The sequence below is a fragment of the Caulobacter sp. 10L414 genome, from assembly GCF_056395525.1.
Genome location: NZ_JBFTJR010000008.1, coordinates 1 through 57,671 on the forward strand (window position 1 = coordinate 1; position 57,671 = coordinate 57,671).

Consider the following 57,671-nt stretch of genomic DNA (forward strand, 5'->3'; position numbering starts at 1 on the left):
CCGCTGGCCCAGGCCGTCGAGGCGGCGGGACCCCAGGACGCGCCGCCGGCCGATCCGTCGATGATTGCGCCGTCGCTGGTTCGGGTGCAGGTGCTGCTCGACCGGGCGAGGTTCTCGCCGGGTTCGATCGACGGGGTGACGGGCACGAACCTGCGGCTGGCCATCGAGGCCTTCCAGCAGGCCCGGGGCCTCACCGTCGACGGCCAGGTGACGCCGGACCTGTGGAAGGCGCTGATCGAGGCCGACGGCGGTCCGGTGCTGACCGACTACGTGATCACGGCGCAGGACGTGGCGGGGCCGTTCGTGAAGTCGATCCCCAAGGACGACTACGAGGCGATGGCCAGACTGCCGGCTCTTTCCTACACGAGCCCGCTGGAGGCCCTGGCCGAGCGGTTCCACATGGACGAGGCGCTGCTGCAGGCGCTGAACCCCGGGGCCGACTTCACCAAGGCCGGAACCCGCATCGCGGTGGCCGCCCTGGGCCCGGCCGACCTGCCGGCGCGGGTAACGCGGATCGAGATCGACAAGTCGATCGGCCAGGTGCGGGCCTTCGACGCCCAGGACGTGCTGCAGGCGGTCTATCCGGCCACGGTGGGCAGCACCGAGCGTCCGGCCCCGAGCGGCGAACTGGCGGTCAACACCGTCGCGCCGCGGCCGACCTACACCTACGACCCCTCGCGCCTGACCTTCGGCAAGCCCAAGGGCAAGCTGACCATCAAGGCCGGGCCGAACAACCCGGTGGGCGGCACCTGGATCGACCTGACCAAGGACACCTACGGCATCCACGGCACGCCCGACCCCAAGCTGGTCAACAAGCGCGCCTCTCACGGCTGCGTGCGCCTGACCAACTGGGACGCGGCCCAACTGGGCAAGGCGGTCGAGAAAGGGGCCAAGGTGGTGTTCATGGGCGAGGAGGCGAGGAGCTCATGAACCCCTTCTCCCTGGAGGGAGAAGGCAGCCTGCGAAGCAGGTCGGATGAGGGGTTAGGGACGGTCGACGGCGTGCCGGCACGCCGGTTGGCGGCGTAACCCCTCACCCTCCCAGGCTTCGCCTGGGCCCCTCCCTCTCCCTCTGGGAGAGGGTGTTTCATGCGTTGTTGCGTCGCAGCATGCGGCCTTGATTTGACAACGTTGTCATCTTATATGACCGGCGTCGGGGCGATCCGGTCCCGGCGATGCAAGATGACTGGATTTGCCATGCTGAGCCTCATCGCTCTGGCCGTTTCGGCCTACAAGAACCGCGCCGCCCTGTAATTCGGCTGCGGTCGCTCCGTTTTCGGGGCGCCTCGAGGAAATGGCCCGCGCGCTTCGGCTCGCGGGCCTTTCTTTTGTTTGCGGCGCAGCAATCGTCGTTCGGTGAAGGTGCTTGCATAACGAGACTGACGGTCTAAGCTTCCCCGGGCCAGCCTGGGGAGGACGGCATGAAGATCGCACGCCAACCGCCGGTGAAGACCTCGCTTCGGGTCACCGACCATCCCTACATGACCGGCGCCTGGACGCCGCAGCACGAGGAGCTCGACGCCGAGGACCTGGTGGTGCTGGAGGGGGCGATCCCGCGCGAGCTGGACGGGGTCTATCTGCGCAACACCGAGAACCCGGCGCATGAGCCCCTGGGCCGCTACCATCCGTTCGACGGCGACGGCATGGTCCACCAGATCGAATTCCGGGACGGCCAGGCGCGCTATCGCAACCGCTTCATCCGCACCCGCGGCTTCGAGGCCGAGCAGGAGGCGGGCCAGAGCCTGTGGGGTGGGCTGGCCGACGGGCCGGGCGTGTCGCTGCGGCCCGGCTTCGGCGCGCACGGGGCGCTGAAGGACACCGCCAGCACCGACATCATCGTCCACGCCGGCGAGGCGATCGCCACCTTCTACCAGTGCGGCGAGGCCTATCGGCTGGATCCGCTGACCCTGGAGACGCTGGGGCCGGCTCCGTGGGCGCCGCTGGACGGGGTGTCGGCCCACGCCAAGGTCGACCCGGCGACCGGCGAGCTCTTGTTCTTCAACTACTCCAAGCACGCGCCCTACATGCATTACGGCGTGGTCGACGCCTCGGGGCGGCGGACGGTCTACCAGCCCGTGCCGCTGCCGGGGCCGCGCCTGCCGCACGACATGGCGTTCAGCCAGAACTGGGCGATCCTCAACGACCTGCCGGTGTTCTGGGACGCAGGCCTGCTGGAGCGCGACATCCACGCGGTGCGCCTGCACAAGGGCCTGCCGTCGCGCTTCGCCCTGGTGCCTCGGAAGGGCGGCGAACCGCGCTGGTTCGAGGCCGCGCCGACCTATGTGCTGCACTTCCTCAACGCCTACGAGGAGGGCGACGAGGTGGTGGTCGACGGCTATTTCCAGGAGAACCCGACGCCCCGCCCGCTGGCCGATGCGCCCGAACAATACGCCCACCTGATGGCCTATCTGGACGAACACAGCTTTCGGCCGAAGCTCCATCGCTGGCGGTTCAACCTGGCGACGGGGCAGACGGTCGAGCAGCGGCTGGATGACCGGGTGCTGGAGTTCGGCATGTTCAACCAGGCCTTCGCCGGCAAGCCCTATCGCTATGCCTACTCGACGACGGCCAGGCCCGGCTGGTTCCTGTTCGACGGCTTCGTCAAGCACGACCTGGTCACGGGCGAGAGCTGGAGCCTGAAGCTGCCGCAGGGCCGCTACGCCAGCGAGGCGCCGTTCGCAGGCCGGCCGGGGGCGATCGCCGAGGACGACGGCTGGCTGGTCAGCTTCATCATCGACGAGAACACGGGCGCGTCGGAGTGCCTGGTGGTGGACGCGCGGACGATGGAGACCGCCTGCCGTATCGCGCTGCCGCACAAGATCAGCAGCGGCACGCACAGCGTCTGGGCGGGGCGGTCCGAACTGAAACCGCTCCCATAGGGAGGGCGCTCCTTTGACCCTTCTCCCAGAGGGAGAAGGAGGGGCCCGCGCCGTAGGCGTGGGAGGATGAGGGGTTAGGACGTCGGCCGGCGTGCCGGTGCGATCTCGGGCAAGGCGGCCAGGGTTCCTAACCCCTCACCCTCCCATGGCTTTGCCATGGGCCCCTTCCTCTCCCTATGGGAGAGGGTTGGTTTTCGGAAACCACGGCACGAACCCGGACGTCCGCGCCACATAGGCCGCGTAGTCGGGGCGGGTCTTCTTCAGGCGGCCTTCGGTAGTGGGCACGCCGCTCCAGCGGATCAGGGTGAAGGTCAGAAGGGCCGGGCCGATCATCGACAGCGGCCCCCAGGGCAAGGCCTCGGCGGCGATCAGGAAGAGGCCCCACCAGGTGCAGGCGTCGCCGAAATAGTTGGGGTGGCGGGTGTAGCGCCACAGGCCCTTGTCCATCACCTTGCCGGCGTTGGCTGGATCGGCCTTGAAAGCGACGAGCTGGGCGTCGCCGACGGTCTCGAAGAGGATGCCGAGCACCGCCAGGGCCGCGCCCGCGAAGGCCAGCGGGCCGAGCGGTCCGGGAGCCTGGCCCAGCTGCACCGGCAGGGCGACGACGAACTGCATGGCGTACTGCAGGGAAAAGACCAGCAGCAGCGAGGTCTTGGCGAAGCTCCAGCCGCGTTCCTTCTCGGCATGGGCCAGCATGGCGACGTAGCGGCGGTCAGCGCCGTGCTTGCGCCAGCGCCACAACAGGTAGCCGCCCAGGCGCAAGGCCCAGACGGTGCAGATCGTCGTCAGCAGCATGCCGCGCGGCGTGGGCGGGCCCTGCAGGAAGGCGGTCCAGGCGATCAGCCCCATGCCCAGCCCCCACCAGGCGTCGATGAAGCTGACGTCGCGGATCCGCAAGCTGACCAGCCACAGCGCCAGGAAGGCGGCGGCCGAGACGGCGGCGTCGACCAGCAGGATCTGCAGCATGTCAGGTTCCGATCACCAGGCTGACCGTGGTGGTGGTCGAGCCGCCGATGTTGAGGGTCTGGACGGTGCGGGCGTCGCCCACCTGATAGTCGCCGGCCGTTCCCGTCGTCTGCTTGAAGGCGTCCAGGGCCATGCGCACTCCCGTCGCGCCGACCGGATGACCGGCGCCGATCAGGCCGCCGGACGGATTGATCGGCAGCTTGCCGTCGATGCTGGTGTCGCCGGCCTCGATCACCTTCCAGGCCTGGCCCGGCGCGGTCAGGCCCAGATGGTCGATGGCCATGTACTGGGTGATGGCGAAGCAGTCGTGGGTCTCGATGGCGTGGATGTCCGACAGGTGGGCGATCCCGGCCCGGGCGCGGGCGTCCTCGACGGCGCGGCGCACCTGCGGGAAGACGTGACCGCCCTCACGGCTCGCCGCCAGCTTGCGGTCGAGGGGGATGGGGGCCGAGCGGTGGCCCCAGCCCTTGATGCGCGGCAGGAGCTCCAGCGGGAACCCGCGGGCGTCGGCATAGGCCTTGGCGCGCTCGGGCGAGGCCAGGAACAGCACCGCCGTGCCGTCGGTGACCTGGCCGCAGTCCTGCTTGCGGGTGCGGCCCTCGACCACCGGATTGGCGACGTCGTCGGCGGTGAAGGCCTCGGGGGCGAAGCGCCAGTCGCGGGTCTGGGCGTTGGGGTTGCGGCGGGCGTTGGCGAAGTTCTGTTCCGAGATCGCCATCAGGTGCTCGTAGCGCAGGCCGAAGCGCTGGTCGTAGACCTCGGCCAGATCGGAGAAGGCGGCGGGCCACAGGAAGCGGGCGTCCTGGAACTCGTGGCCGGTCCAGGCGGCGGCGCCCAGGTTGGCGGCGGCCTGCTGGCCGGGGACGTTGCGCATCTGCTCGATGCCGACGACGCAGGACAGGCCGTAGCGGCCGGCCTCGATCTCGGCGGCGGCGGCCAGGATGGCGATGCTGCCCGAGGCGCAGGCGGCTTCGTGGCGCATGGTCGGCAGGCCGTCGAGGTCGGTGTGGACGAGGCCGAAGAAGCCGCCCAGCAGGCCCTGGCCCGCGAACAGCTCGCCGGCGAAGTTGCCGACGTGGCCGGTCTCGATGTCGGAAGGGGCGAGGCCGGTGGCCGCAAGTCCCTGCGCCACCGCCTCGCCAAACGCGTCGGCCAGGCCCCAGCCCTGGCGCGACCAGTTCGCGGAGAAGTCGCTCTGCCATCCCCCCAGGATGTAGACCATGGCTGCCTCCGCGCCGGCGAGATTACCCGTCCCCGCTCTTGTTAGTCTCGTTATAAAAGTTACGGAAGGGCGAGGCAATCGGTCAAGATTGACAGGCGGCCGCGAACGCTCGCACCAAGGGGAAGATGTCGCCCGAAAACCACAGTTTCCGCATGGTGCGCGCCAGTTCGGCGGCGCGGGCGCTGAACCTCATCGGCGATCGCTGGACGCTGCTGGTGCTGTACGCGGCGTTCCGTGGCGTCAGCCGATTCGACGGCTTCGTGGCCCACACGGGCATGGCCCGCTCGCTGCTGACCGACCGGCTGGGCCGGCTGGAAGGCGCGGGGGTCCTGGCGCGCCGGCCCTACCAGGAGCGGCCCGTGCGGCACGGCTATCACCTGACCGCCAAGGGGCTGGACCTGTTCGATGCGGCGCTGATGATCCTGCGCTGGGACCAGAAGCGCAGCGCTACATCCAGCGATCCGGCCCATCGCGTCATGCACCGCACCTGCGGCTGCGAGCTGTTGGCGCAGCTGGCCTGCAAGGCCTGCGGGCAGGCGGTGACCGCGCGCAACACGACCGTCGCGCCGGGACCGGGGGCGGGGCTGGATCCTGCGCCGGGACCCAGGGCCCAGCGGCGTTCGATCGTCGAGAGCGAGGGCGGGATCCCGCCGGTGGCCGAACGGGCCATCGCCGTGCTGGGCGACCGCTGGACCTCGCATCTGGTCGCCGCCAGCTTTTACGGCCTGCGCCGGTTCGCCGACCTGCAGTCCGAACTGGGCGCGGCCAGCAACATCCTGTCGGACCGGCTGGCGCGGCTGGTGAGCCTGGGGGTGCTGGACCGCGTGCGCTACCAGGAGCGGCCCGAGCGCTGGGAGTACCGGCTGACCGACGAGGGGCGGGAGCTGTTCCCGCTGATCGTGGCGCTGATGGCCTGGGGCGACCGCTGGCTGGCCGGGCCGGAAGGGCCGCCGGAGGTGCTGACCCACACGCCGTGCGGCCAGCGGCTGGAAGCGGAGGTGCGCTGCGCGGCCTGCGGCGGAGTGGTCGGCCCGGAGACGACGGTGTTGGCCTGAAGGAACCTCCCCCACAGGGGGAGGTTCGATTACAGCCGATCGACCGGCGAGGCCGCAGCCCCCGGGGCTTCGCGCGGGGTGGTCAGGCGCGAGAGCTTGGGGGTGATCCAGCGCTCGAAGTCGTCGATGACCTCGTAGACCACCGGCACCAGCACCAGCGACAGGATGGTCGAGGTGATCAGGCCGCCGATCACGGCCACGGCCATGGGCTGGCGGAACTCAGAGCCTTGGCCCAGGCCCAGGGCGGTGGGCAGCATGCCGGCCATCATGGCCAGGGTGGTCATGACGATCGGGCGGGCGCGTTCGTGGCAGGCGTCGATCAGGGCCTCGCGCTGGGTCATGCCGGCGCGCTCCTGCTCGATGGCGTACTCGACCAGCAGGATCGAGTTCTTGGCCGCCAGGCCCATCAGCATCAGGAAGCCGATCAGCGACGGCATCGACAGCGGCTGACCGCAGACCACCAGGGCCACCAGGGCGCCGCTGATGGCCAGCGGCAGGGCTGAGATGATGGTGATCGGCTTGAAGAAGCTGCGGAACAGCAGGACCAGCACGCCGAACACCAGGCCGATCGCCGACAGGATGGCGACGGCGAAGCCGCTGAACAGCTCGGAGAACGCCTCCTGGTCGCCGGCCGAGGCCGGGGTGACGCCGGCGGGCATCTGCTTCATCGACGGCAGTTCGTTGATCTCGGCCAGGGCCTGGCCCAGCTGGGCGCCGCCGTTGAGGTCGCCCTCGATGGTCAGCTGCCGCTTGCGGCCGAAGCGGTCGATCTTGGCCGGACCGGCCTGGAAGTCGATGTCGGCGACGCTGTCGAGGCGGGTGACGCCGCCGCTGGCGGTGGGCACCTGCAGGGCGCCGATCGCCGCCAGGTCCGAGCGCGCGCCGTCGGGCAGGCGGATGCGGATCGGGATGCGGCGCTCGCCCTGGGTCATCTTGGCGACGTTGGCGTCAATGTCGCCCACCGTGGCCACGCGGGCGATGGCGGCGATGTCGGCGACGCTGACGCCCAGGCGGGCGGCCTCGTCGGCGCGCGGCCGGATGACGATCTCCGGGCCGCTGGGCGGCGAGGAGGGGCGGGGATCGGCCACGGTCTTCAGCGAACGCATCTCGCGCTCGATCTGCAGGGCCGCCTTGTCGAGAGCCTCGCCATCCTCGGAGGTGAGGATGTTCTGGATGTCGGCCGAGCCCCAGTCGCTCTGCAGGTTGACCCGGGCGTCGGGAATGTCGCGCAGGCCGGCGCGGATCTCCTGCTTAATCTCGGTCACGGTCAGCTTGCGGTCGCCCTTGAGGACGACGGTGACGGTGCCGTCGCGGACGTCGGCGCCGCTCTGGCCGCCGAAGCCGCTGGCGATGTTGGAGCCGACCTGGACGAAGACGTGCTCAGTCTCGGGGCGGGCCTTGAACATCCTGGTCACGGCCTGGACGGTGCGGTCCATGTCGGTGACGGTCGCGCCGGGCGGGCCCTGCAGCTTGATGTAGTAGTAGTTGGCGTTGCCGGGCGGCTGGAAGCCGACGGCCAGCACGCCGATCGAGGCCAGGAAGCCGGCGCCGACCAGCGAGCCGACGGTCAGGGCGCCGCCGAGGATGAAGCTGATGATCCGGTGGTCCAGGGCCCAGTCGAGGCTCTTGCGATAGAAGCCCTCGAACGGCTTGCGCGGGTGCGGGTCCTTCGACGGCTTGAGGAAGTAGGCGGCCAGCAGCGGGGTCAGCAGGCGGGCCACGACCAGCGAGAACAGCACCGAGACCGCGACGGTCAGGCCGAACTCCTTGAAGAACTGGCCGGGGATGCCGGGCATGTACGACACCGGCACGAACACCGCGACGATGGTGAAGGTGGTGGCCACGACCGCCAGGCCGATGGCGTCGGCGCCTTCCATGGCGGCCTGGTAGGGCCGCTCGCCCTTGGAGACCCGTTTCTCGATATTCTCGATCTCGACGATGGCGTCGTCGACCAGGATGCCGATGACCAGGGTCAGGGCCAGCAGGGTGACGACGTTCAGCGAGAAGCCGACCATGGCCATGAAGGCGAAGGTCGGGATCAGCGACACCGGCATGGCGATGGCGGTGATCAGGGTGGCGCGCCATTCGCGCAGGAACAGGAACACCACCAGCGAGGCCAGCAGCATGCCTTCCAGCAGGGTGTGCTCGGTGGCCTTGAAGCTGGCGCGGGTCTCGTCGACGGTGGAGTAGATCTTGGTGAAGGCGACGCCCTTGGTCTTGGCCTCAAGCGCCAGGACGGCGGCCTTCACGCGGTCCTCGACCTGCACGTCGCTGGACTCGCGGGTCTTCATCACCTGGAAGGCCACGACCGGCTTGCCGTCGAGGCGGGCGAAGCCGCGCTCCTCGCCGGCGCCCTGGCCGACATCGGCCACGTCGGTCAGCTTCACGTAGCGCGAGCCGACGGGGATGGTGATCTGCTTGAGCTGGTCGAGCGTGTTGGCCGCGCCCAGCACCCGCAGGGTCTGCTCGCGGCCGCCGACCGTGGCCCGGCCGCCGGGCGCGTCGAGGCTGAAATTGGCCAGGGCCTGGTTCAGCTGCGGCGCCGTCACCCCGAAGGCGGCCATGCGGGCCGGGTCGATGATGACGTTGATCTCGCGCTCGGCGCCGCCGACGCGGGCCACCTGGGCCACGCCCTTTTCGCCCTGCAGGGCGCGGGTGACGGTGTCGTCGACGAACCACGACAGTTCGGCCGTGCTCATCGCCGGGGCCGAGACGGCGTAGGTGATGATCGGGGCGCTGTCGATCTCGAGCCGCTGGACGATCGGCTCGTCGATCTCCTTGGGCAGGCTGGCGCGGGCCTGGTCGACCTTGGAGCGCACCTCGTCGGTGACCTTCTGCAGGTCTTCGCCGAGCTCGAATTCGATGGTGGTGGTCGAGGCGCCCTGGGTGACGGACGAGCGGATGGTCTTGATGTTGGAGATGCCCGAGACCGCGTCCTCGATGGGGCGGGTGACCTGGGTCTCCAGCTCGCCGGGCGCCGCGCCGCTCTGGGTGACCGAGACGGTCACGGCCGGGAAGGTGACGTTCGGGAACTGCTTGACCGGCAGCGACAGATAGGCCCCGACGCCGGCGATGATCAGGGCGATGAACAGGACCGCGACGGGGATCGGGTTCCTGATCGACCAGGCTGAGATGCGAAGCTCGGACATCAGTTGGCGGCCTTCTGGGCGGCCTGGACGGGCTGGGGCTTCACCAGGTCGCCGTCGCCGGCGAAGGCGGCCGAGCCGATGATCACGCGCGTGCCGGCGGGCGGACCCTGGACCAGTTCGACCCAGCCGCCGCCGCGGCGGCCGGTGCGCACGGGAACCTGCTTGGCGCGGTTGTTCGCATCGACGGTGACCACCGACAGGCCCGAGGCGTCGTAGCGGATGGCGCTTTCCGGCACTGCGGTGACCGCGGCGCCCGAGGCGCCGAAGGTCGCCTTGCCGAAGCCGCCGGCCCGCAGGTCCTCGCGCACCGGCAGGCGAATGCGGACCTTGCCGAGGCGGGTATCGGCGTTGACGCGCGGGCTGACCAGGCGGATGGCGCCGGAGACCTGGTGGCCGCCGGGCAGGGTGACGGTGGCCGGCTGGCCCACCGACAGGCCGGCCAGGTCCTGCTCGTTGACGTCGGCTTCCAGCTCGACGAGGCCGTCGCGGACGATGCGGAACCACGGCGTCGTGCCGCCGCCGGAGATCTCGCCCGGCTTGACGCCGCGCTCGATGACCCGGCCGCCGACCGGGGCGACGATGGTCATGCGGCTCTGGCGGGTCTTCAGCTCGTTCAGCGAGGCGGCCTGGGCCTTGGCGGTGTAGCGGCGGCTCTCGATCTGTTCCTGGCTCAGCACGCCCTGGCCGTCGAGGCCGGAGACGCGGGCGGCCTCGGCCTGGGCCTGGGCGGCGACGGCGGCCTGCTGGTCGATCTGGGCGCGCAGCAGGGTGGCGTCCAGCTGCACCAGCGGCTGGCCGGCGCGGACGTAGTCGCCCTCGTCGGCGTAGATGCGGGCGACGCGATAGCCCGACAGTTCCGAGCCGACCACGGCCTCGTCACGGGCCAGCAGCACGCCGGAGGCCTCGATGCCGCCGCCCAGCGGGCGGGTCTCGATCTGGCCGACGCTGACGGCGCGGGCCTGGCTGGCTGGGGCGGCCTTTTCCTTGTCCTTGCCGCCGCACGCGGTCAGGGCCAGGGCGGACGCGGTCAGCAGGGCGAGCGCGCGGGCGGAAGTCATCGTCATGGCTTGGGTTCTCATCGCGAGGCGCGTTCGGAAGCGGTTTCGGCGGGCTGGCTGGCGGCCCGTGGAGGCAGGGGCGCGGGCGTGTCCGGAGACCAGCCGCCGCCCAGCGCCTTGTAGGTCTGCACCGCGCGCAGCAGGGCCTGGGTCTGGGCGCCGGTCAGGGCGGTGCGGGCGGTGCGCCAGCTCTGCTCGTTCTGCAGGTTGGTGGTCTGGTCGGTGAGGCCGGCGGCGTAGCCCTTGCGGCTGGCGGCGTAGGCGTTGGCCGCGCGGGCCTCGCCGGCCTTCAGCAGGGTGACGCGGCGCTGGTCGGACGCCAGCTGGGCCATGGCGTTCTCGGCCTCGCCATAGGCGGTCTGCACCGACTTCTCGTAGGCGACGGCGGCCTGTTCGGTGCGGGCGTCCTGGGCGTCGATCTCGGCCAGCAACTGGGGGATGTTGAGCAGCGGGATCGAGACGTTGCCGCCCAGCGTCCAGGTTCCGGTGGTGGTCGAGACCGTGCCGCCCCCGGCGCCGCCCTGGCCGAAGTTGAAGGCGGGCGAGACGCTCTTGGCCCAGCCGACGCCGGGCGTCAGGGTGAAGGTCGGGAACAGGGCCTTCTGGTTGACCTTGAGGTTGCCGGCCGCCGAGGCCAGGCGCGCCTGGGCCTCGCGCACGTCGGGACGGCGGGCCAGCAGCTCGCCGGGCACGGCCGCGGGGATCGCCGGCGGCTGCGCCAGGGCGGCGTCGACGGTGAGGCTGGCCAGCGGGTCGATCCCGCGCCCGACCAGGATCAGCAGGCTGCGGCGGGCGGCCTGCAGCTGGCCTTCGAGGTCGGCCGCCTGCGCTTCCGACTGGGCGAGGGTGGCGGCGGCGCTGTCGGCCTCCGATCCCGCCGACAGACCGCGGCGGGCCTTTTCGGCGGCGAGGTCCAGCAGGCCCTGGCTTATGCGGGCGCTCTGGCGGGCGTCTTCCAGCTGCACGGCCAGGCCCTTGGCCTCGAAATACGACTGGGCGACGTTGGCGGCCAGCGCGGCGCGGGCGCCCTCATAGGCGAAGCGGGCGGCGGCCAGGTCGTTATTGACCACCTGCAGGCCGGCCTTGCGGCGGCCCAGATAATCGAGCTCCCACGAGACGTCGAAGCCGGCGCTGTAGTTGTCGGTGTCGCCGCCCAGCGTGAAGCCCTGGCCGCTCTGGTCGAGGATGTCGGTGTGCTGGCGGCTGGCCGCGCCCTTGATCTGGCCCGACGGGATGAACAGCTGGCGGATCTGGCCCTTGCGGACGGCGCGGGCCTCTTCCAGCACGGCCGCGGCGCTGCGGGCGTCGGGGCTCTTCTCCAGCGCCGTGGCGATCAGGCCGTTCAGCTGCGGATCGTTGAACTGCGTCCACCACTGGTCGAGGGCGGCGGCGGGCAGGGGCGCTCCGGCCGGGGCCTCGAAGGCGGCGGGCAGGCGGGTGTCGGGCGTGCGGGGCGCGGTGGCGTTGCAGCCGGCCAGGGCCAGGGCGGCAAGGCCCGCGCCGCCGAGCGCGATCAGGCGCGCGGCCGGGCGTCGGCGATCGGCGGTCGCGTCGAAACTCATCAAGAACCTACCCCACTTCCGGACGACCGCCCCATAACGGACGAACTGGACCGTCGTTCGCTCAATTAGGGCGACTACCCACAAGAAAAAAGCCCGTCTCGCCAAGACGTAAGCGGATTCTCCCATGGTTGCGGTCACTACGTAGGACGGCCGCCTCTTTGCTCGCACGGCGACCACCCAAATTTGTCAGCAGCCTGGCAGTCAGACGCGACGGTTTTTCGATCCTGGTCGAGGGGCGCTTTCATTGCCGCGCGGCTACGGGCGGTTGACGTTTTCGAAAAACATACTCAATCATCGAAACATTCGTTCGACTCTTGCCGGCGAGGCGGCTCGCCCAGAGGTCGAGCAGTTGAAAAGCTTTGCGTACAAAGTATCCGGCGAGAGGGGGATCCCAAGGTTGTCGGCATTCATGTTCGCATCTTCCAAATTCGAAAAGCGTGACCATGGCGCGGCGGGCGGCCGTGCGGCGTCGTCGCGCGCGGAGGATTTCGCCGAGACCTGAGAGAGATCCGTCCTCGCCCAAGCGCTCCGAAAAAGAAGAGACAGACCGGGAGAGGGAAGAATGACTAGGAAGACCTATCTGCGCGCGGGCTCGGCCTGCGCGCTGGCGGCGGCGCTCGCCGCGACGGCGGGGGCGGCCAGCGCTCAGGAAAGCACGCAGGTCGAGGAGGTGGTGGTCACCGGCTCCTTCATCCGCGGCACGCCCGAGGACGCGGCCCTGCCGGTCGACGTGATCGGGGCCGAGGAACTGCAGAAGCGCGGCTCGCCCTCGACGGTGGAGCTGATCAAGTCGCTGTCGGTGTCGAGCGGGGTGCTGGGCGACACCAACCAGTTCGACAGCCGGGCCCAGGGCTCGGAGGGCTCGGGCTCGGTGAACCTGCGGGGGCTGGGCTCGCAGCGCACCCTGGTGCTGCTGAACGGCCGGCGGCTGGCGATCAACCCGCTGGCCTCGGCCGGGGCCGGCATCGTCGACACCAACATCATTCCCGCCGCCGCCATCGGCCGGCTGGAGGTGCTGAAGGACGGGGCGGCGGCGACCTACGGCTCCGACGCCATCGCCGGCGTGGTCAACTTCATCACCAAGAAGAACGTCGACGGGCTGGAGGTCGGGGCTGACTACCGCGCCATCGACGGCTCGGACGGCGACTACGGCCTGAACCTGACCTACGGCAAGCGGTGGGATCATGGCGACATGCTGGTCAGCGTGGGCTGGCAGCATCGCTCCAAGCTCAGCGTGGCCGAACGCGACTGGGCCAACCAGCCCTACCTGTCCAATCCCGAGGCGGGGTGGTCGGCGGCGGGCAGCCCGTCGAGCTTCATCCCCGTGGCCAGCACCACCAGCGGCATGCGCGATCCGGCGTGCGCGGGGCTGGGCGGCTATCCCGGCTTCAGCGGCCTGACGCCGGTCTGCTACTGGCACTACACGCCGTTCGACAACCTGGTGGAAAAGTCCAACGCCGTGCAGGTCTACGGCGAGATCAACGCTCAACTGAACGAGACCACCAAGTTCCACGTCGAGGCGCTGTACGCCCATACCGACGTGCCCGACTGGAACACCTCGCCGTCCTATGCGGCGCTGGCCGTGCCGACCGCCGAGGTGGCGCCGATCCCGCAGCTGGCCGGGCGCTATTTCGTGCCGGCGACCAATCCGGGCCTGGCCGCCTTCATCGCCGGGAACCCGACGGTCGTGCTGACCAACCTGGGCACCGGGGCCCAGACCACCGTGCCCGGCGCGATCTTCGCCGGCGGCGCGCTGAACGTCGCCAACCGGCCGTTCGGCATCGGCGGCAACCCGGCCTTCGGCTACGGCCCGTCGATCGGCTCGCGCTCGTTCGACGCCTATCGCGTCTCGGCCGACCTGAAGGGCGAGTTCGGCAACGGCATCGGCTGGGAGGCGGCGGTGACCTACTCGCAGGAGGTGGGCATCCGCACGGGCTACGACACGCTGGTCAACCGCTACGCCCTGGCGCTGCGCGGACTGGGCGGGCCCAATTGCGACACCAACCCTTCGACCCCCGGCATCCAGGGCACGCCCGGCGTCGGCGGCTGCATGTACTTCAACCCGTTCGCAAGCGCCCTGCCCAGCAACGCCATCACCGGCGTGGCCAATCCCGGCTACGTGTCCACCCTGGCCAACAGCAAGGAGCTGACCGACTGGTTCTTCCAGAAGCTGTCGACCAAGCAGACCTCGCGACTGTTCGTGGCCGAGGCGGTGCTGAACGGCAAGACGGCCATCACCCTGCCGGGCGGCGACATCGCCTGGGCGGCCGGGGTGCAGTACCGCCGCAGCTATTTCACCGCGACCTACAACGACATCTCCAACGCCCTGATCAATCCGTGCGTCAACACGCCCGACTTCGGGGTGACCACCTGCACCGGCTCGGCGCGGAACGGGCCGTTCATGTTCCTGGGCGTGGGCACGCCGTCCGACAATCAGAGCGACGTCGTGGCCGGCTTCGGCGAGCTCAGCCTGCCGATCACCGAAACGGTGCAGGCCCAACTGGCGGCGCGCTACGAGGACTATGGCGGGGCGGTGGGCTCGACCTTCAATCCCAAGGCCTCGGTCCGCTGGCAGGCCCTGCCGTGGATGGCGGTGCGGGCCTCGGCCGGCTCGACCTTCCGCGGGCCGCCCGATCCCCTGACCACCACGACCTCGGTGACCTCGCTGCAGGGCATTCTGGGCGTCTTCCGGGCGGTCGACATCTTCGGCAATCCGAACCTGAAACCCGAGAAGGCCAACACCTACAACGTGGGCCTGCTGTTCAAGGCCGGCGCCTTCAAGGCCAGCGTCGACTACTTCCGGTTCGACTTCAAAAACCCGATCGTGGCCGAGCCGGTGGCCGGCATCACCAACGCGATCTATCCGAACGGGGTGGCCGGGGCCAACAACTGCGCCGACCCGGCCTATGCGGCCCTGGTGGCGCGCTTCACCTTCAACGGCGCCTGCGGCTCGCCGGCCAACATCGCGCGGCTGAAGACCTTCTACATCAACGGCGCGCCGGTGGAGAACTCGGGCTTCGACTTCTCGGCCGACTACACCTTCACCGGCGTGCTGGGCGGCGACCTGGCCGTCGGCGGCACGGCCACCTGGGTGCAGAAGTACGAGGTCGGCGCGACCACGGTCGAGGGCGTGGTGGTCGAGAAGGCCTTCGATGCGGTGGGCCTGCTGAACTACCAGACCACCGTCGTGCCGATCCCCGAATGGAAGGGCGACGTGTTCGCCGAGTGGAGCCGGGGCGTCCACAACCTGCGCCTGACCGTGCACTACATCGGCAAGTACGACGACCAGCGCACCGCGCCGTTCGCGACCGGGGCCTACAAGGACACCACGGGCGCGGCCGTGACGGTGTCGAAGGGCAAGACCATCGACGCCCAGGTGCTGACCGACCTGGCCTATCGCGTGCAGCTGCCGCGCGAGACGACGGCGACGGTGGCGATCACCAACCTGTTCGACCAGGACCCGTCCTACGCCCGGCTCGACCTGGGCTACGACCCGTTCACCGGCGACCCGCTGGGCCGGACCTACAAGTTCAGCCTGCGCAAGAAGTTCTAGGTTTCCCCGCCTCGGGGAACTGACGGCGGCCGGCCATCCTCCTGCCGGTCGTCCTGGGCCGGGGACGAAAGTCTCCGGCCTTTCTGTTTTCGAAACTCCTCCCTCGCGAAGCGGGGGAGGGGGACCACGAAGTGGTGGAGGGGGCGAGGCTGGGCTCGGAGGAGGGGGTCTTCGGCTCAGATCTGGGCCACGGCCCGGCGCACGGCCTCGGCCAGGTCGTCGAGGTCGGCGATGTCGAGGTCGGCGGCGAAGGGCAGGCCCAGCATCTTGCCGGCCAGGTGGTCGACGACCGGCACGACGTCGGCCTGGACGTCGGGATCGCGCACGCCGACGCAGGTGACGAAGCGGCCCTCGACGGCCAGCAGGGCGGCCACGGCCGGGGCGCAGCCCTCGGCGACGCTGACCACGCAGGCGCTCGACACCCACGACAGGCCCCAGCCAGGCTGGAAGGCGACGGGCGAGCCCAGCAGCAGCATGCGCAGGCGCTGGGCGTTGGTGGCCAGCTGCTGGCGCTTGAGGGTCCAGCCGTCGAGGCCGTCGTCGCCCTCGAAGGCGGGGGCCGAGAGCCGGCCGATCAGCTCGGCGTCCTCGGCGGCGACGAACACGCCGCTTCCGCCCGGCAGGCCGACGACCACGGGAACCGGGGCGTCCATGATCACGTCGAAGCCGAAGGCGGCGTCGACCACGATCGGCAGGCCGGTCTCGGCCTGGAAGGCGGCCAGGGCCAGGAGGTCGGGGGCGCGGCCGAAGGCGCAGGTGGTGACGATGGCCTCCAGCGGGCAGGGCGCCTCGGCCAGGCGCTCGCGCAGGTGGGCGGTGTCGACCATCCAGGTGAACGGGTCGACGTCGACCAGCCACGGCGTCAGGCCGGCGGCGGCGACGCCTTCCAGGGTCTCGCGGCCGGCCAGGGCGGAGACGATGCAGACGCCGCCGGGGCGCGCGCCCTGGGCGGCCAGGAGATCGGCGGTGGCGGCGGCGCGGTCGGCGCAGGCGCGCACAGCGGTGGTGCGGGAGAAGCGCTGGGCCAGGCGGCCGTTCAGGTCGTCGCAGGCCGGGCCGCCGAAGGCTTTGGCCAGGGCGTCGAAGTCGAGCGGCGCCGCAGAGGCGGGAGCGGACTTAGGGTGCGACGCCAGGACGGCGGCTGAAAGGCTGGACATGCGAGACGCTTCCGCAACGAACCGGCGCCGACAACCCCGACAGCGCCTTTATGGTTAATCGAACGTATCGAGTGACTCGGCCTGTCCAGATGCGGCGCGCCGTCGCGGCGGAGATTGCGGTTTTTCCGGGATTTGCGGTGATCCGTCTCCCAATCCGCCCGTCATTCCCGCCCTTGTGGCGGGAAGCCCTGGTTCCGTTCGCACGGGCAATGCAAGCGGACCGCTGGCGGTCCGCCCCTCCTGCTCTTGCGGCTGACAGAGGGTTTCCCGCCACAAGGGCGGGAATGACGGGAAGAAAGGGGCGAGAGGGCGCGCTTACCCCTTCGCTGTCCACCCGTCCCGCAGGTCGCGCTTGAGCACCTTGCCGATGTGGCTGCGGGGCAGGGCGTCGACGAGGACGAGGTCGGAAAGGCGCTGGGTCTTGCCCAGGCGCTCGTTGGCGAAGGCGCGGACGGTCTCGGCGTCGGCCGCGGCGCCGGGCTTGAGGGCGACGAAGGCGACCGGGGTCTCGCCCCAGGCTTCGGAGGGAACGCCGACCACGGCGGCCTCCAGAACATCGGGATGGGCGACGACCACGGCCTCCAGATCGCTGGGATAGATGTTGAAGCCGCCGCTGATGATCATGTCCTTCTTGCGGTCCATCAGCGTCAGGAAGCCCTCGGCGTCGAAGCGGCCGACATCGCCGGTGCGCACGAAGCGACGGCCGTCGGGGCTGGTCCAGATGGCGTCGGCAGTCTTGCCCGGCTGGCCGTGGTAGCCGTTCATGGTGGCGGGCGAGCAGCCGACGATCTCGCCGATCTCGCCGGTCGCAACCTCGACGCCGTCCTCGTCGATCAGGCGGATGTCGTGGCCGGGGGCGGGCTGGCCCACCGTGTGCAGCTTGTCGGGGTGCTCGTGGGCCATGAGGATGCAGGTGCCGCCGCCCTCGGTCATACCGAAATACTCGACCAGGCCGCCGGGCCAGCGCTTGAGGACTTCGGCCTTCAGCTCGGGCGCGAAGGGCGCGCTGGTGCAGAACTTCAGGCGGGTCGAAGACAGGTCGAAGCGGTCGAAGTCCGKGTGCGCCAGCAGGCGGCGGTACTGCACCGGCACCAGCATGGCGTGGGTCATCCGGCGCCTTTCCGCCAGTTCCAGGAAACGCCCGGCGTCGAATTTCTTCATCAGCACGACGGTTCCGCCGCCCGCCAGGGTGGGGAAGAAGCAGACCAGGGTGGTGTTGGAATAGAGCGGGGTCGACAGCAGGCTGACCGCGTCGGGCCCGTAGCCGACGGCGTCGCCGCGGAAGACGTGCTTCCAGCGCATGCCGTGCGACTGGACGATGCCCTTGGGCGCGCCTGTGGTGCCGCTGGAATAGATGATGTTGAACGGATGCTCGGGGCCGATCTCGACCGGCGCGGGCCTAGCGCCTTCGGGGGCGAGCCAGGCCTCGAACGCCTCGCCGGCGGCCGAGCCGTCCAGCGCGATGGTGCGGGCGGCGACCGGGGTGGGCTTCTGTGCTTCGGCGACGCCGGCGTCGACGAAGAACAGCTTGGCGCCGCAGTCGGCGACCATGCCGGCGATGGCCTGCGGCGTCGAGGAGGGGGCCAGCGGGGCGACGGCGACCCCCGCGCGCAGGCCGCCCAGGAACACCGCCGCATAGGCAATGGACGACAGCGCGCAGACGGCGACCGCTTCGCCGGGCGCCACGCCGTCGCGCTGCAGGGCGGCGGCGACGCGGTCGGCCAGGGCGTCGAAGGCGGCGTAGGTGACCGCTTCGCCGGTTTCCATGATCACGGCCGGCCGGTCGGGCGCCTCGGCGGCCCGCTCGCGCAGGATGTCGCCCATCACGCCGTAGTCGGCGGCGATCATGGAGGGGATGCTGGGCATGGGCTGTTCCTACGCAAAACCTCTCGTCATCCCGGAAGCCTCGCAGAGGCTATCCGGGACCCAGGGGCGGTGCGTACGGCCTCTGGGTCCCGGCTCTTCGCTGCGCTTCGGCCGGGATGACGGGCTAGTTAGTTGTCGGTCTGGGGGCTCAGGCGTCCTTGAAGCCCTTGCCTTCGGCGACCAGGCGCTCCAGCAGGGCCGAGGGCTTGAAGTCGTCGCCGTGCTTTTCCTGGAAGGTCTTCATGCCGGCCAGCACCTTGTCGAGGCCGACGAGCTCGCCCCAGAACATCGGGCCGCCGCGATAGACCGGCCAGCCGTAGCCGTTGATCCAGACGATATCGATGTCCGACGCGCGGATGGCCTTGCCTTCCTCGAGGATCTTCGCGCCCTCGTTGACCATCGGATAGAGGCAGCGCTCCAGGATCTCCTGGTCGCTGATCTGCCGCCGCTGGATCTGGCGCTTCTCGGCGAAGTCGAGGATCACCTTCTCGACCTCGGGCGAGGGCTTGGCGACGCGGTTCTCGTCGTAGTCGTAGAAGCCCTTGCCGTTCTTCTGGCCGCGGCGGTCCATCTCGCACAGCACTTCGCGCACGGTCGAGGAGCTGGTCTTGGCCGGGTCCCAGCCGATGTCGAGGCCGGCCAGGTCGCTCATGGCGAACGGACCCATCGGCAGGCCGAACTCGTAGAGCACGCGGTCGACGTCCCAGGGCATGGCCCCTTCGAGGATCAGCTTCTGAGCCTCGCGCTGGCGCTGGGCCAGCATGCGGTTGCCGACGAAGCCGAAGCAGTTGCCGACCAGCACGGCGACTTTGCCGATCTTCTTGCCGATCTGCATCGAGGTGGCGATCACCGACTTGTCGGTCTTTTCGCCGCGCACGATCTCGAGCAGGCGCATGACGTTGGCCGGCGAGAAGAAGTGCAGGCCGATGACGCTTTCCGGGCGCTTGGTGACGGCGGCGATGGCGTCGATGTCGAGATAGGAGGTGTTGGAGGCCAGGATCGCGCCCGGCTTGGCGATGGCGTCCAGCTTGGTGAAGACCTCCTTCTTGATCTCCATCAGCTCGAACACGGCCTCGATGATCAGGTCGCAGTCGGCCAGGTCCTCCAGGTGCATCGAGGGCGTAAGCAGCCCCATGCGCTTTTCGACGTCGTCCTGGGTCAGGCGGCCCTTCTTGGCGGTGTTCTCGTAGTTCTTGCGGATAATCCCGACGCCGCGGTCGAGGTTCTCCTGCTTGGCCTCGATGATCGTCACCGGGATGCCGGCGTTGAGGAAGTTCATCGAGATGCCGCCGCCCATGGTGCCGGCCCCGATGACGCCGACCTTCCTGACGGGGATGACGGGGGTGTCGTCGGGCACGTCGGGGATCTTGGCGGCCTGGCGCTCGGCGAAGAACACGTGGCGCTGGGCGGCCGACTGGCTGCCGGTCATCAGTTCCATGAAGAGCCGGCGCTCTTCCTTCAGGCCTTCGTCGAAGGGCAGGTTCACCGCCGCCTCGATGCACTTGATGTTGTTCTCGGGGGCCAGGAAGCCGCGGAACTTGCGGGCGTTGGCTTTGCGGAACTCAGCGAAGATCTCGGGCTTGCCGCGGGCGGCCTCGACCTTGTCCGACAGGTCGCGGACCTTCTTCAGCGGCTTGCCTTCGGCCAGCGCGACGCGGGCGAAGGCGATGGCCCCGTCGCGCAGGGCGCCTTCCTCGACCAGGCTGTCGAACAGGCCCATGGCCAGCGCCGCCTTGGCCGGCACGTGCTGGCCGCTGGTGACCATCTCCAGCGCCTTCTCGACGCCGACGATGCGCGGCAGGCGCTGGGTGCCGCCGGCGCCGGGCAGGAGGCCGATGTTCACTTCGGGCAGACCAGCCTTCGCCGACGGAACGGCGACGCGGTAGTGGGCGACCAGCGCCACCTCAAGCCCGCCGCCCAGAGCCGTGCCGTGGATCGCGGCGACCACCGGCTTGGGCGAGTTCTCGATGGTGTTCTGCACGTCCTGCAGGGAAGGGCCGGTCATGGCCTTGCCGAACTCGCTGATGTCGGCACCGGCGATGAAGGTCTTGCCTTCGCAGATCAGCACGATGGCCTGCACGGCCGGATCGGCGATCGCCGCCTCGAAGGCGCTCTTCAGCCCTTCGCGGACCTGGGCCGACAGGGCGTTGACCGGGGGAGAGTTCAGCGTGACGACGCCGATGTCGCCTTCCACGGTCAGATCGGTGACGGCGTTGATCGCGGCCATGCGGTTCCACCCTTCTCGGTTCGTTTGAACGCTTGTTTGACTAAAGCCAGCACGATGGCGCGCGAGAGTCCAGAGGGCGCGGCCGGCGCCGCTTTTTCGGGCGCCGCAGGTTGACGTTCAAGGCGTCGTACTGGACATTCGAAGGGTTCAGTTTCGGTCGAGACGGCGCCTGCCGGCGCGGGCCGACGTGACATCGCGTCGGCGCGTAAGCCTTCGGTTCCCAAACACAATCGACCAGACTGGGGAGGGAGTTCGCACCAGGACCGGCCGTCCGCCGCCGCTTGCAGGCGTGCGGGATATTCCAAGACCGATTCAGGCGCGGGCGCGACGCGGTGCATACGACGCGTCGAAACTTAGAGGTGAAGCGCACCTCGGCGCGGGGGCGGCAAGCTCCCGCGCCGCCTTGTGCGGGCTTGATGTGCGGGCTTGACCCTGCCGCGCCGCGAGCCGATGGAATTGTCATGACCGACACCACGCTCGAAGCCTTCGCCCGCGGCCTGCCCAAGGCCGAACTGCACATGCACATCGAGGGCAGCCTCGAACCGGAACTGATGTTCGCCCTGGCCGAACGCAACGGGATCTCGCTGCCGTACAAGTCGGTGGAGGAGATCCGCGCGGCCTACGCCTTCTCGAACCTGCAGGACTTCCTGGACATCTATTATCAGGGCGCGGGCGTCCTGATCACGCGGGCCGACTTCAAGGACCTGGCGTTGGCCTACTTCGAGCGCCTCGCGGCCGATGGCGGCGTGCACGCCGAGATCTTCTTCGACCCGCAGACCCACACCGAGCGGGGGATCGCCTTCGAGACGGTGATCGACGGCCTTCTGGACGGCATGAAGGAAGCCGAGGCGCGCCTGGGCGTGACCTCCAAGCTGATCCTCTGCTTCCTGCGCCACCTGTCGGAAGAGAGCGCTTTCGAGACCCTTGAGCAGGCCAAGCCGCACCTCTCGAAGATCGCCGGCGTCGGTCTCGACTCCTCGGAGGTCGGCCACCCGCCGGCCAAGTTCGCCCGGGTGTTCAAGGCCGCCCGCGAGCTTGGCCTCAAGATCGTCGCCCACGCGGGCGAGGAGGGGCCGCCGGAATACGTCTGGGAAGCCATCGACCTCGTGGGCGTCGACCGCATCGACCACGGCAACCGGGCGCTGGAAGACGAGGGGCTGACCGCCCGTCTGGTGGCCGACGGCGTGACGCTGACGGTGTGCCCGCTGTCGAACCTGAAGCTGTGCGTGGTGCCCGACCTCGCCGCGCACCCGATGCGCAAGATGCTGGACCTCGGCCTCAAGGCGACGGTGAACTCCGACGACCCAGCCTATTTCGGCGGCTATCTGCTCGACAATTACCTGGAGACCGCCAAGGCCGTGGACCTGACGCGGGAGGACCTGGTGGTGCTGGCCAGGAACAGCTTCGAAGGCTCGTTCCTCGACGAGGCCGAGAAGGCCCGGCGGCTGGCGCAGGTCGACGCCTACGTGGCGGGGATCTGAGCGCGGCTTGTCGCCCGCCCCGCACTTCGCCAGGTTGAGTGTGGGGCGGGGCATCTTGATGAGACGGGCAATGATCGACCGTGACGCGGGCGGAAACGGGAAGGCGGGCGATCGCGCCGCTTCTGGCGGTCTGAGCCGAGGGGTGTTCGCCATCGCCGTGTTCGCGGTGATGGCGGGATGTAGCGCAAACACGGCCGACGTCGCGTCGACCTACGGCGTCTCGTCCTCCAGCCTGGCGGAGAACTGCAAGGTGTTCAGCGCCGTGACCGCGCACGATAACCTGGCCCAGAAAAGGAGCTTCGCCCTCAATGAGGAGACGGCCGAGACCGTCGATCTCTACGAGGAAATCCTGCCTGGCGGTCCGTACTATGCCGAGAGCGTGAAAGGCGTGGGCGAGGCCGACAACGTTTCGCGCGAACTCGCCGACGCGGCGATGCGCCACTATCACGTGTCGCGGATCAAGCGGGGTAAGGGCGATGTCGTCGGCGAAAGCGCCGAACTGCTGAAATCGTCGCTCAATCAGACGTCCTATGTCGAGCTAGCGCAAACCGGAAGGTTCTCGCTCGGGCCAAGTCCGAACTTCGGGAGCTATCTGCCCGCCGTATGCCGGATGCAGACGATCTGCCGGACCCGGGAAGCCGAGCGCCACCTGATGTCGCCGCGCTGCAAGGCTGAATGGTGATCCGCGGCCGCTGAACGGCCGTTTACCGCGCCATCAGGCCCATCAGCAGAGGCCTCGCGAACAGCCGCGCGGCGTCTTCGCGGGTGACGCCAGGGGCCCAGGCCTGCAGCGAGGCCGCCGCGTTCAGCATCGAGTTGATCATGTGGGCGGCGACCAGCGGGTCGACCGCGCGCACCGAGCCGTCGGCGATCCCGTCGGCGATCATGCCGGCGAAGCGGTTGGAGCCGCGGGCGTAGCCGTCGCTCATCTCGTGGCGGATCTCGATCGGCAGGGCGCCCATCGACGAGGCGCGTAAGAGCGGGCCGTGGTCCGACAGCTGGTACTCGACCAGGGCGGCCGTCGCGGCCGACACCGCCGTCCAGCCGTCTCCTTTGACCGAGGGGGCGGCCAGGGCGAGGGCCGACAGCTGGGCGCGGCGGGTGACCGAAAAGGTGCGCTGGAAGCACTCGACCACCAAGGCGTCCTTGTCCTCGTGGTGGTGGTAGAACGAGCCCTTGGTGACGTTCAGCGCCGCCGAGATGTCTTCGACCGAGGCGCCGCGATAGCCGCGCTGGTTGATCAGGCGGGTGGCGGCCACCAGGAAGGTCTCTCGCCATTCCTGGCCTTCGTCGGAGGCCGGGGTCGGGTCGGGCAGGGCCGGCGGGGTCCAGTCGCGGCCGGCGCCGGCGATGCCGCCGACCAGAATGTCGTACATCCGCTCGCGCACCCGCTCGTAGTCGTCGAGGTCGAAGCGGCGCAGCCAGGCGCCGGTCCAGAAGACCTGTTCGAGCAGCAGGTGGGCGCGGGCGTTGCGCTCGGCCTTGTCGAGGTGGGCGAAGGCCTCGCCGTCGAAGAAGCCGCGCACCCGGCGGAAGATGTCGGCGAAGGCGGCCTGCACCGAGGCGCGCATCGGCTCCTTCAGGGCGCGGATCTCGGTGAAGCTGGCCAGCGGCGCGTCTTGCCCCGCGCGCACCCGGCGCGAGAGGTCGAGATAGAGGGTCAGGAACTTGCGGATGCGGCCGGCGGCGTCGGGTTCGGCGGCCGCCTCGTCGATCATCGCGTCCAGCCGCTCCAGGCCGCGGATGAAGCAGGCGGCGGCCAGGTCGTCCTTCTTGCGATAGTAGTAGGTGACGCTGGTGGTGATCAGGCCGACCTTGGCGGCGACGTCGGCCAGGGTCATGCCCTTGACGCCCTGGCGATTGAGCACGGCGGTGGCGGCCGCCAGGATGGCTTCCTTCTTCTGCGCGTAGCGCGCGGTCGCCGCGGTGACGGTCCGGCCGTCGTCCATGATCAGGTCCCCTGCAACGCCGGCCCCCTGCAGTCAGAAGGCCCGGCGTTGGACTCAAGGGTCCAATCTAGGCCTGGAACGAGGCCGCAGAAAGGCCCGGACGTGTTTTCGTCCGTCCAGTGGCTGTCCTGGGGCCGTTCAGTGAGGGCGGCGGGCGGGCAGGGCGTCGACCACGGCGCGGACCAGGGCGGCGGGCGACAGCGGCTTGGCCACCGAGCCGTTCATGCCGGCCTCGGCATATGCGGCGGTCTGGTGGGCCAGGGCGTTGGCGGTCATGGCCACGATCGGCGCGGCGCCGGCCGGGCCGGGCAGGGCGCGGATGGCGCGCGTCGCCTCGACCCCGTCCATGATCGGCATCTGGATGTCCATGAAGATCAGGTCGTAGCCGCGCGCGGCCGCGACGATGCCGGCCTGGCCGTCCTCGGCCGTCGCCACGCGGGCGCCGAGGGCTTCGAGCATGCGGGTGGCGATCAGGCGGTTGACCGCGTTGTCCTCGACCAGCAGCACCTCCAGCCCGTCGAGCATCGGGGCGTCGGCCTCGTCGCCGGCGGCGGCCGGGGCCTGGGCGGCGGGGGCGAGGACCTCGAGCCAGAAGGTCGAGCCCTGGCCCGGCGTGCTGGAAAAGCCGATGTCGCCGCCCATCAGCTGGGCCAGGCGCCGGGTGATCGACAGGCCAAGGCCCGCCCCGCCGAACCGCCGGGTGGTCGAGCCGTCGGCCTGGCTGAAGCGCTCGAACAGGCTCGCCTGGGCGTCGAGCGGAATGCCGACGCCGGTGTCCTCGATCTCGAAGCGCAGGCGCAGGGCTTCCTCGGCCGGCGCGACGGACAGGCGGGCGGTCACCTGGCCGGCCAGGGTGAACTTCACGGCGTTGCCGATCAGGTTGAACAGCACCTGGCGCAGGCGGACCGGATCGGCGGCGACGAAGGCCTGGCCGGCCGGCGGGGCCTCGACGCGGATGACCAAGCCCTTGGCCTCGGCCTGGGGCTCCAGCAGATCGGCGACGCTGCGCAGCAGGGCCGACGGATCCAGCGCCTCGGAGGAGAGCTCCAGCTTGCCGGCCTCGACCTTGGAGAAGTCGATGATGTCGTTGAGCAGCTCCGACAGCATGGCGCCGCAGCCCAGGGCCTCGGCCAGCAGGCGGCGGCCGTCGGCCGACAGCGGCTCGTGCTTGAGGAGGTGCAGGACCCCGAGCACGCCGTTCATCGGGGTGCGGATCTCGTGGCTCATATTGGCCAGGAACTGCGACTTGGCCGCGGTGGCGGCCAGGGCCGCATCGCGGGCGACCAGCAGCTCGGTGACGTCCTGGCTGATGCCGATGACGTCGAACAGCTCGCCCGCCCCGGCCCGAACGCCGCGCCAGTCGGTGCGCATCCAGTTCCAGCCCTCGCTGGTGGGGTCGGCGTGGCGATAGACCAGCTGGGCGTGCTCGCCGGTCTCCTGGGTGCGCAGGAAGGCCCGGGTCATGGCCTGGCGGTCGTCGGGATGGATGGCGCTCAGCATCTCCGACACCGTCATCTGCCGCGCGTCGCCCAGCGGGGCGGCCAGGGTCGTGATGTCCTGCTCGAAGTAGTAGATCCCCTTGCGGGTCTCGAAGCGCCAGACATAGACGCCGGCGGCGTTGCGCAGCATCTCGTTGGCGCGCTCGGCCTGCTGGCGCTGGAGGCGGCGCAGGCGCTCCTCGGAAAAGTCCTGGAAGACGATCAGCAGCGCGCCGTCGGGCAGGATCTTGGAGCGCGATCGCACCCATAGCCAGCCGCCGCCCTTGCGCGCCAGCCGGTGCTCGGACTGCACCTGGCCCTCGGCCCGCAGCACCCGGCCGGCCTGTTCCAGCACCTCGGTGTCGTGCAGGTGCAGAAAGTCGCGGATCGAGCGGCCCAGGGTCTCGTCGGCGCTCCAGCCGGCGATCTCGCTCCAGGCCGGATTGACCCGCACGATGGCGCGGTCCTGCAGCACCACGAACATGTCGAGGCTGTTCTGGAAAAACCAGTCGGCCGCCGCCCGATCGATGTTCGAGGCCGTCTCGCCCTCGGGACGCTTGCCCATCGCGCTCCCCTCGTCTTCAATCGATCAACGCAGGATGGGGTAAAGGTTGCGTTTCCCGTACCGCCTATTCGATCCGCGACAATAAGGCGACCGTGACTGAAGGTCGCGCCAGTAAAGGGGGAATCCCGTTTGAGCACGCCCGAAGCCGTCGGCCTGTCGTCGCAGCGCCTGAAGCGCATCGATACGTTCCTGCAGGCCAAGTATGTCGAGCCCGGCCTTCTGCCCGGCGCCCAGCTGCAGGTCTGGCGCAGAGGCCAGCTGGCCCACGAGACCGTGCTGGGCCTTGCCGACCGCGAGCGCGGAGCGGCGCTGAAGTCCGACACGCTGTACCGCATCTACTCGATGACCAAGCCGATCACCTCGATCGCCTTCATGATGCTGGTCGAGGAGGGCCGCGTCGCCCTCGAGGACCCCGTCCACCGCTTCATCCCGGCCTTCAAGGACCTGGGCGTGTTCGCCGCCGGCTCTCTGGGCATGTTCCAGACCAAGCCGCTGGCCGAGCCGATGCGGATGATCGACCTGTTGCGCCACACGGCCGGCTTCACCTACGGCTTCCAGCAGCGCGGCAATATCGACGCGGCCTATCGCAAGCTGCATCTGGACGACCTGCCGGGCCCGCGCGACCTGGACGGCTTCATCGCCGAGCTGGCCAAGCTCCCCCTGGAGTTCAGCCCGGGCGAGGCCTGGAACTATTCGGTCTGCACCGACGTGCTGGGCTATCTGGTGCAGGCGATCTCGGGCCAGCCGTTCGACCAGTTCCTGAAAGACCGCATCTTCGACCCGCTGAAGATGACCGACACCGGCTTCTTCGTTCCCGAAGCCGACCAGGGCCGCTTCGCCGCCTGCTACAGCCTGGACCCCAAGGGCCGGGTGGTGCTGCAGGATGATCCGACCACCAGCGCCTATCTGAAGGACCCGCTGTTCAAGTCGGGCGGCGGGGGCCTGGTCTCGACGGCGGCCGACTATATGCGCTTCTGCCGCATGATCCTGAACGGCGGCCAGCTGGACGGCGCCCGCATCGTCAGCCCCAAGACGCTGAAGGCGATGATGCTCAATCACCTGCCGGGCGGCCGCGAACTGACCGAGATGTCGAAGTCGCTGTTCAGCGAGAGCGTCTATGACGGCGTCGGCTTCGGCCTGGGCTTCGCGGTGACCACGGATCTCGCCCGCACCCGCACCATCGGCAGCCTGGGCGAGGCCTTCTGGGGCGGCATGGCCTCGACCGCCTTCTGGGTGGATCCGGTCGAAGACCTGGCGGTGGTGTTCATGACCCAGCTGATGCCGTCCAGCGTCTATCCCATCCGGCGGGAGCTGCGCACGCTGGTCTACGCGGCGTTCGAGGAGGCGGCTTAAAAACCCTCTCCCCGAAGGGGGAGGGTCTGGAGATGCGAACCTCCCCCTGTGGGGGAGGTGATCGCGGAGCGATCGGTGGGGGGAGTGGTTGATGACCTTCCGTCGTCTCGGCAGCTGAGAACGGCCCCCCACCGGCCTTCGGCCGCCTCCCCCACGGGGGGAGGTTCTTTAAAGCGGCGACGCCGGCGGGGTGTAGTCCTCCGGCAGCGGGATGAACTCGCCATCGTCCAGATCCGGCAGCTTCATCCGGCCCGCGCGCCAGTCGGCCTTGGCCTGCTCGATGCGGTCCTTCGAGCTGGAGACGAAGTTCCACTCGATGAAGCGCGGGCCGATCGGTTCGCCGCCCAGCAGCATGACCACCGACGGTTCCAGCGCCTCGAACACCACGGTCTCGCCCGGGGCGAACACGGCCATCTGGGCCGCGCCCAGCTCGCGGCCAGCCACTTCCACGCGGCCGCTGGAGACATAGGCCGCGCGCTCGGAATATTCGGCCGGCAGGGCCGCCTTGGCCCCGGCCGCCAGCTCCCAGTGGACGTAGAACAGCGGCGAATGCACCGGCACGCTGGCCTTGGCGCCGAAGGCCTCGCCGGCGATCAGTCGCGCCTTGAGGCCCGCGCCTTCGTAATAGGGCAGGTTGGCCGAGCCGGCGTGGTGGCTGAAGCCGGGATCCATCTCCTCGTATTCCTTGGGCAGGGCGATCCAGGCCTGCATGCCGTTCATCACCCCGCCCTGGCTGCGCAGGGTCTCGAAGCGTTCGGAGTGGGTGATGCCCGAGCCGGCGGTCATCCAGTTGACCTCGCCGGGCACGATCTCGATCTCCGAGCCGACGCTGTCGCGGTGGGTCATGGCCCCTTCGAACAGGTAGCTCAGCGTCGACAGGCCGATATGCGGGTGGGGCCGCACGTCGACGCTCTGGGGAAAGTTCGGGTCGAAGCTGGCCGGGCCCATGTGGTCGAGGAACACGAACGGCCCGACCATGCGCCGCTTGGCGAAGGGCAGCACCCGCCCGACCTCGAAACCGCCGATGTCGCGGCGGCGGGCGTCGATGACGAGGTCGATCATTGGAGGGCTCCGGCAGGCTTTGTTGCGTGAGAGCAGTCCTCCCACGGCGGACGTGCGGCGTCTTGTTGATTTTCGCGGCTCCGCTTCTCCACCAGTCGTCTGTACTCCAGGGACTGCTGGAAGGCGGCCAGGCGGGCGAACAGTTCGGCTTTCAGCGCCGCTTTCTTTTCCTTGGTCCAGACCTCGCCCTCGGCGTCGGGCCGGCCGCGCTTGCGGTGCGGGCGGACGGGGAGGGCGTTGCGGCGCTTGAAGGTCATGTGGGCGTGCCTCCTGAAACCTCTCCCCATGGGAGAGGGTACGGGAAATCGGCCTCGCGCTTTCGCTGCGAAGGGGATGGAGAGGGCGCGGGGCGTCCGGACCGCGTCCGGAAGCTGTGTGTGGTTACCGTTTCGACGAAGCCTGGACGCCCCGCGCGATCGTTTGACCTCAGGCCGGGGCGCGCGGGCCTCTTCCGCCCTTTACCCCTTCCACCGCGCAGGCTCCCCGTTCCTTGACGGCCGGGAGGCGCGGATGGCGCGGACCCTCGGGCGGGCGGGAGCCCATGACAGGCAAGCCCCCGATAGGCGGGTTTACGTCCCCCGCCCTCCGTTCAAGCCCCGCCGGCCCGGCTCACGCCGCTCCAGGAGGCCCCGCTCGATCGCACCCCGCCGCACGCATCGGGCCGGATCCTAGCGCCCTCTCCCCGCGACGGGATGGAGAGGATTATGCGGGCGGTTTGGAGCTGTCGGATGGGAAACGTGTGTTTTTGTTTAGGGCGTTGATTGGGTTGGGGTTTGTGCGGTGGGGGATGGGGATTGGGCGTAACAACTCCTCCCTCGCGAAGCGGGGGAGGTGGCGCGCTGCGAATACGCGGCGTGACGGAGGGGGCGAGTTCAAGCTCGGCGCCCAGTCTCGCCCCCTCCACCACTTCGTGGTCCCCCTCCCCCGCGAGCGGGGGAGGAGAAGGAAGAGCGATCCGACTACCGAAAATCGCGCTCACGATTTCAGTGAGTGAAATTGAGCATTTCCCCCGTAGGAGGAATCGAACTAAACAGGAACGTGGGCCACCGCCCACTTCTTCATCCAACCGGTTCGCCGGAGTCACACCGCGGGGGGTCCGACTTGGGACCTGGCGGCGAGCGAAGCTCGCTATAGCGATGAAGGAGACAGCTCATGGCCAGCGCCAGAGAGCATGGAAAGACCGTATTCGTTCGGGCTTACACCCGAGAGCGGTTCCGAAAGACGGAGCACGTCCGTGCTCACTGGCGATCGGAACCGCATCAGTACGATCTCTTCAGGTGACGATCCGCTTCGGAAACGGACCGGACGGGCGGTGGTCTAACTATTGAGATTTGATTTTAGATCTGCTTCTGATCTCTAGTAATCTAAAAACGGAAAGTAGGGACCCAATTATAAGGGTCATTCCGTATAGTAATGTGAATAATCCTATTGTTGAAAATGTGACGTTTGTGGCTATTGCATATTTTTCCCATCCTGGGAGCGTTGGTATCGGTTTGGTTGAATAAATTATCGCATAGATAACCCCGGATCCCTGTATGATTGCGGCGTGTGAAATTGAGCTGGCTAGTATGAGTAGTGGGGACCGTCCTCCCAATTTTTGCGAAGGTGCAAGTAATAGAGTTCTTGACCGTTCGTCCAGAACTGAAAAAACGATCGCATAGGCCGCGACAGAAAATCCAGCCAGTGTTGGCAATATGGATTTTGATAAATTTGCCCAATCTTCGGATTGAATCATCCTCCACGAGGCTGCGCATAAAGCTATAGATAGATATGTGTACTCTGACGTCAGGAAGGATCTCCATCCGCCGTAGCTGTTATAGAGCAGCTGGAGGGTCTTGAATAATCCGGTCGAGCGTCTAGCCACGGGGCCTCTGTCTCATTTCAGATATTTTTTGAGATATTTTTCTAACCAAAGTAACGAAGTTGCTTAAATTGGATGATTCCTGCCCAAAGGTATCTACCTCGATAAGTGGCTTCAGTTCTGTTCCCTGTGTAAGGGTAACGCCGTTTACGATGCTCTTCACATTTACGTGGCCATTTTCTGCCGCCACAATGGCTAGTTTTTTTGTTCTTTCGCTTGGTGTTAATTCACCGCTTCCCTTTACTTTTATGCTTTCTTCGTATTCGTCTGCGCCCTCTGCGTTCAATCTTTCTTCAATCTCGGATGCTAGGTCTTCGCCTAGGTCGTCAGAGTTCGGGCGGCGTATGAACATTCTCACTTCTTTTAGGTCTGGAAGTGAAAGCAATCTCTCTGTTTCAGCATAGCTTTTAATTACGGATATTTCTATTCTTCCAAATTCATTTCTTATTGATGGTGATAATACAGCAGCCTGAAAATACTTTTCAAACGCTGATGGGCTTAAAGATTTTGAATCTGAATAGGTTTCAAAAATAATTGAATGAAGGCTCTCGTCGAGAAAAAAGTGAAACTGTGACAAATTTGGCTTCAATTCATTTGGTATATTTACATTGGAGATTTCTTCGTCTTCAGCTTGTGAAAACGTATCGGTGTTGAACCAGTTTCCTTCTGTATTTATCTCTGTATATTTTGATATGATGCCAAATTGATCATCTTCGTCGAAATTATTTATGGCGACGAAGCTGTCGCCATAAACGCGTACCCCGCGTTTCAGATCGGCGATGGCTGATAGCAGTGACTTGTAGTTCCGATCTTTATCAAACGGAATTCTGATATTGAGTGCGGAAGCTTCAACTTTTATCCGTCGTGCCACTCAAATTCCCCCAATGGCATGCTCTAGCTTTAGATTAGCCAATTGGGCCTCGCTATCAAGGGTAGTTTGGGGGCCCTCCCCCTACCGCCGCCCCTTCCTGAACGCCTCCGCCTTCTCCGCCCGGTGCTCGGCCCGCACCCGCTTCGGCGCTGACGTATCCACCGTCTCCCCGGCCCCCGTCAGGGCCTCGTTGGCGAATTCCAGATCCAGCAGCTTCATGCGCTTGATTTCGTCGCGGAGGCGGGCGGCGGTTTCGAATTCGAGGTTGGCGGCGGCTTCGCGCATCTTGGCTTCGAGGTCGCGTAGGGCGGCCTTGAAGTTGTCGCCGCTGAACGGCTTTTCGGCGCCCGAGGCGTCGCTGACGCCCATCGGCACGAGGACGCGGTCGCCGCGCTCGTAGGGGCTGGCCAGGATGTCCTTGATGTCGCGCTTGACGCTCTCGGGCGTGATGCCGTGTTCGAGGTTGTAGGCGTTCTGCTTGTCGCGGCGGCGCTGGGTCTCGGCCATGGCCCGCTCCATGCTGCCGGTGATCCGGTCGGCATAGAGGATGACCTTGCCGTCGACGTTGCGGGCGGCGCGGCCGATGGTCTGGACGAGCGAGGTCTCCGAGCGCAGGAAGCCTTCCTTGTCGGCGTCGARGATGGCCACCAGGCCGCATTCGGGAATGTCGAGGCCCTCGCGCAGCAGGTTGATGCCCACGAGCACGTCGAAATGGCCCAGGCGCAGGTCGCGGATGATCTCGATGCGCTCCAGGGTGTCGACGTCGCTGTGCATGTAGCGGACGCGGATCCCCTGTTCGTTGAGGTATTCGGTCAGGTCCTCGGCCATCTTCTTGGTCAGGACGGTGACCAGGGTGCGGTAGCCCTTCTGGATGGTCTGGCGGATCTCGTCGACGACGTCGTCGACCTGGGACGCGCCGTCCTTGGCCACGGGGCGCACCTCGACCGGCGGATCGATCAGGCCGGTGGGACGGATGACCTGCTCGGCGAAGACGCCGCCGGCGCGCTCCAGCTCCCACTGGGCGGGGGTGGCCGAGACGTGCACCGACTGGGGCCGCATGGCGTCCCACTCCTCGAACTTGAGGGGGCGGTTATCCAGGGCCGAGGGCAGGCGGAAGCCGTACTCGGCCAGGGTCCATTTGCGGTTGCGGTCGCCCTTGTACATGGCGCCGATCTGCGGAACCGTCTGGTGGCTCTCGTCGGTGAACAGCAGGGCGTTGTCGGGGATGTATTCGAAGAAGGTCGGCGGCGGCTCGCCGGTGCGGCGGCCCGACAGATAGCGGCTGTAGTTCTCGATGCCGGCGCAGGAGCCGGTGGTCTCGATCATCTCCAGGTCGAAGGTGGTGCGCTGCTCCAGGCGCTGGGCCTCAAGCAGCTTGCCGTTGGCGTTCAGCCACTCCAGCCGTTCCTTCAGCTCCTTGCGGATCTCGATGATCGCCTGGCGCAGGGTGGGGCGCGGGGTGACGTGGTGGCTGTTGGCGTAGACCTTGATGGTCTCCAGGTCTGCGGTCTTCTTGCCGGTCAGCGGGTCGAACTCGCTGATCGCCTCGACCTCGTCGCCGAACATCGACACGCGCCAGGCGCGGTCCTCGTAGTGGGCGGGGAAGATCTCGATGGTGTCGCCGCGGCGGCGGAAGGTGCCGCGGTCGAAGGCGGCGTCGTTGCGCTTGTACTGCTGGGCCACCAGGTCGGCCATCAGCTGCTTCTCGTCGACCCGGTCGCCCACCGTCAGGGTGAAGGTCATGGCGGTGTAGGTCTCGACCGAGCCGATGCCGTAGATGCACGACACCGAGGCCACGACGATGACGTCGTCGCGCTCCAGGATCGCCCGCGTGGCCGAGTGGCGCATGCGGTCGATCTGCTCGTTGATGGAGCTGTCCTTCTCGATGAAGGTGTCGGTGCGCGGGACGTAGGCTTCCGGCTGGTAGTAGTCGTAGTAGCTGACGAAGTACTCGACCGCGTTCTCGGGGAAGAAGGCCTTCATCTCGCTGTAGAGCTGGGCGGCCAGGGTCTTGTTGGGGGCCAGGATCAGCGCCGGGCGCTGGGTGGCCTCGATGACCTTGGCCATGGTGAAGGTCTTGCCCGAGCCGGTGACGCCGAGCAGCACCTGGTCCTGGTCGCCGTTCTCGACGCCCTCGACCAGCTCCTTGATCGCCGTCGGCTGGTCGCCGGCCGGCTCGTAGGACGACACCAGCTTGAAGGTCTTGCCGCCTTCCGACTTCTCGGGACGCGCCGGGCGGTGGGGCGTCCACAGCATCGGCATGCCCGCTTCGAGCGCGCCATCCAACTGGGCGTCGAGGACGAAGGGCGTCGAGGCGTCGGAAACGCCGGGGTTCTGGCTGCTGGGCATGGGCCAAATCTAGGCGCCCGCGCCCGCGAAGGCCAGAGGGCCTGCTGACAGCCGGTGTCAGCAGGTGGCGGGAAGTGGCGAGAGGCGTTCTGCTTGTCGCGTGGCGTGGGCGGAAACCGCGGACGCTTTCGGCCGCCACGCTCCGACCTAGTATCCGCCCGCGTAGTCGCCGCTGAGCGGCACGGTGATCGCGCGGCCGTATTCCTGCATCACCGCGACCACCTCGGGGCGGGCGACCAGGGCGCGGCGGCGGGCGTCGATCTCGGCGTCGCGCGGGGTGACCACGGGCGGCGCCGGGCCGTCGCGGAAGGCCTTGAGGGCGTCGCCGCGCAGGGCCGGGTCGCGCAGGCGGCGGATCATCAGCTGGGCGGCCTCGTCGTCGCGGCCGGTGCACAGCAGGGCGCCGGAAAGGGCGTAGGGGTTGTCGCGCCAGGCCTTGCGCAGCTTGTCGAGCGCCTTGCCGGCCGCGCCCTCGTCGCCCAGCTGGTGGCGGGCGCAGGCGCGCAGCTCGTCCAGCCACATCAGGCCGAACGGCGAGGCGATCGCGGTGTCGGCGGCGTCGACCACCTTGAGCACCTCGGCCGGGCGGTCGAGGGCCAGCAGCAGGGCGGCGCGGGCGGTGCTCTGGGTCAGCTTGTCCTGGGCCACGGGCTTGACCAGCGCGGCGTCGGCCTCGTCGAAGCGGCCGACCTCGCTGAGCGCGGCGGCCTGGATGACGACCAGCATCGGGCCCGAAAGCTCGGCGTCGTCGAAGGCCTCGCCGCGCTGCAGGCGGCCGACATAGTCGCCGCCCAGGGCGATCGCCTCGTCGCGCCGGCCCAGCGAGCGCAGGTGGTCCACGCGATAGGCGATGCGCTTGAGATTGGCCGGTTCGCGCCGGGACTGCTCCTCGACCCGGGCCAGGTCGGCCTCGAGCACGGCCTTCCAGTCGAAGCGGCCGGCGGCCTCCAACTGCGGCCACAGCGGCGCGAAGCGCTTGTCCTGGGCCACGGCCAGCAGCACGTGCGGGCTGCTGGCGCGATCGAGCACGGCGCCGGCGCGGGTCATGTCGCCGTCGTCGGCGGCCAGTTCGGCGCGGACCAGGGCCCAGTCGTTGTCGACCTGGTCGTGGCCGTCCTCGGTGGGCCAGTCCAGGCCGCGCAGCAGGTCGAGCGCGCGGACCCGGGCGGCCGGGTCGCCCTTCAGGTCCTCGACCGTCTGGCCGTACATCTCGGGCGGCAGCGCGGTGACCTGGCCAGCGTCGGCGGCCACGGCGCGCTCCAGCGCCGCCAGCTCGCCCTTGCCGTCGTTGCGCATGGCCGCGTCGGCCAGCAGCACCATGTTGGCCGAGGCCAGGATCGGCGGGGCGACGTCGTCGCGGTCGAGGCGGCGGGCGGCGGCCACCGCGCGCGGATCGTCGAACGGCCGGCAGACGACGACGGCGTACAGCACCGCGTCGCGGCGGAAGGTGTCGAGGGCGTCGAAGCCGCGCCGGGCCACCAGGGCGTCGACCTGGTCGGCCAGGGCGGTCGGACACTGCTCGCCGGCGGCGGAGGCCTCGGGCTTCGACAGGTCGAGCATCCGGGCGATCGCCGCGTCGGCGTCGCGCGCCAGGTCCTCGCCCCCCTTGGTCGGGGCGGCCTGCGCCGGGACGGCGGCCAGGGACAGCGCCGCGGCCAGGGCGACGAGTTCCAGTCTCAAGATCATTCAGGGCCCCCGGTCACCCGCCGACTAAGACCACGCGGCCGCCTGCTTCGCAACGGTCCCGGATCAGGCGCAGGCCTTGGCCGGATCGTCCGCCTTGATCACGCACAGGATCTTGTTTCCCCGGGGCTCGCCGTACTGCCGGCGGACCTTGTCGGAGAACTGGTCCCACTTGAGGCGAGTGTCGGCGGCGGCGACGGCCATGGCCTTTTCGTAGCCGCCGCGATCGGTGTGGACGGTGTCCTTGTTGAGGTAGTCGTGCTTGATGCGGCCGCCGCAGCTGGCCCATTCGGGAAAGCCGTAGCAGCCGCTGATCAGGCCGGCGGGAACCTCGGCGGGCTGGGCGGGGCCCAGCCATTCGGCGGGGGCGTCGTGGTTCAGGCCTTGCGGGTTCTTCACCGTCGGGCTGGCGCGGGGCGCGTCGACCCAGTTGGTGTGCGAGTAGAAGTCCTGGGCGGCGTGCAGGGCCAGGCCGAAATATTCCAGCACCCGGCACTTGGCGGTGTCGTTGTCGTCCTCGTCGAACTTGCAGCCCGAGCTGACGGAAACCTGGCCCAGAGACAGGTCGGGACGCACCAGGTCGCCGGCCCGGCGCAGGGCCTCGTCGAGATTGCGGTACATCAGGTCGCGGCAGGCGCGCAGGGCCTGGTCGGCCTTGCCGCGGCTCTGGGCGTAGTCGCGGGCGTCGAACCAGTCGCCGTCGTCGCAATGGGCCTCGGTGACGCTGATCAGCCCGCGGAACGGACGGTCGGGCGCGCCGACCGCGCCGAAGCTGCCGGCGCCGACCATCAGGCTCGTGCCGGCCAGCTGGTTGAGGGTCAGCCGCTCGAAGCCGACCGGCTCCAGCGCCCGGCGGGTGATCCGCTCGTGCTCGGCGTTCTGGCCCAGCTTGCGCACCGTGCCGAAGGCCAGCGCCTGGGGCGCGAGGACCGAGGCGAGCGTCGCGGCGACGACGCCGGCGGCCACCAGGCGCGAACGGACGGACTTGGACATGACGCTGAACCCCTCGAACGCGACAACCGAAGGTCACATCTGTCGGGGATTCCCTTAAGGCCCGGTGTGCCGAATGTCACAGCCGCGTCAGGGGCGTCCAAGGCGTTGAGGAAGCGGGCCTAGGGTCTGTACTCAATTGGATGAGGGTAATTAGCTATCCAACTCAATAGCTTATAGTAGTTGTCATCCCGGCCGTAGCGCAGCGGAGCGCCGGGATCTCGCACAGTTCAGAACCTGCCAACGTGGGAGATCCCGGCTCTACGGATCGCTGACGCGCTCCTCCGGCCGGGAAGACACGTTTCTTTGCGCGCCAATTGAGTCCAGACCCTAGGGGCAGCATACGCCAAAGGACCGGGGGCGATCGCCGGCGCTACTTCCCTTTCTTCTTTCGTGGCCCCTTCTACTTCTTGGGCCAGGTGGCGGGGTCGCAGCCGTCGCGGATCGTTCCCGTCACGGGCTCGACCTCGCCGGCCGGCGTGATCCGCACGGCCGAGAGAGCTTCCATCCGGCGCACCGGCCACCCTTTCGGCCCGGTATAGGCGCACAGGCGCTCGAACCCGAGCGGGACCTTGTCGCCGGGCCATGGCGTGTTGACCAAGGGCTTGTCGAGCGAGCGGGCGAAGCTGTCCCAGTGGATGGGGATCACCGTCGCCGGCTTGTCGCCCAGCACGCTGGTCAGGACCGGACCAAACGCCTTGTCGGGCATCGATCCCAGCCGGCCGATGCCCATGAACACGACCTGGGCGCCCAGCCCGCCCAGCTGCGCCGGGCTCGCGCTGGGGTGCACGAGGATCTTCGTGGACCCGTTCTCGATCAGGTAGGAGCGGTTCTTGCCGTCCTTGAAGCTCCAGAACCGGTCGCCGTCCTTGGGCGCGGCCTTCAGTTCATGGTCGATGAACCAGCGGATATAGAACGGGCTGTCGCCGTGGGGCGTGTCGAAGGCGGTGACGCGATAGCGGCCATAGCGCATGGCGTTCGGGCCAGGAGAGGTCGGCGCGCAGATCCGTTCGGGCGCGACGTGGCGAGACGCGGCGAGCAGGCCGACGGCGGGCGTGCCGACGATGACCGCTTCCGGCGCGGCCTGGGCCACGGCTTCCAGATCCATCGCGTGGTCGTGGTGGGCGTGGGCGAACAGGACGGCGCTGACGGGCAAGGCGCCCGCCATCCGGTCGGCGACGAGGCCGGGCTTGCTCCACAGCCGGCCCGCCAGGGTTTCGGGGCGGCTGAAGAAGCCGTCGATGAGCAGGCGGCTCTCGCCGTCGTCGAACATCAGGGTGCTGACGCCGTAGAAGGTGACGGTGATGGACCGCGCCTCGACGGGGGGCGGGGTCTCGGCGTCCAGGACGCAGCCGGCGACCCGCTCCTGGGCGAGCCCGACGGCCGGCGCGGCCAGCATGGCCAGCGCCGCCGAGATGAACGCGCCGGCCAGGTTGCGGGCCCTCTTCACGCGGGGCGTCACTTGGCGTCCCCGTCGCAGGGCAAGCGCGTCGTGTTGGTCTTCAGGCGCGCCAGGAACGCCGGGTCGTCGGCGCCCGAATAGTTCATGAAGAGGTTCAGCACGTCGTAGCGGTCGTAGGCGGCCTGCTCCAGATAGAGCGGCCAGCTGTGGGCCTGGCGTTCGTCTTCGCTGGCGCGGAACTTCATCCAGGCGGCCTTGCCCTCGCCCGTGGGCTTGCGCCACCAGCCGCGTGGTATCGGGTCTTCGCGCGTGAACTCGAACCCGTAGGCGTGGCGCGTATCGGCCGGGTTTTGGCTCCGCCGCTGATCGAGATTCTGCTGCAGGCTGCAGTAGTCGTCCTTCAGGGCGCCGAGGGTCGTGTCGCTGGTGAACGGCGTCGTCGGACCAAACCCGCTCTTGTTGATCGCCTCGTCGGAGCGGTTCACCGACACGAACAGCTGGACGTTGGGGGCCATCATGCCGGCGGCCTTAGGAGATCCACCGCCCGTGAACGTCTGGGCCGGCGTCGCGGCGGCGAGCATCAGGATGCGGATGTCGTCATAGGCGGGCGGCGGGATGAGCGGCGGGCCGCCGGGCTCGGCCTGTTGCGCCAGTTGCCGCCGCGCCCAGACATTGTCGGCGCAATCGCGCATTCGGTCCTTGATCGCCGCCTCGAGGCTCGCGGGCCTGCCCGCGCAACTGCCGCTGAACGTGCGCCAGAACGTGCTGTTGGGCAGGCGGGAGTCGCCGAGCAAGGCGCCGGCCACGAAGGCGCCGGAACTGTGGGTGACGATCCGGATGGGCCGCGCCGCGCCCTTGGGATCCGCCGCCCGGATCTCCGACAGCAGCTGGCGCACGCCCAGGCCCACGAACTGGCCGCTGTACTGGGCCCGGTTCCAGGCCGAGGTGGTGTCGCCGCCGTCCCAGTGCACCTCGATGAAGCGCAGCGTTTCGGGCCTGCGGCTCGCGGCGGACAGGCTGGCCTTGGCATAGGCGTAGTCGGCGTCGCCCCGCGCGACATTGAAGCCATGGAGCAGTACGACGAAGACGGTGTCGTCGTCAGCGCCGGCCACGACGGAGCGGGCCTTGTCGCGCCAGAGTTCGGCCTGCAGGGCCTTCCAGCGGCTATAGTCGGGTGCGGCCTCGCACATGCGTTCGGCGGTCGACCCGTGCGCGACGCGGTCGCAGAGGAGCGTCCCGACCGCAGGCTGGGGGCTGCGCGTCGAGCGATCCTTCATCAGCGTGCGCAGCGACCACCGGTTAGGCCGATAGCCGCTCGGGACGAAGGCGCGAGGCAGGCCGCCCGCCACGCCCGGACGGTCTTCCGGATAGAGGTCCCCCCGGCTGTCGACATAGAGCTTCACGGCCTCGTAGGGATCGGGGCTGACGCGATCGAAGTAGAAGACCGGCTTTTTCGGCGCCACCAGGTTTCGGGCGGTATTGCCGAAGCCCTCCGGCCGCCAGGCGCTGGGCGCGGCGCATCCGCTGACCGTCACGGCCAGGCAGATCGCGGCGCAGGCGGCCGCCATTGATCTCAGCATGCTCGACATCCCCCCGACGGCGCGCGGCGCGGGCGGACGAAGGGTCTCGCCCCGTCGCCCGGTTCCCCTGCCGCTCCTCGACACCCCAACGCCAGCGAGGCTATCGCAATGGGTTTTTCCGCGTCAATTAACTACCCTTGCGATAGTCGCTTGACGGCCTGCTGCTGATCTTGAGGCGGCCGCGCGGGCTGGGCTCACCCCATCCCTTCGAACCGCGACGCCGCCCAGTCGATGAACACCCGCGTCCTGGCCGAGAGCTGGCGGTCGCGGGGCCAGAGCAGGTTCACCGGCGTGGCTGTGGGCGCGTGGTCCTTCAGCACCTCGACCAGGGCGCCCGAAGCCAGGTGCTCCTCGGCGCGATAGCGGGGCAGCTGGATCAGGCCCAGGCCCAAGAGGCCCATGGCCAGCGAGCTTTCGGCGCTGGAGACCACGACCTCGGCGCGGACGGGAATCTGGCGAACGGCGCCGGCCTCGGTGACTTCCAGCGGGTGCCAGCCGCCGTCGGCGCGGGAAAAGCCGACCATGTGGTGGCGGGCCAGATCGGCGGGCGTCTCGGGCGCGCCGTGGCGCTCGATGTAGGCGGGGGCTGCGCAGGTGGCCTCGGGCAGCAGGGCCACGCGGCGGGCGGCCATCGCGCCGTCGGCGGGCGTTCCCAGGCGCAGCACGCAGTCGACGCCCTCGGCCACCAGGTCGATCAGCCGGTCGCCCTCGGTCATGCGCAGGCGAAGCTCGGGATAGGCCGCCAGGAACGCGGGCAGGCCGGGCAGCAGGAAGCGGCGGGCCAGGGCGCCCTGGACGTCGACGCGAAGCTCGCCGCGCGGGCTGGCGCGGCGAAAGGCGTTCTCGGTCTCGTCGAGCGCGTCGAGCAGCGTCAGGCAGCGCCGGTAGTAGGCCTCSCCGTCGAGGGTGGGGACGACGCTGCGGGTGGTGCGCTGCAGGAGCCGTACGCCCAGGCGCGCTTCCAGCTGCTGCACGGCCTCGGTGGCGGTGGAGCGGGGCAGGGCAAGGTCGGCGGCGGCCTGGGTGAAGCTGCGGCGCTCGACGATGCGGGCGAAGAGGCGCATGGCGTCGAAGCGGTCCACGGCGGGCTCCATTATTCGCAAGCTCGAATAGTGATGCCGAGAATGCGGTAATTATTCAAATTTGGCGATGGGCCACAGTGCGCGACGTTAGACGCCGCAAGGAGATCCCCATGACCACGACCCTCAAGACCGCCCTGGTGACCGGGGCCTCCGGCGGCATCGGCGCGGCGACCGCGCGGCGCCTGGCGCAAGACGGTTTCGCGGTGGTCGTCCACTATGGCGGCCGGGCCCAGCCGGCGCAGGCGCTGGCGGCCGATATCGAGGCCGCTGGCGGCCGGGCGATCGCCGTGCAGGCCGACGTGGCCGATCCGGCGGCGGTGGCGGCGATGTTCGAGGCGGGCCAGGCGGCGTTCGGCGGGATCGACGTCGTGGTCGCCAACGCCGGCGTGCTGGAGCTGGCGCCGATCGCCGAGACCGACGACGCGCTGTTCGACCGGACCATCGCGATCAACCTGAAGGGCGCGTTCAACGTGCTGCGCGAGGCCGCCCGCCAGGTGCGCGCGGGCGGACGGATCGTCAGCGTCTCGACCAGCGTGGTGGGCCTGCTGCTGCCGACCTACGGCGCCTATGCGGCCTCGAAGGCGGCGGTGGAGACCCTGACCCAGATCCTGGCCCGCGAACTGCGCGGCCGCGAGATCACCGCCAACGTCATCGCGCCGGGCCCGACGGCCACGCCCCTGTTCCTGGAGGGCAAGTCGCCGGAGCTGGTCGAGCGCCTGGCCAAGGCCGCGCCGCTGGAGCGGCTGGGCCAGCCGGACGACATCGCCGCCGCCGTGGCCTTCCTGGCCGGCCCGGACGGCGCCTGGATCAACGGCCAGGTGCTGCGGGCCAACGGCGGCATCATCTGATCGGCCGCCCGCTGTCGCGCGGGCGCAGGACGAAAGCGAAGGGAAGGGGCGCGGCCGGCGGGTCGCGCCCCTTTTCATTACGAAGAATTCAGCGAACGCCGGTTGACCCCCGCATCTACTGTGTGACACACAGTGTGTATCGCACACTATGTGCTGCACACCATGCGCCGCACACCAAACCGGTCACGCCAATGCCGACAGACACGGACATCTTCGAATCCCTCCGCCAGGAGCTGCGTCGCGGGACGCTGATCCTGGCCGTGCTCGCCCAGCTGAAGGTCGAGCGCTACGGCTACAGCCTGCGCCAGGCCCTGGCGGAGGTCGGTCTGGAGATCGACGAAGGCGCGCTCTACCCGATGCTGCGCCGGCTCGAGGGCCAGGGCCTGCTGACTTCCGAATGGCGCGAGGAGGAGAAGCGCAAGAAGCGCTTCTACCGCCTCTCCACCGAGGGCGAGACCGTCCTCGAACGCCTGGCCGCCGAGTGGCGCGCCATCAACGACACCCTGCAAAATCTGATMTGAGGGGACTGGATCATGAACCTGCTCGACCGCTATCTCACCGCCGTCGCCGCCCTGCTGCCCAAGGCCCAGCGCGAGGACATCGTCGCCGAACTGCGCGACCTGCTGCTCAACCGCTTCGAGGAGAAGGAGGAGGCGCTGGGCCGCCCCCTGACCGACAAGGAGCGCGAGGCGGTGCTCAAGGACTTCGGCCACCCGCTGGCGGTGGCCGGCCGCTACGGCCCCCAGCAGAGCCTGATCGGCCCGACGCTCTATCCGTTCTACGTGTTCGCGCTGAAGATCGCGCTGGCCGTGGCGGCGGCGATCTCGCTGATCCCGGCCCTGGCCGCGGTCTTCCTGGGCGACGGCAATCCGGCCCGGCTGATCGCCGACGCCGCCTTCGACCACTTCCCGAGCTCGGCCCTGATGCTGACGGGCCTGGTCACGCTGGTGGCGGCCGGCATCGAGCGCGGCTGGGTGCCGCTGACGGGCCTGACCGAATGGAAGGTCAGCGACCTGCCGGTGGCGAGCACCAAGAAGGGCCTGTTCGAGACCCGCTTCAACGCGGTGTTCGAGATGGTCGTGGTGGCGCTGTTCATCCTGTGGTGGACGGGCCTGTGGAAGGTGGACGTGGGCGACCTGACGGTGAAGGGGACCGTGGCGCTGCAGCCGTCGGCGATCTGGCGGACCCTGTTCTGGCCGATCCTGGCCTGGGCGGCGGTGCAGCTGGTCTCGGCCCTGGTCACGCTGGTCCAGCCGGGCCGGGTGCGGCTGCGGGCAGCCTTCGAACTGGTCCTGGCGGCGGGCGGCATGGCCCTGACCACGGTGATGTGGAAGTCGCTGCCGCTGTTCACCCTGCAGCCGCTGACCGCCTCGAGCGCCGAGGTCGCCCGTCTGGAGCACGTGATCGGCCTGGGCTTCCACGTGACGATGCTGGTCGCCGGCATCACCTTCGCCTGCCAGATCGGCGCGGCCGCCTGGCGTCTGTACAAGGGCGAGCGCTGAGGCGCCCGCCCAGGGGGCGGCAGGAGCCGGGGCGGATTATTCCAAGCTCGAATGACACGGAATTAATCCGTCCTCGGTTGCCCCGCCAGCCGGGGACATTTACGCCTTCGCCCAGCCTTTCCGGCGCGGAGTCGAAAACCGCCGGAACTCACGATAGGGCCCGACCGGAGGGGGAGGGTCCAAGGGAAGGGGACTTTCTCTTGCAAAACCGCCGCGAACTCCTGCTGTCGACCGTGGCCGCAGGCCTGGCCGCCGCCGCCGCCCCGTCGCTGGGCTTCGCCCAGCCGGCCGCCTCGGCCTCTGGCGAAGCCGCCAAGATGAACGCGTTCTTCGACGTGGCGATGGCCAAGCTGATGCGCCAGGCGCCCGAGCTGACCACCGGCCTGGGCCTGGACAAGGACGATCTGGCCTGGACCAAGGGCCTGCTGTCGGACCGCTCGTTCGAGGCGATCGCCGCCGGCGCCGCCCAGACCAGCGCCCAGCTGGCCGAGCTGCGCTCGATCGACCGCAAGCAGCTGTCGGGCATGGACGCCGTCAACTACGACACCGTCGAGTTCACCCTGGCGGTGCAGGACGAAGGCAACCGCAAGTTCACCTACGCCGGCGGCGGTTCGGGCGCGCCCTACGTGCTGAGCCAGCTGACCGGCAGCTACCAGCAGATGCCCGACTTCCTCGACACGCAGCACAGCATCGAGACCAAGTCCGACGCCGACGCCTACCTGCAGCGCATGGAAGGCTTCGCCCGCCTGATGGATCAGGAGACCCTGATCGCCAAGCGCGACTACGCCGACGGCGTGATCCCGCCCGACTTCATCATCGACAAGGCCCTCATCCAGATGAAGGCCTTCGCCGACACCCCGACGGCCGACACCACCCTGGTCAAGTCGGTGGCCCGCCGCACCAAGGAAAAGAACATCGCCGGCGACTGGGCGGGCGAGGCTTCCAAGGTCTATGAAAACTCGGTGCTGCCGGCGCTGAAGCGCCAGATCGCGCTGCTGGAAAGCGTACGCCCGAAGGCCAACCACGACGCCGGCGTGTGGCGCCTGAAGGACGGCGGCGACTACTACGCCGTGTCGCTGAAGAACTACACGACCGCCACCATCGCCCCCGAAGAGATCCACCAGCTGGGCCTGGACCTGGTGAAGTCGATCTCGGCCGAGGCCGACAAGCTGTTCAAGTCGATCGGCATGAGCAAGGGCACGGTCGGCGAGCGCATGGCCGAGCTGGGCAAGGACATCTACGAGAACACCGACTCGTCCAAGGAAAAGCTGATCGCCGACCTGAACGAGAAGGCCAAGTGGATCGAAAAGCAGTTGCCGGCCTATTTCGGCCAGCTGCCCAAGGCCCCGCTGGAAATCCGCCGCGTGCCCAAGGCCATCGAGGCCGGCGCGCCGGGCGGCTACTACAACTCGCCCTCGCTCGACGGCAAGCGCCCGGGGATCTACTGGATCAACCTGCGCGACACGGCCGAGCAGGCCAAGTACACCCTGACCACGCTGACGGTGCACGAAGGCGTTCCGGGCCACCACCTGCAGCTGTCGCTGTCGAACGAGGCGCAAGGCCTGCCGCTGATCCGCAAGGTCATCGGCTTCTCGGGCTACGCCGAGGGCTGGGCGCTCTATTCGGAAGAGCTGGCCGTCGAGATGGGCATCTACAAGAACGACCCGCGCGGCCACATCGGCATGCTGCACGACGCCCTGTTCCGCGCCGTGCGCCTCGTGGTCGACAGCGGCATGCACTACAAGAAGTGGACCCGCGAACAGGCCATCAAGTACATGGCCGAGACCATGGGCGACGAGGAAAGCGGCACGGTCACCGAGATCGAACGCTACGTCGTGTGGCCGGGCCAGGCCTGCTCGTACATGATCGGCAAGATCACCTGGCTGCGCGCCCGCGAGCGCGCCAAGAAGGCCCTGGGCAAGAAGTTCGACATCAAGAAGTTCCACGATGCGGGCCTGCTGTCGGGCATGACCCCGCTGACCGTGCTGGACCGCGTGGTCGACGACTACGTCGCCGCCGCCAAGGCCGGAAAGTAGATCACGGCCGACCCGGCCCGAAAGGGACGGAAAGAGGCGAGGGGGCGTCCGCATGGCGGGCGCCCCCTTTCTTTTGCGCGAATGTCGAAGCTCAGGTGCATTTCTGCAAATGCACGCAATGGTTGCGGAGGGCGTCGTCCTGAGATATGGTCGCGCCCGTCATCCCAGACCTGCAGACGTCAGCTGGGCGCGTTTCCCAACAGCACCAATCTTGCCTGGACTTCAGCCGGAAAGGTTGTTCCGCATGACACGGGCTTATGATCCGAATTTCGGCGCCAATATCACGATCGATCCAAGGGATCAGATCCGCGGCGTCAGCTATGTCGACGAATATCCCGCGGCCGAAAAGCTGCGAGGACGCGAGGCGGCTGCGACGCACCTGCGCGAGCTGTCCCCGAACCTGGGGATCGGCGCGGAGACCCTGCGCGGCATRGACCAGCCGGTGGGCTATCACGACCCGCGCGACCAGAAGACCGAGTACCGGTTCGGCGACGAGAAGGCGAACTTCGACACCACGACCTATGGCTGGCGGCAGACCTATCTGAACGTGCCGGTCTGGGGCGCGGGCCTGACGGCCACCCTCAAGCACGGGCCCGCGCGGGTGCTGGCGGCGACCAACACCAGCGAGGGCGACATCGACGCCAAGCTGCCGTCGGCCAAGGCCATCGAGCGCTTCCGGGAGCTGTTCCGCACCGGCGAGAAGGTCGATCCCGAGCTCCTGGCGCCGGCCAAGACGGCCGAGGAGGCCAAGGCCAGGCAGGCCAAGGCGGCCGAACCGATCGGCCTGGCCGAGGTGCTGGGCGCCGAGGCCAAGGGCGCGACCACCGGCAAGACCGCGGCGAAGCTGATCCGGGGCCGGTTCTACGTCCATCGCTACGACCCCAGGACCCGTCTGGACGATTTCCCGCAGGAGCACGACCACACCAACGGCGAGATCCCCCGGCTGACGGCGGCCGGCGCGCACGTCGACGCGCACCCGACCCTGCCCCTGCCCGAGGTGCCCACCTCCATCCGGCCGGGACACTGGTACCTGGTGGCGGAACTGATCCTCCGCGCGCCCTGGAACGGCCAGCCGATCAACTGGCGGGCTCTGGTCGAGGTCGAGACCGGCGCGGTTCTCTACCTTCGGGGCCTGACCTCGAACGTCAACGGGCTGGTGTTCGATCGCGACCCGATCACCACCTCGGGCAACGCCGCCAACGGCCCCTCGGCCAACAACGCCACGCTGAGCGCGGCCGCGCTGCGAACCAGCGTGACCCTGCCTGGCCTGACCGCGCCGGGACCGGGCCTGGAGCAGGCGCTGAGCGGCAACTTCGTGCGGATCTCGGACTTCGAGCAGGCGACCGTCGCGCCCCCGACCCGGCCCGTCGGCAGCAATTTCGACTACGACTCGCGCACCAACAACTTCGCGGCGGTCAACGCCTACTATCACTGCGACCGGTTCTTCAGGCTCTGCGAGGACCTGGGCTTCACGATCAGCAGCTATTTCGGCGGCACGACCTTTCCGATCCCGGTCGATCACCGCGGACGCTACGGAACGACCGACGGCATCGAGCGCAACGCCTCGTGCAGCGGCGATGGCGACGGGATCGCCAGCGTCGATTTCGAGCTGGCCGACATGGGCGACCTGGCCAACCCGATCGGGATCGCCGCCGACTGGCGCGTGGTGCTGCACGAGCTGGGCGGTCACGGCATTCTCTATGACCACGTGAACACCGCCAATTTCGGCTTCGCGCACAGCGCCGGCGACAGCCTGGCGGTGATCCTCAACGACCCCGAGACGGCGGCCACCGACCGGTTCGAATCCTATCCGTGGGTCAGTTTCATCGGCCGGCGTCACGACCGCACCGTCGCGGCGGGCTGGGGATGGGGCGGGGCCAGCGACATCGGCGGCTATGCGAGCGAGCAGATCCTGGCGACCAGCCATTTTCGGGCCTATCGCTCGATCGGCGGCGACTCCCCCGACCTGGGCCGTCGCAAGTTCGCGGCCCGCTGCATGGCCTATCTGATCCTGCGCGCGGTCGGCACGCTGACCCCGGCCAGCAACCCGGCCTCGGCCGCGCTGTTCCTGGACGCCCTGCTGGCCGCCGACGCCGGCGACTGGACGTCCGAGGGGCTGTACGGCGGGGCCTACGGCAAGGTGCTGACCTGGGCGTTCGAGAAGCAGAACCTGAACGGCGGCGCCCCGCCGGCCGTCGACGTCTATATCGACGACGGCCGCAGCGGCGAGTACCTGCCCTATCTGCCGGTGCACTGGGCGACGACCACGATCTGGAACCGGCGCAGCGCGGACGGCCTGGCCGGGCACCAGGAGCCGGCGCTGGACGAGACCAACTACGCCTATGTGAAGGTCCGCAATCGCGGGACCTCGCCGGCCAGCAACGTCGTGGTCAAGGCCTACCACTGCAAGCCTTCGGCCGGCGTGCTGTGGCCCAACGACCTGCAGCCGATGACGACGCCGCAGCTGGCGGTGGGCTCGCTGGCGGCCAACGACACCGAGGAGAAGATCGTCGGCCCGTTCTCCTGGACGCCGGTGACCAACACCTGGGGCCACGACTGCATGCTGATGATCGTCTCGGCGACGGGCGATCCCAGCAATGTCGACAAGTTCACGGCCGGCGAGGTCGTGCAGGACTGGCGGCTGGTGCCCAACGACAACAACGTCGCCCAGCGCAACGTCACCCTGGTGCCGGGCGGCGGCGGCGTGCGCGGCCTGATGGCCGGCCTGCACGGCAAGGGCTTCTGGGTGGGCAACCCGCAGAGGGTCTCGGCCCTGGTCGAGGTCTCGGTGTCGCTGCCGCCGCTGCTGGCGCGGCGCGGATGGCGGGTCGAGGTCAAGGGCCTGCCGGCCGAAGGCGCGCGGCTGAAGCCCGGGGAGCAGCGGGCGGTGACCTTCGACGTCCAGGCCGGAGCCGCCTTCACGGCCTCCGACGCGGCCGAGGCGGGCGAGCGCGACATCGTCGTGACGGCCAGGGCCGGCGGCGAGGTGATCGGCGGCATGGTCTACAAGATCGATCCCGACATCGAGACGCCGTTCAACGAGGGCAAGGGCGAGCGCAAGTCCGACGCCTGCGTCGAACAGGCCGCGCGGCTGCTCGACTGCCTGGACCTGCCCGGCGAGGACCTCAAGAGCGTCAAGGTGCGCCGCATCACCATCGACCTGGAGATGAAGGACAAGGGCGGCTGCTGCTGACGGGCGGGGCGAACCGGACGCCTCGGCGGACGTTGAAGCCCCGAGACCGGCCCCGCTTGGACCGGGCCTTCCGGGAGCCAGCCGTGAACTATGTGACCCGCGCCATCTTCGCCGGCGCCAGCCTGCTGCTGGCGCTGGCGGCCATGAGCCTGATCGCCCTGGGGATCAACGAGGCGCTGGCCAGCCTGCGCAATCCCGACCAGTCCAGCGCCGAGGCGGTACTCGACGTGCTGGGCTACATCATCGTGGCCATCGCCGTCTTCGACGTGGCCAAGTACCTGTTCGAGGACGAGGTGCGGCGCGGCGAGGAGAAGCGCAGCGCCGCCGAGGCCAGGCGCAGCCTGACCAAGTTCCTGTCGACCATCGTCATCGCCCTGTTCCTGGAGGCGCTGGTGGTGGTGTTCAAGACCGCCCGCGGCGACGTCGCCCAGCTGGTCTATCCGACCCTGCTGCTGGTCGCGGCCGTGCTGGTGCTGGTGGGCCTGGGCGCCTATCAGCGGTTCTCGGCCGCCGTCGAGGAGAAGGTCGGCGAAGACGACGACGCCGAGGCCCAGAAAGAGAAAAGCCGCCGACGCCGAAGCGCCGGCGGCTGAGGGCGGGGCGCTCGGCCCTCGCCCGGTCGGTTACCTCAGGTCCAGCCGGTCGGCGTTCATGACCTTGTTCCAGGCGGCCACGAAGTCGGTGACGAACTTGTCCTGGGCGTCGGCCGAGCCGTAGACCTCGGCCAGGGCCCGAAGCTCGGCGTGGGAGCCGAAGATCAGGTCGACGCGGGTGGCCGTCCAGCGCGCGTCGCCGCCGGCCCGGGGCGACCCGGCGAAGGCGTTGACCGCCGTCGGGTTCCAGGTCGTGCCCATGTCGAGCAGGTTGACGAAGAAGTCGTTGGTCAGCACGCCCGGATGCTCGGTGAACACCCCGGCCTTGGAACCGCCGGCGTTGGCGCCCAGCACCCGCAGGCCGCCGACCAGGACGGTCAGCTCGGGGCCGGACAGCCGCAGCAGCTGGGCGCGGTCGACCAGGGCCTCCTCGGGGGCCATGAACTGGGTCCCCTCGCGGCGATAGTTGCGGAAGCCGTCCGACAGCGGCTCCAGGGGCGCGAAGGAGTCGGCGTCGGTCTGTTCGGCCGTGGCGTCGGCGCGGCCGGGGACGAAGGGCACGGTGATGCGCGAGCCGGCCGCCTTGGCGGCCTCCTCGACGGCCGTCGCGCCGCCCAGCACGATCAGGTCGGCCAGCGAGATCTTCTTGTCGCCCAAGGCGTCGAACTTGGCCTTGATGCCTTCCAGCACGCCCAGCACCTTGGCCAGGGTGGGCGGATCATTGACCTCCCAGTCCTTCTGCGGAGCCAGGCGGATGCGGGCGCCGTTGGCGCCGCCGCGCTTGTCGGACCCGCGGTAGGTCGAGGCCGAGGCCCAGGCGACCGAGACGAGCTCGGAGATCGACAGGCCCGAGGCCAGGATCTGGCGCTTGAGCTCGGCGACGTCGGCGCCGTCGACCAGCGGGTGGTCGACCTCGGGGATCGGATCCTGCCAGATCAGGGTCTCTTCGGGCACCAGCGGGCCGAGATAGCGCTGCTTGGGGCCCATGTCGCGGTGGGTCAGCTTGAACCAGGCGCGGGCGAAGGCGTCGGCGAACTGGTCGGGGTTCTCCAGGAACCGGCGCGAGACCTTCTCGTATTCGGGGTCGAAGCGCAGGGCCAGGTCGGTGGTCAGCATCCGCGGCACGTGCGTCTTGGACGCGTCATAGGCGTCGGGGATGTCGGCCGGGGCGTCCTTGGCGCGCCACTGCTTGGCGCCGGCGGGGCTTTCGTGCAGCTCCCACTCGTACTTGAAGAGGTTCTCGAAGAAGTGGTTGCTCCACTTGGTCGGGGTCTGGGTCCAGATCACTTCCGGCCCGCCGGTGATGGCGTCGGCGCCGATCCCCGTGCCGTGCTTGCTGGTCCAGCCCAGGCCCTGGGCCTCGATCTCGCCGCCCTCGGGCTCGACGCCGACGAAGGACGGGTCGCCCGCGCCGTGGGTCTTGCCGAAGCTGTGGCCGCCGGCGATCAGGGCGACGGTCTCCTCGTCGTTCATGGCCATGCGGGCGAAGGTGTCGCGGATGTCGCGCGCGGCGGCCTTGGGATCGGGATTGCCGTTGGGGCCTTCGGGATTGACGTATATCAGGCCCATCTGCACCGCGCCGAGCGCCGGGTGCAGCTGGCGCTCGCCGCTGTAGCGCTCGTCGCCGAGCCAGCTGCCCTCGGGGCCCCAGTACAGCTCTTCGGGCTCCCACTGGTCGGCGCGGCCGCCGCCGAAGCCGAAGGTTTTGAAGCCCATCGACTCCAGGGCGACGTTGCCCACCAGCACGTAGAGGTCGGCCCAGGAGAGCTTGGCGCCGTACTTCTGCTTGATCGGCCACAGCAGGCGGCGGGCCTTGTCGAGATTGGCGTTGTCGGGCCAGCTGTTGAGCGGGGCGAAGCGCTGCTGGCCGCCGCCCGCGCCGCCGCGGCCGTCGCTGGTGCGATAGGTGCCGGCGCTGTGCCAGGCCAGGCGGATGAACAGGCCGCCGTAGTGGCCGAAGTCGGCGGGCCACCAGTCCTGGCTGTCGGTCATCAGGGCGTGGAGGTCGGCGATCACCGCATTGAGGTCGAGGCTGTTGAACGCATGCGCGTAGTTGAAGGACGCGCCGAGCGGATTGGAGCGCGGATCGTGCTGGTTGAGGCTTTCGAGGCTCAGGTGCTGGGGCCACCAGTCGCGGTTCGCTCGTCCGCGGCCATGGCCCACCGGGCACTGGCCCTGCGCTTTAGGATCGACGTTTCCATCCATTGTCGGCTTCCTCCGGTTGGCTTGTTGCGTTCGCCATTTCCCCCGTCGGGCCTAGTCAACGCGCCCTTTCCGCCATTGGTACAATTGATTGTTCCTATCGCTTCGATAGACGCAGCCAACCCCTGGCGATCAGGACGCGAGATTTCCGTCCGTCCCCGTCCTTCCTTGCGCGGGCCGGACTAGGCGGCGCTCGCGGCCGTGCTCTCGGTGTAGCCCCGCAGGCGCCGCGCGATGATCTCGCCCACGGCCTCGGCGGCGGGGCGCTGGGGATAGTGGGCGCGCCAGACGATGCGGATGGTGCGGCCGGTCCAGGTGGACAGGGGGCGCAGCACGATGCCGGCGTCCTGGGCCGCGCCGGCCGCCAGGCCCGGGATCAGGGTGGTGCCGTAGCCGGCGGCGACCATGTTGAGCAGGGTCGGCAGGCTGGAGGCGCGCAGGGCCGCGCCGAGCGCGGTGGTCTGGCCGCAGGCCTCCAGGGCCTGGTCGCGCAGGCAGTGGCCGTCGGACAGCACCAGGATGTCGCGGGCGAGATCCGTCTCGGCCACGGCCTCGCGCGCGGCCAGCGGATGCTCGGGCGGCAGGGCGGCCAGGAACGGCTCGGCGAACAGCGGCGCGCCCACGAGATCGGGCGCGGTCTCGTCGGTGGCCAGCAGCACGGCGTCCAGTTCATGGGCGCGCAGGCGTTCCAGCAGGGCCGCGGTCTGGTCCTCCCACGGCTCCAGGTCCAGCGACGGCAGGGCCTCGCGCAGCGGACCGAAGATCAGCGGCAGCAGGTAGGGGGCGAGGGTGGGGATGATCCCCAGGCGAAAGCGGCCGGCCAGCGGATCGCGCAGGCTGCGGGCGGTGGCCAGAACGCCCTCGGCCGCGGTCACCGCCGCGCGGGCGTGGGCGAGCAGCTGGCGGCAGGCGACGGTCGGCGTCGCGGTCTTGCCGCCGCGCTCGAACAGGACGACCCCCAGCACGTCCTCCAGCTTGCGGATCTGCACCGACAGGGTGGGCTGGCTGACGCCGCAGGCGCGGGCGGCGCGGCCGAAGTGCTCGTGCTCGGCCACGGCCAGCAGGTAGCGGAGGTCTCGCAGGTTCATGCCGCGCTCACCGATCGTGATAGGGACTGTCTATCGATATCATTGATCTTTGGCGCTTCATTTCAAGAGTGGCCTGGGCGAAGCTCGCGCGGAACGGACGCGGGAAACAGGTCGCGACGCTGCAACGATCGCGATCGTCCTCGCCCCCGGGAGGACGCCTTCGATGCCTCATGCCGTGGACGCCGTCCTGCAGGACGAGCTGCGTCGCGCGGGTCTGCCGTTTCGCGGGCCGACCGCGCGCCTGCTGGCGCTGCTGCGCGACTCCGAGGAGACGCACCTGACGGCGCACGAGATCGCCGAGCTGGCGGCGCAGGAGGGCTTGGCCATGCCGCCCGCCGAGATCGCCCGCCAGGTCGAGGCCTTCGCCGACCACGGCCTGGTCGGACGCCTGCCGACCACCACGGCCGAGCCGGTGTTCGACACCCAGCCCGAACCGCACTTCCACCTGATCTACGAGGAGACGGCGCGGATCGTCGACCTGCATGTCTCGCCCGAGACCCTGCTGGCGATGCTGCGCGACGCCCTGGCCAGGCGGCCGGGCGGGGTGGAGGTGGTGGTGGTCATGCGCCGCGACGCCGGCGGGGGATAAACCAGCGTATGGGTGTCGGGGCGCGGGCCGGTGGTCTAATCCAGTCCCGTCAGCGTCCATGTAACGGGCGTGTTTAGAGCAAACGCCATGTCCCGTCGGCGCACCATCGCCGTCATCGACGACGACGCCCTCGTCCGTTCCGGCCTCGCGCGACTGATCCGCTCGTTCGGGCTGGAGGTCGGCGTCTTCGCCTCGGCGGCCAGTTTCCTGGCCTCGGGTCCGCAGGCCTGGGGCTGCGTGGTCACCGACATCCACATGCCCGAGATCTCTGGGCTCGATCTGCTGCGCCGCCTGCAGGTCGACCATCCCGACCTGCCGGTGGTGGTGGTCACCGCCTTTCCGGACATGCGCGACCAGGCGATGGCGGCCGGAGCCCGGGATTTTCTCGAAAAGCCCTGTGCGCCCGACCGGATCGAGGCGACCCTGAGGCGGATGCTCGACGAGGCGTGACCCGAGGGTCTGGGGAAAGGGGATATGGGGATGCCGGGCAAGGCCGAGAGCGCGATCGACGAGACGGTGCAGACCGTGCTGGTCGTCGACGACAACGAGATGTTTCGCGGCTCGATGGACAAGCTGTTCCGGTCGGTGGGGCTGCGCACGGCGCTCTACGGCTCGGCCCAGGCGCTGCTGGACGCGCCCCTGCCCGACACGCCCTGCTGCATCCTGGTGGACGTGCGCATGCCCAAGATGAGCGGCCTTGATCTGCAGGAGACGCTTGCTGCGCGCGGCGTGCGGGCCCCGGTGATCGTCATGACCGGCCACGCCGACGTGCCGATGACCGTGCGGGCGATGAAGGCCGGCGCGGTCGATTTCCTGGCCAAGCCGTTCCGCGACCAGGACATGATCGACGCCGTCACCGCCGCGCTCGCCAAGGACGGAAAGCGCCGCGAACTGGCCCGCGACGTGGCCGAGGTGAAGGCCCGTTTCGACGCCCTGACGCCGCGCGAGCAGCAGGTGATGACCCTGGTCACCGCCGGCCTGCTCAACAAGCAGGTGGCCGGCGAGCTCGGCCTGCAGGAGATCACCGTCAAGCTGCACCGCGGCAGCCTGATGAAGAAGATGCGCGCCGGCTCGTTCGCCGAACTGGTGCGGATGGCCGAGGCCCTGGAGCGCGACCGGGCGGGCGGCTAGGCACCCGCCCGTCGTCGTCAGGCCTTGGGCGGGCCGGCCAGGTACTGGGCGTCGGTCACGTGCTCCATCCAGGTCACCGGCGAGCCGTTCAGCGCTTCCTGGATGGCGATGTGGGTCATCGAGGTGGTGGGCGAAGCGCCGTGCCAGTGGCGGTGGCCGGGCGGGCAGACGACGACGTCGCCGGCGCGGATCTCGACGATCGGCTCGCCCTCGCACTGGGTCCAGCCGCAGCCGGCGGTGACCACCAGGATCTGGCCCAGCGGGTGGGTGTGCCAGGCCGTGCGGGCGCCGGGCTCGAAGGTGACGCTGGCGGCCGACACCCGGGCGGGGGGCTCGGCGGCGTGCAGCGGATCGAGGCGCACCTGGCCGGTGAACCAGTCGGCGGGGCCCTTCTGCGATGGCTGGCTGCCCGCGCGCTTGAGGATCATGGCTGTCTCCTTCGAGGACGCCCGGCGGGGCGATGCGGCCGCGAGCGTCGGCAGCAGGCTCCAGCACAGGACGCCGAAACCAAGGGCCGACACGGTTCGCCGATCCGGCATCGCAGTGCTCCGAGCGGTGAAAACGGTCGGGCAATCTAGCAGCGGGCCGACGGGCCGATTAGCGGCGCGGCGCTCCATGGGGTGATGAGCAGGGCTCATCGATGACGGGGGCTCAGGCCTGCGCCGGCAGTCGGATCTCGATGCGCGCGCCGGTTTCGCCGGGAAGCGGCGGCAGCACGGCGATGCGGCCGTCGTGGGCGGCCACCGCCGAGCGGCAGATGGCCAGGCCCAGGCCCATGCCGCCGGGCTTGGTGGTGAAGAAGGCCTCGAAGGCGCGGTCGGCGGCGTCGGGCGGGAAGCCCGGACCGGTGTCGGCGATCTCGACGACGGCCTCGGCGCCCTCGCGGCGCGAGCGCACGTGCAGGCGGCGGGCTTCGGCGGGGACGACGGCCATGGCCTGGACGCCGTTGAGCATCAGGTTGACCAGCGCCTGCTGCAGCACGACGCGGTCGCCCTGGACCACGGTGTCGGCCGCCTGCGGGTCGAGGAGCAGTTCGACGCCATGCTCGGCGATCTCGCGCCGCACGAAGCCGGCCGAGGCGGCCAGCAGGCCGTCCAGCGGCAGGGCCGCGCGGTCGGCCGGGGTCTGGGCGATCAGGCCGCGGATGCCGCGCACCACCTCGGCGGCGTGGGCGGCGGCGTGGACCACATCGGCGACGGCCTCCTTGGCCTCGTCGAGATCGGGGGTCTCGCGGTCGAGCCAGCGCTGGGCCGCGCCGGCGGCGTTGGAGATGGCGGCCAGCGGCTGGTTGACCTCGTGGGCGATCGAGGCCGACAGCACCCCCAGCGTGGCGGCGCGCAGGGCGTGCTCCAGCTCGGCGCGGGCGCGGTCGAGGCGCTCCTGCATCCGCCGCTGCTCGGTCAGGTCGACGATCGAGGCCTGGACGCGGTCGAGCCCCTGGGCGTCGGGCGGGAAGTTCAGCGCGACCATGACCGGGATCATCTCGCCGGTGCGGCTGCGCACGGTGGTCTCGGTCTCGAAGCGGGGCGCGCCGGTGTCGAAGGCGACCAGGAACTGGGCGAAGCTGTCGTCGGTCTCGGGCAGCAGCTCGTCCAGGCGCTGGAAGAAGCCGGCCTTGTCGGCGACGCCCATCATCTTCAGGGCGGTGGCGTTGACGTCGGTGATGCCGACCCTGGACTTGATTTCGCGCGCGACCTCGGGATGGCGGGCCAGATGGTCGGCCAGGTCGGCGACGCCCTGGGCGCGCAGGTCGTCCAGCGCGGCCCTCACCGGGCGGAAGTCATGCTCCCAGATCGACACCGCCAGGGTGTTGAAGATGGTGCGGTAGCGGGCCTCGCTGCGGCGCAGGGCCTCGTCGGCGCGGCGCAGGTCGGAGATGTCGGTGTTGCTTTCCAGCAGGGCGCAGGCGCCGGTCTCGGCGTCGCGCTCGAGGATCCATTCGCTGAGCACCACCAGCCGGACGCCGTCCTTGCGGCGCTGGCCGATCTCGCCCTGCCAGGCGCCGTCGCGGGCCACCAGGGCGGCGATGTCCTCCGAAGGGGCGGGCAGGGCGGTCTCCAGCAGGCGGTGGGCGTCGCGGCCCAGGGCCTCCTGCCGGGTCCAGCCGTAGAGGCGCTCGGCGCCGCGGTTCCAGAAGGTGATGCGGCCCTGCGCGTCGCGGATGAAGATGGCGTCGGAGGTGACGTCCAGCAGCCGGGCCTGGGCCTGGAGGATCTCGCGGGCGGCCAGGTTGCGGCCGGTCAGGAAGGCGGCCACGCCCAGCGCCGCCAGGCTGACCATCAGCCGCAGGGTGGGGGCCAGTTCCAGGTCCTCGCCATGGGCGAAGCCGAAGCTGATCGTGGCCATGGCCGCGCAGGCCAGGGTGACCACCCAAAGCCGCCGGCCGGGCAGCTCTTCGCCGACCAGCAGCAGCACCAGCACGTAGAGCACCGCCACCGCGCTGGACAGCGGGGTGAAGGTGTCGATCACGAACACGGCCGCGGCGATCAGGGCGGCGCTGGCCAGCCGCAGGCGGCGACCGAGCGGCGAGGGGCGCGAGGCGGGAAAGGGCGAGAAGCGCATCAGGCGATTCATAGCCCAAGCCTGCCCCGGGCCGGGACCCCATACCAAGGTCTGGGACGGGCCAACCAAGTCGATACGCCCGGTCAACGTCCGTTCGGTGTGTCGCGCGGGCAGCCCTCGCTAGGGTTGCGGTCATTCGAGGCGGCAGGAGGCCCAAGCCATGTTGCAATCCATCGACACGCAGGCGGCCACGCCGTCATCCAACGCGCCCCAGGCGATCTGGCTGGTCGAGCAGGCCCTGGCCGCCCTGGACGCCGATCTCGGCTCGGCCCGCGAGATGCTCGACCGCCTGGCGGTGGTGCTGAGCAGCGCGGCCCTGCGCGAGGAGCGCAGCTTCCTGCCCGGCTCGCAGGCCCGCGGGGCGGGCCTGGCGCGCGGCGGACTGGCGGGCTGGCAGATCCGGGCGGTCGCCGCCCATGTCGAGGCCAATATCGGCGACACCGTCTCGGTCGGCGTGCTGGCCGCGCGCGTGGGCCTGTCGGCCAGCTATTTCTGCCGGGCCTTCAAGGTCAGCACCGACGAGACGCCGCACGCCTACATCATGCGCCGACGGCTGGAGCACGCCCAGGCGATGATGCTGGAGACCGACGAGAGCCTGGCCCACATCGCCGCCGTCTGCGGCCTGGCCGACCAGGCCCACCTGACGCGCCTGTTCCGCCGCTACACCGGCCAGACCCCCAACGTCTGGCGGCGCGAGAACCGCCCCTGGGGCCGGGCCCTGGTCATGGGCTCGCTTCGCCGGGCCTGAGACGCGCGCGCGACGGCGCCGACGTTCAAGCCGGCGCGTCTCGCGCCAAGCACCTTGGCCGCCAGCCAAGCAAGATGACTCTCAACGGCGCGGCGCTGGCCCGCCTTCGCAGGAGACGACCCATGGACATCGAAACCGCCCGCGCCCGCCGCCTGGCCCCGCTGACCACGCCCACCGGGCTGGGCGAGGCCGCCGCCAAGGACATCTCGGCGGCCCTGACCGCGCTGCTGGCCGACGTCTTCGCGCTCTACATCAAGACCAAGAACTTCCACTGGCACGTCTCGGGCCCGCACTTCCGCGACTACCACCTGATGTTCGACGAGCAGGGCGACGAGCTCTACGCCATGACCGACCCGATCGCCGAGCGGGTGCGCAAGCTGGGCGGGACCACGCTGCGCTCGATCGGCCACATCGCCCGCACCCAGCGGGTGCTCGACAACGACGCCGACTACGTGGAGCCGCAGGACATGCTGGCCGAGCTGCGCGACGACAACGGCGGCCTGGCCGCGGCCATGCGGGCCGCCCACGCCGCCTGCGACGAGCACGGCGACATCGCCACCGCCAGCCTGCTGGAGAACTGGATCGACGAGACCGAAAAGCGGGTCTGGTTCCTGTTCGAGGCCGGCCGCCGCGACCGGGCCTGACGCCCGCCCCCTCGGGACCTCGCCGCTCTCCCCCCAGGCGAAGGTCCCACAAGGCCCCGCCCGCCGCGCCTCCCCCAGGCGGCCGGCGGGGCCGACCCCTTCGCAAGACCAAGGGCGCCCCTCGTGACCGACCTTC

41 protein-coding genes and 1 pseudogene (1 of these 42 running past the window's edge) are annotated in these 57,671 nt (G+C 69.2%); 19 read left to right on the plus strand and 23 right to left on the minus strand.

Features of this window, described 5'->3' with window-relative positions; translation table 11 throughout:
- A partial coding sequence (locus AC1DCG_RS04450; RefSeq protein WP_477041391.1) for a L,D-transpeptidase family protein occupies positions 1–930 on the plus strand: 930 nt, incomplete at its 5' end.
- Positions 931–1,420: 490 nt separating this feature from the next.
- Positions 1,421–2,878, plus strand: a complete 1,458-nt coding sequence (locus AC1DCG_RS04455) for a carotenoid oxygenase family protein (protein ID WP_477036813.1) — start codon at positions 1,421–1,423, stop codon at positions 2,876–2,878.
- A gap of 174 nt (positions 2,879–3,052) precedes the next feature.
- On the opposite strand, the gene AC1DCG_RS04460 is transcribed toward AC1DCG_RS04455, so the two are convergent.
- Both AC1DCG_RS04460 and AC1DCG_RS04465 read right to left on the minus strand, forming a co-directional pair.
- Positions 3,053–3,844, minus strand: coding sequence for a DUF1295 domain-containing protein (locus AC1DCG_RS04460; RefSeq protein ID WP_477027832.1), 792 nt, complete (start codon positions 3,842–3,844; stop codon positions 3,053–3,055).
- Between the two features lies 1 nt (position 3,845).
- On the minus strand, positions 3,846–5,066 hold the full coding sequence (locus AC1DCG_RS04465) for an acetyl-CoA acetyltransferase (protein WP_477027833.1): 1,221 nt from the start codon (positions 5,064–5,066) through the stop codon (positions 3,846–3,848).
- Between the two features lie 125 nt (positions 5,067–5,191).
- Here AC1DCG_RS04465 and AC1DCG_RS04470 point away from each other — a divergent pair, with 125 nt between their 5' ends.
- On the plus strand, positions 5,192–6,121 hold the full coding sequence (locus AC1DCG_RS04470; RefSeq protein WP_477027834.1) for a winged helix-turn-helix transcriptional regulator: 930 nt from the start codon (positions 5,192–5,194) through the stop codon (positions 6,119–6,121).
- Between the two features lie 29 nt (positions 6,122–6,150).
- Here AC1DCG_RS04470 and AC1DCG_RS04475 read toward each other — a convergent pair whose 3' ends face one another.
- Genes AC1DCG_RS04475 through AC1DCG_RS04485 form a run of 3 tightly spaced genes read right to left on the minus strand, consistent with a single transcriptional unit; the run spans position 6,151 to position 11,890 of the window.
- Complete coding sequence (locus tag AC1DCG_RS04475; RefSeq protein ID WP_477027835.1) at positions 6,151–9,270, minus strand: efflux RND transporter permease subunit; 3,120 nt, start codon at positions 9,268–9,270, stop codon at positions 6,151–6,153.
- Positions 9,270–10,334, minus strand: a complete 1,065-nt coding sequence (locus AC1DCG_RS04480; RefSeq protein WP_477027836.1) for an efflux RND transporter periplasmic adaptor subunit — start codon at positions 10,332–10,334, stop codon at positions 9,270–9,272. The genes AC1DCG_RS04475 and AC1DCG_RS04480 overlap by 1 nt, the downstream gene beginning before the upstream one ends.
- 11 nt (positions 10,335–10,345) lie before the next feature.
- Positions 10,346–11,890 (minus strand): efflux transporter outer membrane subunit, encoded by a 1,545-nt coding sequence (locus tag AC1DCG_RS04485; protein ID WP_477027837.1) that lies wholly within the window; start codon positions 11,888–11,890, stop codon positions 10,346–10,348.
- Between the two features lie 244 nt (positions 11,891–12,134).
- Between AC1DCG_RS04485 and AC1DCG_RS04490 the strand changes: the two are divergent.
- Positions 12,135–15,443: pseudogene (locus AC1DCG_RS04490) on the plus strand (TonB-dependent receptor).
- Between the two features lie 176 nt (positions 15,444–15,619).
- On the opposite strand, the gene AC1DCG_RS04495 reads toward AC1DCG_RS04490, so the two are convergent.
- From AC1DCG_RS04495 to AC1DCG_RS04505, 3 genes are all read right to left on the minus strand, one after another.
- The gene (locus tag AC1DCG_RS04495; protein WP_477027838.1) at positions 15,620–16,600 is read right to left on the minus strand and encodes a DegT/DnrJ/EryC1/StrS family aminotransferase; all 981 of its coding nucleotides are present in this window, start codon (positions 16,598–16,600) and stop codon (positions 15,620–15,622) included.
- A gap of 315 nt (positions 16,601–16,915) precedes the next feature.
- Positions 16,916–18,466: a class I adenylate-forming enzyme family protein gene (locus AC1DCG_RS04500; protein ID WP_477041392.1), complete on the minus strand. Its 1,551-nt coding sequence runs from the start codon at positions 18,464–18,466 to the stop codon at positions 16,916–16,918.
- Positions 18,467–18,614: 148 nt separating this feature from the next.
- Positions 18,615–20,693: a 3-hydroxyacyl-CoA dehydrogenase NAD-binding domain-containing protein gene (locus AC1DCG_RS04505; protein ID WP_477027840.1), complete on the minus strand. Its 2,079-nt coding sequence runs from the start codon at positions 20,691–20,693 to the stop codon at positions 18,615–18,617.
- Between the two features lie 461 nt (positions 20,694–21,154).
- On the opposite strand from AC1DCG_RS04505, the gene AC1DCG_RS04510 reads away from it, so the two are divergent.
- Together AC1DCG_RS04510 and AC1DCG_RS04515 are read left to right on the plus strand one after the other, a co-directional pair.
- The gene (locus AC1DCG_RS04510) at positions 21,155–22,174 is read left to right on the plus strand and encodes an adenosine deaminase (RefSeq protein ID WP_477027841.1); all 1,020 of its coding nucleotides are present in this window, start codon (positions 21,155–21,157) and stop codon (positions 22,172–22,174) included.
- Between the two features lie 70 nt (positions 22,175–22,244).
- On the plus strand, positions 22,245–22,856 hold the full coding sequence (locus tag AC1DCG_RS04515; protein WP_477036815.1) for a hypothetical protein: 612 nt from the start codon (positions 22,245–22,247) through the stop codon (positions 22,854–22,856).
- Between the two features lie 22 nt (positions 22,857–22,878).
- On the opposite strand, the gene AC1DCG_RS04520 is transcribed toward AC1DCG_RS04515, so the two are convergent.
- Positions 22,879–24,123 carry a TetR/AcrR family transcriptional regulator gene (locus AC1DCG_RS04520; protein WP_477027843.1) on the minus strand — a complete coding sequence of 415 codons (1,245 nt, stop codon included), beginning with the start codon at positions 24,121–24,123 and terminating at the stop codon, positions 22,879–22,881.
- A gap of 138 nt (positions 24,124–24,261) precedes the next feature.
- Positions 24,262–26,166 (minus strand): ATP-binding protein, encoded by a 1,905-nt coding sequence (locus AC1DCG_RS04525; RefSeq protein WP_477027844.1) that lies wholly within the window; start codon positions 26,164–26,166, stop codon positions 24,262–24,264.
- A gap of 129 nt (positions 26,167–26,295) precedes the next feature.
- On the opposite strand from AC1DCG_RS04525, the gene AC1DCG_RS04530 reads away from it, so the two are divergent.
- Positions 26,296–27,519, plus strand: coding sequence for a serine hydrolase domain-containing protein (locus tag AC1DCG_RS04530; RefSeq protein WP_477027845.1), 1,224 nt, complete (start codon positions 26,296–26,298; stop codon positions 27,517–27,519).
- 168 nt (positions 27,520–27,687) lie between these two features.
- Here AC1DCG_RS04530 and AC1DCG_RS04535 read toward each other — a convergent pair whose 3' ends face one another.
- The 9 genes from AC1DCG_RS04535 to AC1DCG_RS04575 form a co-directional block, all read right to left on the minus strand.
- On the minus strand, positions 27,688–28,581 hold the full coding sequence (locus AC1DCG_RS04535; protein ID WP_477027846.1) for a pirin family protein: 894 nt from the start codon (positions 28,579–28,581) through the stop codon (positions 27,688–27,690).
- Positions 28,578–28,838 carry a hypothetical protein gene (locus tag AC1DCG_RS04540; protein WP_477027847.1) on the minus strand — a complete coding sequence of 87 codons (261 nt, stop codon included), beginning with the start codon at positions 28,836–28,838 and terminating at the stop codon, positions 28,578–28,580. Before AC1DCG_RS04540 ends, AC1DCG_RS04535 begins: the two co-directional genes overlap by 4 nt.
- 1,599 nt (positions 28,839–30,437) lie before the next feature.
- Positions 30,438–31,313: a DUF4747 family protein gene (locus AC1DCG_RS04545; protein ID WP_477027848.1), complete on the minus strand. Its 876-nt coding sequence runs from the start codon at positions 31,311–31,313 to the stop codon at positions 30,438–30,440.
- Positions 31,314–31,394: 81 nt separating this feature from the next.
- Positions 31,395–33,662 carry an excinuclease ABC subunit UvrB gene (uvrB, locus tag AC1DCG_RS04550; RefSeq protein ID WP_477041393.1) on the minus strand — a complete coding sequence of 756 codons (2,268 nt, stop codon included), beginning with the start codon at positions 33,660–33,662 and terminating at the stop codon, positions 31,395–31,397.
- Positions 33,663–33,809: 147 nt separating this feature from the next.
- On the minus strand, positions 33,810–35,348 hold the full coding sequence (locus tag AC1DCG_RS04555; RefSeq protein ID WP_477027850.1) for a hypothetical protein: 1,539 nt from the start codon (positions 35,346–35,348) through the stop codon (positions 33,810–33,812).
- 63 nt (positions 35,349–35,411) lie between these two features.
- On the minus strand, positions 35,412–36,338 hold the full coding sequence (locus AC1DCG_RS04560; protein ID WP_477027851.1) for a hypothetical protein: 927 nt from the start codon (positions 36,336–36,338) through the stop codon (positions 35,412–35,414).
- 400 nt (positions 36,339–36,738) lie between these two features.
- The gene (locus AC1DCG_RS04565) at positions 36,739–37,785 is read right to left on the minus strand and encodes an MBL fold metallo-hydrolase (RefSeq protein ID WP_477027852.1); all 1,047 of its coding nucleotides are present in this window, start codon (positions 37,783–37,785) and stop codon (positions 36,739–36,741) included.
- Between the two features lie 8 nt (positions 37,786–37,793).
- Entirely contained in the window at positions 37,794–39,317 is a 1,524-nt protein-coding gene (locus tag AC1DCG_RS04570; protein WP_477027853.1) for a hypothetical protein, read from the minus strand.
- Positions 39,318–39,511: 194 nt separating this feature from the next.
- A complete protein-coding gene (locus AC1DCG_RS04575; RefSeq protein ID WP_477027854.1) occupies positions 39,512–40,399 on the minus strand; it encodes a LysR family transcriptional regulator in 888 nt (295 codons plus the stop codon).
- A gap of 110 nt (positions 40,400–40,509) precedes the next feature.
- Here AC1DCG_RS04575 and AC1DCG_RS04580 point away from each other — a divergent pair, with 110 nt between their 5' ends.
- The 6 genes from AC1DCG_RS04580 (at position 40,510) to AC1DCG_RS04605 (ending at position 48,571) form a co-directional block, all read left to right on the plus strand.
- Positions 40,510–41,247 (plus strand): SDR family oxidoreductase, encoded by a 738-nt coding sequence (locus AC1DCG_RS04580; protein ID WP_477027855.1) that lies wholly within the window; start codon positions 40,510–40,512, stop codon positions 41,245–41,247.
- 191 nt (positions 41,248–41,438) lie between these two features.
- Positions 41,439–41,768: a PadR family transcriptional regulator gene (locus tag AC1DCG_RS04585; RefSeq protein WP_101711469.1), complete on the plus strand. Its 330-nt coding sequence runs from the start codon at positions 41,439–41,441 to the stop codon at positions 41,766–41,768.
- A gap of 12 nt (positions 41,769–41,780) precedes the next feature.
- Positions 41,781–42,749 (plus strand): HAAS signaling domain-containing protein, encoded by a 969-nt coding sequence (locus tag AC1DCG_RS04590; protein WP_477027856.1) that lies wholly within the window; start codon positions 41,781–41,783, stop codon positions 42,747–42,749.
- A gap of 200 nt (positions 42,750–42,949) precedes the next feature.
- On the plus strand, positions 42,950–44,785 hold the full coding sequence (locus AC1DCG_RS04595) for a DUF885 domain-containing protein (RefSeq protein WP_477027857.1): 1,836 nt from the start codon (positions 42,950–42,952) through the stop codon (positions 44,783–44,785).
- Between the two features lie 244 nt (positions 44,786–45,029).
- Positions 45,030–47,978, plus strand: coding sequence for a hypothetical protein (locus AC1DCG_RS04600; protein WP_477041394.1), 2,949 nt, complete (start codon positions 45,030–45,032; stop codon positions 47,976–47,978).
- An 83-nt stretch (positions 47,979–48,061) separates the two neighbouring features.
- Positions 48,062–48,571 carry a GNAT family acetyltransferase gene (locus tag AC1DCG_RS04605; protein ID WP_165256778.1) on the plus strand — a complete coding sequence of 170 codons (510 nt, stop codon included), beginning with the start codon at positions 48,062–48,064 and terminating at the stop codon, positions 48,569–48,571.
- 30 nt (positions 48,572–48,601) lie between these two features.
- Here the strand turns inward: AC1DCG_RS04605 and katG are convergent, their stop codons facing one another.
- Both katG and AC1DCG_RS04615 read right to left on the minus strand, forming a co-directional pair.
- A complete protein-coding gene (gene katG / locus AC1DCG_RS04610) occupies positions 48,602–50,776 on the minus strand; it encodes a catalase/peroxidase HPI (RefSeq protein ID WP_477036817.1) in 2,175 nt (724 codons plus the stop codon).
- A 179-nt stretch (positions 50,777–50,955) separates the two neighbouring features.
- A complete protein-coding gene (locus AC1DCG_RS04615; RefSeq protein WP_477027860.1) occupies positions 50,956–51,861 on the minus strand; it encodes a LysR substrate-binding domain-containing protein in 906 nt (301 codons plus the stop codon).
- A 163-nt stretch (positions 51,862–52,024) separates the two neighbouring features.
- Here AC1DCG_RS04615 and AC1DCG_RS04620 point away from each other — a divergent pair, with 163 nt between their 5' ends.
- The 3 genes from AC1DCG_RS04620 (at position 52,025) to AC1DCG_RS04630 (ending at position 53,581) form a co-directional block, all read left to right on the plus strand.
- Positions 52,025–52,450, plus strand: a complete 426-nt coding sequence (locus AC1DCG_RS04620; protein ID WP_477027861.1) for a transcriptional repressor — start codon at positions 52,025–52,027, stop codon at positions 52,448–52,450.
- A gap of 87 nt (positions 52,451–52,537) precedes the next feature.
- On the plus strand, positions 52,538–52,900 hold the full coding sequence (locus AC1DCG_RS04625; RefSeq protein ID WP_477027862.1) for a response regulator transcription factor: 363 nt from the start codon (positions 52,538–52,540) through the stop codon (positions 52,898–52,900).
- A gap of 30 nt (positions 52,901–52,930) precedes the next feature.
- A complete protein-coding gene (locus tag AC1DCG_RS04630; RefSeq protein WP_477027863.1) occupies positions 52,931–53,581 on the plus strand; it encodes a response regulator transcription factor in 651 nt (216 codons plus the stop codon).
- Positions 53,582–53,598: 17 nt separating this feature from the next.
- Here AC1DCG_RS04630 and AC1DCG_RS04635 read toward each other — a convergent pair whose 3' ends face one another.
- Both AC1DCG_RS04635 and AC1DCG_RS04640 read right to left on the minus strand, forming a co-directional pair.
- Positions 53,599–54,009, minus strand: a complete 411-nt coding sequence (locus AC1DCG_RS04635; RefSeq protein ID WP_477027864.1) for a (R)-mandelonitrile lyase — start codon at positions 54,007–54,009, stop codon at positions 53,599–53,601.
- Positions 54,010–54,232: 223 nt separating this feature from the next.
- Positions 54,233–56,143: a PAS domain-containing sensor histidine kinase gene (locus AC1DCG_RS04640; RefSeq protein ID WP_477027865.1), complete on the minus strand. Its 1,911-nt coding sequence runs from the start codon at positions 56,141–56,143 to the stop codon at positions 54,233–54,235.
- Positions 56,144–56,303: 160 nt separating this feature from the next.
- On the opposite strand from AC1DCG_RS04640, the gene AC1DCG_RS04645 reads away from it, so the two are divergent.
- From AC1DCG_RS04645 to AC1DCG_RS04655, 3 genes are all read left to right on the plus strand, one after another.
- Positions 56,304–56,891, plus strand: coding sequence for a helix-turn-helix domain-containing protein (locus AC1DCG_RS04645; RefSeq protein WP_477027866.1), 588 nt, complete (start codon positions 56,304–56,306; stop codon positions 56,889–56,891).
- 122 nt (positions 56,892–57,013) lie between these two features.
- Positions 57,014–57,535, plus strand: coding sequence for a Dps family protein (locus tag AC1DCG_RS04650; RefSeq protein ID WP_165256759.1), 522 nt, complete (start codon positions 57,014–57,016; stop codon positions 57,533–57,535).
- 123 nt (positions 57,536–57,658) lie between these two features.
- A protein-coding gene (locus AC1DCG_RS04655) for a hypothetical protein (RefSeq protein WP_477027867.1) crosses the window boundary here: on the plus strand, positions 57,659–57,671 show its start. 134 nt of this gene lie beyond the right edge of the window; the window shows 13 of its 147 coding nt (coding positions 1–13); its start codon is at positions 57,659–57,661; its stop codon lies beyond the right edge, outside the window.

What these genes read in the sequence shown, in the direction of transcription:
- AC1DCG_RS04455 (WP_477036813.1), top strand. Translation starts at nt 1,421, where the DNA reads ATGAAGATCGCACGCCAACCGCCGGTGAAGACCTCGCTTCGGGTCACC.
- AC1DCG_RS04460 (WP_477027832.1), bottom strand. Translation starts at nt 3,844, where the DNA reads ATGCTGCAGATCCTGCTGGTCGACGCCGCCGTCTCGGCCGCCGCCTTC.
- AC1DCG_RS04465 (WP_477027833.1), bottom strand. Translation starts at nt 5,066, where the DNA reads ATGGTCTACATCCTGGGGGGATGGCAGAGCGACTTCTCCGCGAACTGG.
- AC1DCG_RS04470 (WP_477027834.1), top strand. Translation starts at nt 5,192, where the DNA reads ATGTCGCCCGAAAACCACAGTTTCCGCATGGTGCGCGCCAGTTCGGCG.
- AC1DCG_RS04475 (WP_477027835.1), bottom strand. Translation starts at nt 9,270, where the DNA reads ATGTCCGAGCTTCGCATCTCAGCCTGGTCGATCAGGAACCCGATCCCC.
- AC1DCG_RS04480 (WP_477027836.1), bottom strand. Translation starts at nt 10,334, where the DNA reads ATGACGATGACTTCCGCCCGCGCGCTCGCCCTGCTGACCGCGTCCGCC.
- AC1DCG_RS04485 (WP_477027837.1), bottom strand. Translation starts at nt 11,890, where the DNA reads ATGAGTTTCGACGCGACCGCCGATCGCCGACGCCCGGCCGCGCGCCTG.
- AC1DCG_RS04495 (WP_477027838.1), bottom strand. Translation starts at nt 16,600, where the DNA reads ATGTCCAGCCTTTCAGCCGCCGTCCTGGCGTCGCACCCTAAGTCCGCT.
- AC1DCG_RS04505 (WP_477027840.1), bottom strand. Translation starts at nt 20,693, where the DNA reads ATGGCCGCGATCAACGCCGTCACCGATCTGACCGTGGAAGGCGACATC.
- AC1DCG_RS04510 (WP_477027841.1), top strand. Translation starts at nt 21,155, where the DNA reads ATGACCGACACCACGCTCGAAGCCTTCGCCCGCGGCCTGCCCAAGGCC.
- AC1DCG_RS04515 (WP_477036815.1), top strand. Translation starts at nt 22,245, where the DNA reads ATGATCGACCGTGACGCGGGCGGAAACGGGAAGGCGGGCGATCGCGCC.
- AC1DCG_RS04520 (WP_477027843.1), bottom strand. Translation starts at nt 24,123, where the DNA reads ATGGACGACGGCCGGACCGTCACCGCGGCGACCGCGCGCTACGCGCAG.
- AC1DCG_RS04525 (WP_477027844.1), bottom strand. Translation starts at nt 26,166, where the DNA reads ATGGGCAAGCGTCCCGAGGGCGAGACGGCCTCGAACATCGATCGGGCG.
- AC1DCG_RS04535 (WP_477027846.1), bottom strand. Translation starts at nt 28,581, where the DNA reads ATGATCGACCTCGTCATCGACGCCCGCCGCCGCGACATCGGCGGTTTC.
- AC1DCG_RS04540 (WP_477027847.1), bottom strand. Translation starts at nt 28,838, where the DNA reads ATGACCTTCAAGCGCCGCAACGCCCTCCCCGTCCGCCCGCACCGCAAG.
- AC1DCG_RS04555 (WP_477027850.1), bottom strand. Translation starts at nt 35,348, where the DNA reads ATGATCTTGAGACTGGAACTCGTCGCCCTGGCCGCGGCGCTGTCCCTG.
- AC1DCG_RS04560 (WP_477027851.1), bottom strand. Translation starts at nt 36,338, where the DNA reads ATGTCCAAGTCCGTCCGTTCGCGCCTGGTGGCCGCCGGCGTCGTCGCC.
- AC1DCG_RS04570 (WP_477027853.1), bottom strand. Translation starts at nt 39,317, where the DNA reads ATGCTGAGATCAATGGCGGCCGCCTGCGCCGCGATCTGCCTGGCCGTG.
- AC1DCG_RS04580 (WP_477027855.1), top strand. Translation starts at nt 40,510, where the DNA reads ATGACCACGACCCTCAAGACCGCCCTGGTGACCGGGGCCTCCGGCGGC.
- AC1DCG_RS04590 (WP_477027856.1), top strand. Translation starts at nt 41,781, where the DNA reads ATGAACCTGCTCGACCGCTATCTCACCGCCGTCGCCGCCCTGCTGCCC.
- katG (WP_477036817.1), bottom strand. Translation starts at nt 50,776, where the DNA reads ATGGATGGAAACGTCGATCCTAAAGCGCAGGGCCAGTGCCCGGTGGGC.
- AC1DCG_RS04615 (WP_477027860.1), bottom strand. Translation starts at nt 51,861, where the DNA reads ATGAACCTGCGAGACCTCCGCTACCTGCTGGCCGTGGCCGAGCACGAG.
- AC1DCG_RS04620 (WP_477027861.1), top strand. Translation starts at nt 52,025, where the DNA reads ATGCCTCATGCCGTGGACGCCGTCCTGCAGGACGAGCTGCGTCGCGCG.
- AC1DCG_RS04625 (WP_477027862.1), top strand. Translation starts at nt 52,538, where the DNA reads ATGTCCCGTCGGCGCACCATCGCCGTCATCGACGACGACGCCCTCGTC.
- AC1DCG_RS04630 (WP_477027863.1), top strand. Translation starts at nt 52,931, where the DNA reads ATGCCGGGCAAGGCCGAGAGCGCGATCGACGAGACGGTGCAGACCGTG.
- AC1DCG_RS04635 (WP_477027864.1), bottom strand. Translation starts at nt 54,009, where the DNA reads ATGATCCTCAAGCGCGCGGGCAGCCAGCCATCGCAGAAGGGCCCCGCC.
- AC1DCG_RS04640 (WP_477027865.1), bottom strand. Translation starts at nt 56,143, where the DNA reads ATGCGCTTCTCGCCCTTTCCCGCCTCGCGCCCCTCGCCGCTCGGTCGC.
- AC1DCG_RS04645 (WP_477027866.1), top strand. Translation starts at nt 56,304, where the DNA reads ATGTTGCAATCCATCGACACGCAGGCGGCCACGCCGTCATCCAACGCG.
- AC1DCG_RS04650 (WP_165256759.1), top strand. Translation starts at nt 57,014, where the DNA reads ATGGACATCGAAACCGCCCGCGCCCGCCGCCTGGCCCCGCTGACCACG.